The 56421-nt window shown below is 61.1% G+C and carries 54 protein-coding genes, 1 tRNA gene and 1 riboswitch (1 of these 56 only partly in view); of the genes, 31 read left to right on the forward strand and 24 right to left on the reverse strand.

Going from position 1 to position 56421, the window contains the following annotated elements; genetic code table 11:
- Positions 1 to 63: 63 nt before the first annotated feature.
- From IVB27_RS04770 to IVB27_RS04785, 4 genes are all read right to left on the reverse strand, one after another.
- On the reverse strand, positions 64 to 429 hold the full coding sequence (locus tag IVB27_RS04770) for a response regulator (protein ID WP_247441796.1): 366 nt from the start codon (positions 427 to 429) through the stop codon (positions 64 to 66).
- A complete protein-coding gene (locus tag IVB27_RS04775) occupies positions 422 to 2605 on the reverse strand; it encodes a PAS domain-containing sensor histidine kinase (protein ID WP_247441798.1) in 2184 nt (727 codons plus the stop codon). Before IVB27_RS04775 ends, IVB27_RS04770 begins: the two co-directional genes overlap by 8 nt.
- 191 nt (positions 2606 to 2796) lie before the next feature.
- Positions 2797 to 2976, reverse strand: coding sequence for a hypothetical protein (locus tag IVB27_RS04780; protein ID WP_247441800.1), 180 nt, complete (start codon positions 2974 to 2976; stop codon positions 2797 to 2799).
- Between the two features lie 871 nt (positions 2977 to 3847).
- Positions 3848 to 4027 (reverse strand): hypothetical protein, encoded by a 180-nt coding sequence (locus tag IVB27_RS04785; RefSeq protein WP_247441802.1) that lies wholly within the window; start codon positions 4025 to 4027, stop codon positions 3848 to 3850.
- A gap of 620 nt (positions 4028 to 4647) precedes the next feature.
- On the opposite strand from IVB27_RS04785, the gene IVB27_RS04790 reads away from it, so the two are divergent.
- Positions 4648 to 4857 (forward strand): hypothetical protein, encoded by a 210-nt coding sequence (locus IVB27_RS04790; protein WP_247441804.1) that lies wholly within the window; start codon positions 4648 to 4650, stop codon positions 4855 to 4857.
- Positions 4858 to 5629: 772 nt separating this feature from the next.
- On the opposite strand, the gene IVB27_RS04795 is transcribed toward IVB27_RS04790, so the two are convergent.
- Entirely contained in the window at positions 5630 to 7612 is a 1983-nt protein-coding gene (locus IVB27_RS04795; protein WP_247441806.1) for a hybrid sensor histidine kinase/response regulator, read from the reverse strand.
- 871 nt (positions 7613 to 8483) lie between these two features.
- On the opposite strand from IVB27_RS04795, the gene IVB27_RS04800 reads away from it, so the two are divergent.
- From IVB27_RS04800 to IVB27_RS04820, 5 genes are all read left to right on the forward strand, one after another.
- Positions 8484 to 9080, forward strand: coding sequence for a hypothetical protein (locus IVB27_RS04800; RefSeq protein ID WP_247441807.1), 597 nt, complete (start codon positions 8484 to 8486; stop codon positions 9078 to 9080).
- Positions 9081 to 9215: 135 nt separating this feature from the next.
- Positions 9216 to 10493 (forward strand): DNA methyltransferase, encoded by a 1278-nt coding sequence (locus tag IVB27_RS04805; protein WP_247441809.1) that lies wholly within the window; start codon positions 9216 to 9218, stop codon positions 10491 to 10493.
- Complete coding sequence (locus tag IVB27_RS04810) at positions 10486 to 10836, forward strand: DUF5681 domain-containing protein (RefSeq protein ID WP_247441811.1); 351 nt, start codon at positions 10486 to 10488, stop codon at positions 10834 to 10836. Before IVB27_RS04805 ends, IVB27_RS04810 begins: the two co-directional genes overlap by 8 nt.
- Positions 10829 to 11266, forward strand: coding sequence for a DUF5681 domain-containing protein (locus tag IVB27_RS04815; protein ID WP_247441813.1), 438 nt, complete (start codon positions 10829 to 10831; stop codon positions 11264 to 11266). Before IVB27_RS04810 ends, IVB27_RS04815 begins: the two co-directional genes overlap by 8 nt.
- An 8-nt stretch (positions 11267 to 11274) precedes the next feature.
- Entirely contained in the window at positions 11275 to 12642 is a 1368-nt protein-coding gene (locus IVB27_RS04820; RefSeq protein ID WP_247441815.1) for a hypothetical protein, read from the forward strand.
- Between the two features lie 26 nt (positions 12643 to 12668).
- Here IVB27_RS04820 and IVB27_RS04825 read toward each other — a convergent pair whose 3' ends face one another.
- Both IVB27_RS04825 and IVB27_RS04830 read right to left on the reverse strand, forming a co-directional pair.
- On the reverse strand, positions 12669 to 12968 hold the full coding sequence (locus tag IVB27_RS04825) for a hypothetical protein (RefSeq protein ID WP_247441816.1): 300 nt from the start codon (positions 12966 to 12968) through the stop codon (positions 12669 to 12671).
- Between the two features lie 30 nt (positions 12969 to 12998).
- Positions 12999 to 13646, reverse strand: coding sequence for a hypothetical protein (locus IVB27_RS04830; protein WP_247441818.1), 648 nt, complete (start codon positions 13644 to 13646; stop codon positions 12999 to 13001).
- Positions 13647 to 13965: 319 nt separating this feature from the next.
- Here IVB27_RS04830 and relB point away from each other — a divergent pair, with 319 nt between their 5' ends.
- The 5 genes from relB to IVB27_RS04855 all read left to right on the forward strand — a co-directional run bounded on the left by relB (position 13966) and on the right by IVB27_RS04855 (position 16991).
- Entirely contained in the window at positions 13966 to 14238 is a 273-nt protein-coding gene (gene relB, locus IVB27_RS04835) for a type II toxin-antitoxin system RelB family anti-toxin (protein WP_247441820.1), read from the forward strand.
- Between the two features lie 108 nt (positions 14239 to 14346).
- Positions 14347 to 14568, forward strand: coding sequence for a hypothetical protein (locus tag IVB27_RS04840; protein ID WP_247441821.1), 222 nt, complete (start codon positions 14347 to 14349; stop codon positions 14566 to 14568).
- A gap of 92 nt (positions 14569 to 14660) precedes the next feature.
- Positions 14661 to 15011, forward strand: a complete 351-nt coding sequence (locus IVB27_RS04845; protein ID WP_345946826.1) for a DUF3489 domain-containing protein — start codon at positions 14661 to 14663, stop codon at positions 15009 to 15011.
- Positions 15008 to 15496 (forward strand): DUF2924 domain-containing protein, encoded by a 489-nt coding sequence (locus tag IVB27_RS04850; protein WP_247441823.1) that lies wholly within the window; start codon positions 15008 to 15010, stop codon positions 15494 to 15496. The genes IVB27_RS04845 and IVB27_RS04850 overlap by 4 nt, the downstream gene beginning before the upstream one ends.
- 10 nt (positions 15497 to 15506) lie before the next feature.
- Positions 15507 to 16991: a recombinase family protein gene (locus tag IVB27_RS04855; RefSeq protein ID WP_524536462.1), complete on the forward strand. Its 1485-nt coding sequence runs from the start codon at positions 15507 to 15509 to the stop codon at positions 16989 to 16991.
- A gap of 124 nt (positions 16992 to 17115) precedes the next feature.
- On the opposite strand, the gene IVB27_RS04860 is transcribed toward IVB27_RS04855, so the two are convergent.
- The 3 genes from IVB27_RS04860 to IVB27_RS04870 form a co-directional block, all read right to left on the reverse strand.
- Positions 17116 to 19050: a hypothetical protein gene (locus IVB27_RS04860; protein WP_247441826.1), complete on the reverse strand. Its 1935-nt coding sequence runs from the start codon at positions 19048 to 19050 to the stop codon at positions 17116 to 17118.
- The gene (locus IVB27_RS04865; RefSeq protein ID WP_247441827.1) at positions 19037 to 23620 is read right to left on the reverse strand and encodes an HTH domain-containing protein; all 4584 of its coding nucleotides are present in this window, start codon (positions 23618 to 23620) and stop codon (positions 19037 to 19039) included. The genes IVB27_RS04860 and IVB27_RS04865 overlap by 14 nt, the downstream gene beginning before the upstream one ends.
- Positions 23621 to 24126: 506 nt before the next feature.
- Positions 24127 to 24201 (reverse strand) — tRNA-Gln (locus IVB27_RS04870).
- A gap of 276 nt (positions 24202 to 24477) precedes the next feature.
- Here IVB27_RS04870 and IVB27_RS04875 point away from each other — a divergent pair.
- Positions 24478 to 26256: an acyl-CoA dehydrogenase family protein gene (locus tag IVB27_RS04875; protein WP_247441829.1), complete on the forward strand. Its 1779-nt coding sequence runs from the start codon at positions 24478 to 24480 to the stop codon at positions 26254 to 26256.
- Positions 26257 to 26271: 15 nt separating this feature from the next.
- On the opposite strand, the gene IVB27_RS04880 is transcribed toward IVB27_RS04875, so the two are convergent.
- Positions 26272 to 27510, reverse strand: coding sequence for an MFS transporter (locus IVB27_RS04880; protein ID WP_247441831.1), 1239 nt, complete (start codon positions 27508 to 27510; stop codon positions 26272 to 26274).
- Between the two features lie 301 nt (positions 27511 to 27811).
- Between IVB27_RS04880 and IVB27_RS04885 the strand changes: the two genes are divergently transcribed.
- The 8 genes from IVB27_RS04885 to IVB27_RS04920 all read left to right on the forward strand — a co-directional run bounded on the left by IVB27_RS04885 (position 27812) and on the right by IVB27_RS04920 (position 36780).
- The gene (locus tag IVB27_RS04885) at positions 27812 to 28570 is read left to right on the forward strand and encodes an enoyl-CoA hydratase-related protein (protein ID WP_247348081.1); all 759 of its coding nucleotides are present in this window, start codon (positions 27812 to 27814) and stop codon (positions 28568 to 28570) included.
- A gap of 51 nt (positions 28571 to 28621) precedes the next feature.
- Complete coding sequence (locus IVB27_RS04890; RefSeq protein ID WP_247441833.1) at positions 28622 to 30280, forward strand: bifunctional metallophosphatase/5'-nucleotidase; 1659 nt, start codon at positions 28622 to 28624, stop codon at positions 30278 to 30280.
- Positions 30281 to 30416: 136 nt separating this feature from the next.
- On the forward strand, positions 30417 to 31346 hold the full coding sequence (locus IVB27_RS04895) for a histone deacetylase family protein (RefSeq protein WP_247441835.1): 930 nt from the start codon (positions 30417 to 30419) through the stop codon (positions 31344 to 31346).
- A gap of 72 nt (positions 31347 to 31418) precedes the next feature.
- Positions 31419 to 31670 carry an exodeoxyribonuclease VII small subunit gene (locus IVB27_RS04900; protein WP_247441837.1) on the forward strand — a complete coding sequence of 84 codons (252 nt, stop codon included), beginning with the start codon at positions 31419 to 31421 and terminating at the stop codon, positions 31668 to 31670.
- Between the two features lie 593 nt (positions 31671 to 32263).
- A complete protein-coding gene (gene dxs, locus IVB27_RS04905) occupies positions 32264 to 34192 on the forward strand; it encodes a 1-deoxy-D-xylulose-5-phosphate synthase (RefSeq protein ID WP_247348075.1) in 1929 nt (642 codons plus the stop codon).
- A 33-nt stretch (positions 34193 to 34225) separates the two neighbouring features.
- Positions 34226 to 34780, forward strand: a complete 555-nt coding sequence (locus IVB27_RS04910; RefSeq protein WP_247441839.1) for a nucleoside 2-deoxyribosyltransferase — start codon at positions 34226 to 34228, stop codon at positions 34778 to 34780.
- A 25-nt stretch (positions 34781 to 34805) separates the two neighbouring features.
- Positions 34806 to 35540, forward strand: a complete 735-nt coding sequence (locus IVB27_RS04915) for a TlyA family RNA methyltransferase (RefSeq protein ID WP_247441842.1) — start codon at positions 34806 to 34808, stop codon at positions 35538 to 35540.
- Positions 35533 to 36780, forward strand: coding sequence for a class I SAM-dependent RNA methyltransferase (locus tag IVB27_RS04920; RefSeq protein WP_247441843.1), 1248 nt, complete (start codon positions 35533 to 35535; stop codon positions 36778 to 36780). Before IVB27_RS04915 ends, IVB27_RS04920 begins: the two co-directional genes overlap by 8 nt.
- A 59-nt stretch (positions 36781 to 36839) precedes the next feature.
- Here IVB27_RS04920 and IVB27_RS04925 read toward each other — a convergent pair whose 3' ends face one another.
- The 3 genes from IVB27_RS04925 to IVB27_RS04935 form a co-directional block, all read right to left on the reverse strand.
- Positions 36840 to 37442 (reverse strand): hypothetical protein, encoded by a 603-nt coding sequence (locus IVB27_RS04925; RefSeq protein WP_247348067.1) that lies wholly within the window; start codon positions 37440 to 37442, stop codon positions 36840 to 36842.
- A gap of 377 nt (positions 37443 to 37819) precedes the next feature.
- Positions 37820 to 38452: a hypothetical protein gene (locus IVB27_RS04930; RefSeq protein ID WP_247441845.1), complete on the reverse strand. Its 633-nt coding sequence runs from the start codon at positions 38450 to 38452 to the stop codon at positions 37820 to 37822.
- A gap of 177 nt (positions 38453 to 38629) precedes the next feature.
- Positions 38630 to 39499, reverse strand: coding sequence for a DUF1194 domain-containing protein (locus IVB27_RS04935; protein WP_247441847.1), 870 nt, complete (start codon positions 39497 to 39499; stop codon positions 38630 to 38632).
- Between the two features lie 274 nt (positions 39500 to 39773).
- Positions 39774 to 39851: riboswitch (Fluoride riboswitch) on the forward strand.
- 137 nt (positions 39852 to 39988) lie between these two features.
- On the opposite strand from IVB27_RS04935, the gene IVB27_RS04940 reads away from it, so the two are divergent.
- Genes IVB27_RS04940 through clpS form a run of 5 tightly spaced genes read left to right on the forward strand, consistent with a single transcriptional unit; the run spans position 39989 to position 42734 of the window.
- Positions 39989 to 41197 (forward strand): MFS transporter, encoded by a 1209-nt coding sequence (locus IVB27_RS04940; RefSeq protein WP_345946827.1) that lies wholly within the window; start codon positions 39989 to 39991, stop codon positions 41195 to 41197.
- Between the two features lie 19 nt (positions 41198 to 41216).
- Positions 41217 to 41606: a fluoride efflux transporter CrcB gene (gene crcB, locus IVB27_RS04945; RefSeq protein ID WP_456650910.1), complete on the forward strand. Its 390-nt coding sequence runs from the start codon at positions 41217 to 41219 to the stop codon at positions 41604 to 41606.
- 6 nt (positions 41607 to 41612) lie between these two features.
- Entirely contained in the window at positions 41613 to 42041 is a 429-nt protein-coding gene (gene crcB, locus IVB27_RS04950; protein WP_247441849.1) for a fluoride efflux transporter CrcB, read from the forward strand.
- Positions 42042 to 42043: 2 nt separating this feature from the next.
- A complete protein-coding gene (locus tag IVB27_RS04955) occupies positions 42044 to 42385 on the forward strand; it encodes a putative PII-like signaling protein (RefSeq protein ID WP_247348056.1) in 342 nt (113 codons plus the stop codon).
- 43 nt (positions 42386 to 42428) lie between these two features.
- Positions 42429 to 42734, forward strand: coding sequence for an ATP-dependent Clp protease adapter ClpS (clpS, locus tag IVB27_RS04960; RefSeq protein ID WP_247441851.1), 306 nt, complete (start codon positions 42429 to 42431; stop codon positions 42732 to 42734).
- Positions 42735 to 42737: 3 nt separating this feature from the next.
- Here clpS and IVB27_RS04965 read toward each other — a convergent pair whose 3' ends face one another.
- The 4 genes from IVB27_RS04965 to fabI all read right to left on the reverse strand — a co-directional run bounded on the left by IVB27_RS04965 (position 42738) and on the right by fabI (position 46626).
- Positions 42738 to 43928, reverse strand: coding sequence for an adenylate/guanylate cyclase domain-containing protein (locus IVB27_RS04965; RefSeq protein WP_247441853.1), 1191 nt, complete (start codon positions 43926 to 43928; stop codon positions 42738 to 42740).
- A gap of 80 nt (positions 43929 to 44008) precedes the next feature.
- Positions 44009 to 45097: a chorismate synthase gene (aroC, locus tag IVB27_RS04970; RefSeq protein ID WP_247441855.1), complete on the reverse strand. Its 1089-nt coding sequence runs from the start codon at positions 45095 to 45097 to the stop codon at positions 44009 to 44011.
- Between the two features lie 89 nt (positions 45098 to 45186).
- Positions 45187 to 45786, reverse strand: a complete 600-nt coding sequence (locus IVB27_RS04975) for a histidine phosphatase family protein (RefSeq protein ID WP_247441857.1) — start codon at positions 45784 to 45786, stop codon at positions 45187 to 45189.
- Positions 45787 to 45798: 12 nt separating this feature from the next.
- A complete protein-coding gene (gene fabI, locus IVB27_RS04980) occupies positions 45799 to 46626 on the reverse strand; it encodes an enoyl-ACP reductase FabI (protein ID WP_247348045.1) in 828 nt (275 codons plus the stop codon).
- Positions 46627 to 46798: 172 nt separating this feature from the next.
- Here fabI and IVB27_RS04985 point away from each other — a divergent pair, with 172 nt between their 5' ends.
- Positions 46799 to 47287: a sigma-70 family RNA polymerase sigma factor gene (locus tag IVB27_RS04985; RefSeq protein ID WP_247441859.1), complete on the forward strand. Its 489-nt coding sequence runs from the start codon at positions 46799 to 46801 to the stop codon at positions 47285 to 47287.
- Between the two features lie 106 nt (positions 47288 to 47393).
- On the forward strand, positions 47394 to 48164 hold the full coding sequence (locus IVB27_RS04990; protein WP_247441861.1) for an anti-sigma factor family protein: 771 nt from the start codon (positions 47394 to 47396) through the stop codon (positions 48162 to 48164).
- Positions 48165 to 48490: 326 nt separating this feature from the next.
- Here the strand turns inward: IVB27_RS04990 and IVB27_RS04995 are convergent, their stop codons facing one another.
- Both IVB27_RS04995 and IVB27_RS05000 read right to left on the reverse strand, forming a co-directional pair.
- Entirely contained in the window at positions 48491 to 49459 is a 969-nt protein-coding gene (locus tag IVB27_RS04995) for a DnaJ C-terminal domain-containing protein (protein ID WP_247441863.1), read from the reverse strand.
- Between the two features lie 108 nt (positions 49460 to 49567).
- A complete protein-coding gene (locus tag IVB27_RS05000) occupies positions 49568 to 49975 on the reverse strand; it encodes an RT0821/Lpp0805 family surface protein (protein WP_345946830.1) in 408 nt (135 codons plus the stop codon).
- Between the two features lie 113 nt (positions 49976 to 50088).
- On the opposite strand from IVB27_RS05000, the gene pdxH reads away from it, so the two are divergent.
- Both pdxH and IVB27_RS05010 read left to right on the forward strand, forming a co-directional pair.
- Positions 50089 to 50730, forward strand: coding sequence for a pyridoxamine 5'-phosphate oxidase (gene pdxH / locus IVB27_RS05005; protein ID WP_247441867.1), 642 nt, complete (start codon positions 50089 to 50091; stop codon positions 50728 to 50730).
- A gap of 76 nt (positions 50731 to 50806) precedes the next feature.
- Positions 50807 to 51559, forward strand: coding sequence for an SDR family NAD(P)-dependent oxidoreductase (locus IVB27_RS05010; protein WP_247441869.1), 753 nt, complete (start codon positions 50807 to 50809; stop codon positions 51557 to 51559).
- A gap of 50 nt (positions 51560 to 51609) precedes the next feature.
- Here the strand turns inward: IVB27_RS05010 and IVB27_RS05015 are convergent, their stop codons facing one another.
- The 3 genes from IVB27_RS05015 to IVB27_RS05025 form a co-directional block, all read right to left on the reverse strand.
- Positions 51610 to 52236 carry a Uma2 family endonuclease gene (locus IVB27_RS05015; protein WP_256468289.1) on the reverse strand — a complete coding sequence of 209 codons (627 nt, stop codon included), beginning with the start codon at positions 52234 to 52236 and terminating at the stop codon, positions 51610 to 51612.
- A gap of 197 nt (positions 52237 to 52433) precedes the next feature.
- Positions 52434 to 52652, reverse strand: a complete 219-nt coding sequence (locus tag IVB27_RS05020) for a hypothetical protein (protein ID WP_247348039.1) — start codon at positions 52650 to 52652, stop codon at positions 52434 to 52436.
- Between the two features lie 244 nt (positions 52653 to 52896).
- A complete protein-coding gene (locus tag IVB27_RS05025; protein WP_247348038.1) occupies positions 52897 to 53874 on the reverse strand; it encodes a magnesium transporter CorA family protein in 978 nt (325 codons plus the stop codon).
- Between the two features lie 335 nt (positions 53875 to 54209).
- Between IVB27_RS05025 and IVB27_RS05030 the strand changes: the two genes are divergently transcribed.
- A complete protein-coding gene (locus IVB27_RS05030) occupies positions 54210 to 54896 on the forward strand; it encodes a L,D-transpeptidase (protein ID WP_247441872.1) in 687 nt (228 codons plus the stop codon).
- Between the two features lie 38 nt (positions 54897 to 54934).
- Here the strand turns inward: IVB27_RS05030 and IVB27_RS05035 are convergent, their stop codons facing one another.
- On the reverse strand, positions 54935 to 56059 hold the full coding sequence (locus IVB27_RS05035) for an extensin family protein (RefSeq protein ID WP_247441874.1): 1125 nt from the start codon (positions 56057 to 56059) through the stop codon (positions 54935 to 54937).
- Positions 56060 to 56124: 65 nt separating this feature from the next.
- Here IVB27_RS05035 and IVB27_RS05040 point away from each other — a divergent pair, with 65 nt between their 5' ends.
- Positions 56125 to 56421 carry the beginning of a fatty-acid--CoA ligase gene (locus IVB27_RS05040; RefSeq protein ID WP_247441876.1) on the forward strand. It continues 1332 nt past the right edge of the window, so only the first 297 of its 1629 coding nucleotides appear in the window; the start codon lies at positions 56125 to 56127; its stop codon lies off the right edge, out of view.

Here is a 56421-nt window from a genome sequence, read left to right on the forward strand (position 1 = left end):
AATCGAAGGTAGATTTCAGATCGAATGCGTGAGCGACATACGCGGGCGCGCATAGCCGCGCTTCTACGGGAGCGCCAGAATCGTCCGCAATTGCTCCTTCAATTGATCGATGGAGAACGGCTTGCCGATTGCGGGCGCATCGCTGAACTCCTCCTCAAGCGGCGGTCCGCCATAACCGGTGCTGAACAGGAACGGAATTTTCCGGCCTCGCAAGATGCGCGCTACCGGGAAGACACGTTCACCTGCCAGGTTCACGTCAAGGAGCGCCAGATCGAACGATGCCCTTGTGGCAAGTTCGCACGCCCTTGGCACGTGGGCAGCCGAGGCGACCACCTTTAATCCCAATTCTTCAAGCATGTCTTCGATCATGAGGGCCACCAAGCCCTCATCTTCGACCAGGAGAACCCTGGCGCCGGACAGCTCAACCATTGGACGCTGCAAGCGTAATGGGAAACACGATGCGGCAGCGGGTGCCCTCCGGCTCGAACACCAAATCGAACTCCCCAGCGAGGTCATGCTCTAAGCAACGCTCCATCAGTCGCGTGCCGAAGCCACGCCGCTTAGGTGGCGAAACCAGTGGCCCGCCGCGTTCGCGCCACTCGCATTCCACCGCGCTTTGCGACAGTTTGTTGGGGCCAAGCCGCCAAGTGAAGGACACAGTCCCATCGGGCACCGAGAGTGCGCCGTACTTCGCGGCGTTGGTCAGAAGCTCGTTCAGCACCATGGTGATGCTCAGTGCGGTGCGCGCGTCCAGATCGACGTGAGGCCCTTCTGCCAAAACCCGTCCGGCTGACACCGGAGCCACGATATCGTGGACCAGCTGTCCGAAAGGTGCGTCCTGCCAGCTTCGCCTGGTGAGCAGGTCGTGCGCGCGGGCCAGCGCAAGCAACCGTCCAGTGAACGTCGGCAGGAATTCCGGCAGGTCGGCCGCGTGGCGGGCTGTCTGGTTCGCGAGCGACTGCACGGTGGCCAGAGTGTTCTTCACACGATGGTTGAGTTCGTCAATTAAGACCTTTTGGGCGTTCTCCGCGCGCTTGCGCTCGCTGATATCGACCAGCATGTTGATGGCGCCGATCAAATTGCCTGCCGCGTCACGCAGCGGCGTCGGATAAGGAATGAACGGCACGCGTCTGCCGTCCGGGCGTTCGGCCACGGCTTCGGCACCGCGAACCGGCCGGTTTTCGCGCAGCGCGACGGCCATCGGGCATTCGCTGTGTGGCAACGGCGTGCCATCGGGCCAATAGAGCTTCCAGGTCACACACCACTCGTCGCCCGGCTGCGGCGTTCTGCCCGCCATCTCGACCGCCGCCCGATTGAAGAAATTGATGCGGCCCTCGGCATCCGTCGTGTAAATGGCTGCCGGCAGCGCCTCGAGGAGATCGCGCATGCGCTGCTCGCCGTCGCGCAGGCGGTCCTCCAGCTGCTTGGTGGCGGTGACATCCTGGGCGACGCGCACGCCATAAAGGAAGCGCCCTGCCGAATCCCGCACCGACGAGCTGAAAATGTCGAGATGGCGCACGGACCCGTCAGGCCGCAGTGCGCGCTTGCGAATCGTGTAGTTGTCGATGTCGCCACGGACCTGCCGCGCGTAGAACTCAGCGTCCTCGGTCTGGTCGTCGGGATGGGTGTAGTCGAAGAAGGTCATCCGCAACAGCTCGTCGCGCGAGCGCGCAGAGATGCGGCAGAGGGAATCATTCACCCGCAAGAAGCGCCCGTTCTCGTCGGTTTCGGAGATGCCGACGCTGGCGGCCTCATAAGTTGCCGCGAGCCTGGCTTCACTGGCGTTCCGTGCCTCTTCGGCAACACGGAGTTCGGTGACATTTGTGGTGAAGCAGCGTGTGTTGACGAACTTGCCATCCACGATGCGGCTGTTCGACGTAATCAGCACATGCCTGATGGAGCCGTCACTTGCCCGCAGCCGCGCAGGAAAACGATCGAGCGGCTCGCCGCATGAAAGGCGCTGAAGGATATGGCCAATGACCGGAGCGTCGGCATGAAACTCGGCAACGTGGCGGCCGATGTACTCCTCCGGCTCGTAACCAAGCAGATCCAATTCGGCTTTATTGGCGCGAAGGATAATCCCTTCTCCGCTGACAATATGAAGACCAACCGCGCTGTTGTCGAAAAAGTCCTCCAACTCCTGCGTCTTCCGGCGGACTTCCTCCTCTACCTGCTTGCGTCCCGTGATGTCCTGGAAGCAATTGATGGCACCTTGGATGCAGCCAGAATGATCGCGCAACGCCCGGATGTTGACCAGGGCCGAGAAGCGGGAGCCATCCGGCCGGGCCATTATGACTTCGGCATTGCGCGTAGGCGTTCCCAGACGAACCGCGGCGGCCACGGGACAGTCGGCATGGGCAAGCGGAGTTCCATCGGGCAGGTAGAGCTGATGCGAACCGCAGAAGCGCTCCTTCTTGGCAGGGTCAGGTGTTCGCCCCCACGATTCCACGGCCTCGGTGTTGTAGGCGACGAGCAGTCCTTCCGCGTCACAAAGATAGGCAGCGCCGGGAATGGCATCGAGCGCGGCGTGGCCGGCCGCGACCAGCGCTTCGAACTCCGTGGGCCTTTGGCGGGCGGACAGCGGGAATTCTTCGACGTTTGACATGAGGCGCTCGGCTCTCGGGGCGAGAGGAGCGACGGCCCGATACGGGCCTCGCTTATTTGAAATGAACATGGGCGGACGCCCCTGCGGTCCGCCGAACCCACCCTAACGTATGGCGCGCCATTTGGTTCCGCAGTACGGGCGGCAAGTCACCGCCACATCTGAGAAAAAGCGGCCTGCAAACTGAGGCGGCCTCAATCTACGGACGGCAATACGGCTACTCGACGGGCGCGGTCCCATACTTGTATTGCGACGCCGTCCACATATTGCTTGGCTTGGACAATGGCAGCGTCATCATCTTCGCACTCGACGATCACGGGGGGGCCCTGAATGTGGCCTTCTTTATCAAAGCGATAGAGGCGATACTGCGCCATAGCCAGCACTCATGGGCGCTACTCTGATGCACAATAATTTACCCACTGTTCCATCCAGTGCAACCAATTTTTGCAGGGCTGAATTAGGTCCGAGCTCAAATCAAAGCGAGGACTGAGTTCGGCAGGCCAGCACCGGGCGCACAAGAACAACTCGGCGACAGATCCAGAGCGGATCACGAACCGCGGCTGCGCGAACATCACCTCTTCGGGTCCCAGGCTGATTTCCACAGCAACTTGACTTGGGTCGGCTTATCTCCTGAACGCGGACATGGCGGCTCTGTAAGCGAAGGCGGCAACGGGCCAAGAGCGCAGAGCCCGCCAAGCTGAGGCGGCCTTAATTCATCCGGCTGCGGAGCTTCTGCCGTAGCTGCCGTTGACCCCGAGCATTCCCCGACTGCTAGGCGAGCTTCGGCGGTACGTCGGATTTGCTCGGCACTCTCCAGGTCAATGAGGTCGCAACAGGCCAATACCCCAGTAACCAGTGCTCGCCTCTTCCCAAGTCAGTGGAACAAAATTAACATTTGTTAGTTATGGCCGGTAGCAGGCCTCGACGCTTATGTGCAACAGATGCCTTCAACTGGATGAGAAGCTCCGGCATTTCAGGAGGATCGCCGCGCGGGTAAATGACAGACTAACGAATGAGGCCCTCGACGTTCTGGCTCTGGAACATCAAACTCAGAAGCTGGCGCTCCATCCGGAAGCAGATAAGTAGGGCCGCCTCAGTTGGCGGCCTCTTTCTTTGGTCCTTCAACCCGAAGATTAAGCTTCGCGAACGTATTCTCCCGCGAGAACCTGGCCCTCCGCGTCGACATGGGCTGCACGGAATTGCACGACCGCATCTCCGGCAGAGCAGCGCCGGATTGGCAGCGCGCTATTTCTTTTCAGCAGGATCGCGTTGTTTGCCCTCGGGCTCTGGGACTTTGCCGACTTCGTCACTTTCGGGGCCGGATCCGGGTATTTTGTTTGAGCTGGGATCTTGCGCGCGATACTTATCGACTAGCTGTTCTTGATGTTTTTTGTCCAGAGCAATTCCGTGACGTGTTTTTGCCATGCCGCGTCTCCGGGTTGGCAGCGAAACAGATACTGCATACGAACTCCTGAGGTTACGCATGGGTTCATACGGCGGTAGATACACTAGACCTCAATTGCCTGCAGTTACCCCGTTTTCATACAACGGCTTGATGCAATCGGATCAGCCGCACGAACCCCAAGGCCGAAGGGCACCTCGGCCGCTGCTAACTGCCGCCAAATCGTCCTCTCAGCCGTCGGCTACAACTTCCGCCGCATCCTCGCTTGGCTACAGAGAACCCTCGTCCATATTCCGGGTCCCAGCTATGGCTAACGTCCGCTGTCCAGCCACGCTCAAATCGGCTTTCTATGAAGCGGCGGCGGTTCCGGACCGAGCGGCCTCACAATGTCAACGGGAGGCACTTTGCATCGCCATCCGCACGCGGCCCAGAATTCGGGAGTAGCGATACGGCGCTCAACGACCAAGTTGATTAGTTGCAGTAGGGCGTAAGCCGTACCGGTATCTTCTTTGAGCGCCAATTCGCCGGGGGTGGACTGCGTTAGTCTTCTTTCTGAATTGTTACCATTTCGGCAAACTTCCAGAACCGCCCGGTTGTCTAATTTTTACGGCCCTTGACTACTTTCCCGGCGGAGGAGCTAGTCATGAAGCCATCAGAGATCTACCAGGAGAACGCCGATAACTGCGCCATGCTCGCAGAAGGAGAGCCCTCCAGGGATAGCCCGGCTTACAAGCGGTACCGGCGCATGGAACAGGCGTGGCGGTCTTTGGCCGAAGAGCAGGAATGGCTGGATGGGGAAGTACCACCGGTTCGGACGGATCGCGCCGATGTATCCAAAAAGCCGCCTGGTTAAGATGGCTTTTTCTTTCGTTAGAAACTTGCGGCGTTGCCGATGTGGCCGCGGACCTGCTTATCTCCTGTTCTTCAAACGGATTGTCTCCGGTGAAGAGAGCCTCTGGCTTCTCCTTGTACTTTTTGGAGACGTCTGCGGCTGTCGATTGAAACTGGTGGACCTCACGCAATTGATGGCGGAAATTTGGGCTATCCTAAGAAACGTCCTAACCTCGTTTTCTAAAATGACTCTGAATTGCGGGAATGCGTACGGTCGGACCATCCCGTCCCAAAGGGTAGCGTGGCCATTTTGGTCCCCTACTCGAGGGATTACTTGCGGCGGCCCCCTGTCGAGAGCCCGTTCAAAAACACAGAGAACGCAGCAGCGCAAGGCAATGCCGATGCGGCTGAGTCCAGTAATGAGCGCGATCGCCAACACTCGGAGCGAATACGCCAGCGGAAGTCGCTTTTGGTTATGCTGCGGATGCTATGCAGCGTCAGATCAGGTCCAAGAAGGGCCATCCGGACTCATGCACCGGAGAAGCGCTGTAAGTCGTTCGACGCCAAACTGAAAGTCGTTCGACGCCAAAAGAGTATCGGGCTACATTTAACAGCGGCTGCTGATCCAACTTTGATGGGGGCGTCAGCTATGGGTCAGGCGTGCGAGCACAGCTGGTCCATTGCAGTCATTCCGCAGCCGCCGCTGATGTCAGTTCGCCCAATTCTCTGGGTGCAGGTTCGTCTGCGGCGAGCCGCCGAAATGCTCGAGTCCGCTAGGTGGGCAGAGGCCGAATTCAACTGTTCTGGTCTAGAATTTCTCGCACGCGTAACGCGAGTTTTGCCTGAGATATCGGCTTTTCCAGCAAATTGACCCCCTCGTCGAGCCTTCCCTGGTGAACCACGGCGTTGCGCGAATAACCTGTCATGTACAGGATCTTCAACTCAGGTCTCATTTGCTGCGCACGCTTGCCTAACTCGCGCCCATTGATGCCTGGCATGACAACATCCGTCAGCAGAAGGTCGACCTTCGAATCCTCTTGCAGCAAAATGGTCAAAGCCGCTTGAGCGCTGCGGGCAGAGAGGACGCGATAGTTGAGATCTCGCAGAACGTCGGAAATATAGGTGCGAAGGTCTGCATCGTCCTCGACGACGAGAACGGTTTCGAACTTATCACCCTCAGGAGAAAGGTCTTCCGCTGTGTTCTCCAACAATTGCGCATTCCCGGCGAAGCGTGGGAAGTACATCTTGATGCTGGTGCCCTGGCCCACTTCGCTGTAGATCTTTGCGTGCCCTCCTGACTGTTTGACGAATCCATAGACTTGGCTCAGACCAAGGCCGGTGCCTTGCCCCGGCTCCTTCGTGGTAAAGAACGGCTCAAAAACGTGACTTAGAACGTCTGACGCCATCCCGCTGCCGGTGTCCGTGACGCAAATTGCGACGTATTGGCCTGGGATCAGTTCAGGATTGAGCCGGCAATACTCCTCGTCTGCGGAGATGTTGGCGGCCTCCAGGGTAAGCTTTCCGCCATTGGGCATCGCGTCACGTGCATTGATTGCAAGATTGACGATTGCCGACTCAAGATGGTTCGGATCGGCTTCGATATGCCATAACCCGGCACTTCCGACGGTCTGAACTTCGATGCGTTCCCCAAGCGTGCGCTGGAGGAACTCCTGCAGTCCGTTGATATAATTGTTCAGGTCGATAGGTTTCGGGTCGAGGGCCTGTCGTCGAGAGAACGCGAGCAAGCGGCTGGTGAGCGCCGCGGCTCTTTGAGCCCCGCGCTTCGCATTCGCCAATGCACGAGTCAAATTTGGGGCCGCCTTGGGGGCGTGCCGATCAGCTGTCTCCAGATTGCCGATGACGATCATGAGCAGATTGTTGAAGTCATGCGCGATTCCGCCGCTGAGTTGCCCCACGGCTTCTAGCTTCTGAGATGCGGCCAGTTGCTGCTGAACCTGCTTGAGCTCGTCCTGAGCTCTCTTCCGGTCCGTGACGTCACGAGTGACCTTGGCAAATCCCACAAGGTTGCCAGCGTCGTCGTTGATGCGATCGATGACGACCGACGCCCAAAAGCGGCTCCCGTCTTTCCGCATGCGCCATCCTTCGGCTTCGAAGCGTCCATGCTCCTTCGCCTCCGAAAGCGCACTTTTCGGAACGCCAAGCTCCACATCCTCGGGCGTGTAGAATGCGCTGAAATGTCGTCCGATGATCTCTGGCGGAGTATAGCCTTTGATCCGCTGCGCGCCGGGATTCCAGGTCGTTACGAGACCGAGCGGGTCCAGTTGAAAGATGGCGTAATCGACCACCGCCTCGATCAATTGGCGGTAACGCCCTTCACTAGCAAGGAGCTCTTCGTGAGCCTGCTGTCGCTCGGTGATATCTCGCGTAACCTTGGCAAAGCCGACCAAGCGACCGCTTTCGTCCCGGACCGCATCGATGACGACCGATGCCCAAAACCGACTTCCGTCTTTGCGGACGCGCCATCCCTCCGCGCTGAACCGACCGGTCCGCCCAGCGACGTTCAAGGCCTGTTCTGGCAGTCCTTTGGCTGTATCCTCGGGCGTGTAGAACGATGCAAACGATTTGCCGATGATTTCCTCAGGCGAGTAGCCCTTCAAGCGCTTCGCACCGGAGTTCCAGCTGCGTACCGTGCCGTCCACGTCGATCATGTAGATCGCGTAATCGACGATTGCGTCTATAAGCAGCTGGAGGCGGCGAGTATCGTCGAGTTCGTCGAATCTGGACTGGGGAATGAGACGGGCTCCATGGCAAAACATTAACTCCGAACACACGGTTCGGTTCCGGGGCCTGACAGCATTTGGTGGGCTCCATCGCCAGACGCTCACGACCCTGAGTCCCCCAACCGGCGCAGAACAGGCCTAGTGGAATCCGCTAAGGGCGGTCATCATATCCGAAGCCATCCCATCTGCGTGATCGCCAAGGGTCACCGTAAAGCCCCTTATCTGTAGATTATCGAAGCGGAATCAAAAGGTGAAGCGAGTCTCCTCGCTTGTTGAGCTTACGGTCGAGCGTACCGTCATGGGCTTAGCTATCTGCGCGCAATCTGAAGACTCAGGGCAAGACCTTGCCGACTGGCTCGCATCTCGCCTCGAAAGAATGGCTCGAACAGCCTCTCCATGGTGACCTTCGGTATGGGTTCGCCGCCGCTCGCGACTGAGCTTCCGTCACTGCGCGCACGCGAACCGTCTCGTTGGACGTGCCATGGCTGGGCGCGCTTCCGACAACTGTGGACACCAGCTGCCTATTCTTGGCTTCACGCTTTGATTCTGCCGGGCGCTGGCAATAGCTGAAACGGATCTCTGGATGTCGTGCGACTGACTGAAGTGAGCGTTCCATAATTACGCGAAATCGGCTCGGACTCGCTTGTTACCCTTCCCGGCTTGTTACCCTTCAGAACTAATTGTGTGAATTTGCCGGGAAGCCCTTGCTCACAGATGGCCGTGGGCACAGGGTTGCTTTAGATTTTCGAGCTCACCGAACTCGTCCTTCACTTAGGCGCTTCCAAAGATGAACGTCCCTAGCTGGATTCCCGAACTTGTAAGACCCATCCTAGAGCTGATGAGCGCTAATCCGGCTTGTACTGGACGACGACGCCCTGTTTTTGATCGACTGCTAGAAGACCCAAGGATGCAACCGGTCTTTAATGAATTTCTTCGACGAGATCGCGAGACGGGCGACTTCCTGTACCCGGCGAAGTTTCGGAACGGTAACCAGTCATCGGAAGATGCTCAGGTTGCAGCAATTCGGGAAGTACTCCAGCTGACGATCAGCGCCGCCAGCGATCGCATTTCAGTTTCAAAGACCGAACAGATTGACGAAGCCGGCCAGCGATGCAGCGACCACGCCGCACAGCTTCGGATTATTGCCCACGATATGGCGGTGGAAGCCGAATTGGGAATGCTCGAACTTGACGATCCCGCGACTCCGGCCCTGTCTTCACGCGATTTGTTGGCACTTCTACGAGTCGCCAAATGGCTTGAGCATCTCAAGTCGGGACTTCGTCGTCCCGACGATCCACTGATGGTCGACAGACATCGCGGCGACCCGATCGTGCGGGGTGTCCAGATTATGATCGGCGTTAAGCTTGCGGAACAGTTTGGGGAGCGCCTCGACGGGACGGCAGCGACCTTGACGAGCGTGGCGTTGGATGTCGAAACGACCCCACGCACATCACGATCCGCCTTAACGGAGCCAAAGCTGCAGAAAAGGCGCTCTGCTCGCTAGCAATAGAAGTCCTTAGGATTCGTCTGCCCCTTAGCCGGAATTCGGTGGGGAGCTAAAGGCGAGATCCCTATGCGCGACTTGAGTCCCCCTTCTGAGACCCATCTTGATGTTACAAGTCATTTTGGACTTGTGAACGTGACCGATCTGCATCCATCCCCGCATAATGCTCGTAAGCACAGCCGCGCGCAAATAAGGAAGCTGAAGGCAAGCATTGAAACCTTCGGCTTCAATGCTCCGGTGCTCGCAGACAAAGGTGGGAACATCCTGGCCGGCCACGGGCGACTTTTGGCCGCACAAGAGCTGGGAATGACTCAGGTCCCGGTGGTCTGTTTGCAGCACCTGACCGAGGAACAAGCCAAAGCTTATATGCTGGCAGACAATAAGCTCACCGACTTGTCGAGCTGGGATGACAACAAACTTGCCATTCAGCTCAAAGACATGTCTGAGATGGCCCTCAACTTCGAAATCGAAGCCACTGGTTTCGACCTACCCGAGATCGATTTCCGCATTCAATCTCTTGATGACGTTGAATCGATCGACCGGGCCGACGACTTCCAAGTTGCCGGTGGCCAACCCGTGTCAGCTTTGGGCGATATTTGGCATCTCGGAGAGCATAAACTCCTTTGCGGTAACGCTCTCGATCAAGTCGCTGTTTCCAAACTCTTCGGCGGCCAAAAGGCCGCAGCGGCGTTCACCGATCCTCCGTACAACGTCAAGATTGACGGGCACGTGAGCGGCAAAGGAGCCGTGCACCATCGCGAGTTTCCGATGGGCTCGGGTGAGATGTCGGAGGCTGAATTCACGGCGTTCCTGACTTCGGCCCTGTCATGCATTTGCCAGAACACTGTCCTCGGCGCCCTCATTTACACATTCATGGACTGGCGGCATATGTCGGAAACGCTTGCCGCAGGTCGTTCGGCCGGCTGCGAGCATATGAACCTCTGCGTTTGGGTCAAGAGCAACGCCGGGATGGGTTCGCTCTATCGGTCCCGCCATGAACTCGTCTTCGTCTTTAGGAACGGACCGGAACCACATCTCAACAATATCCAGCTTGGAAAGTTTGGGCGCAACCGCCAGAACGTCTGGAATTATGCCGGCAGCAATGCATTTGCGCGGAAAGGCTCGAAGCGCAATCTCGAGCTGCATCCGACCGTCAAGCCGCTCTTGTTGGTGGCAGATGCTATTCAGGATTCGACTAACCGCGGCGATATCGTCCTCGATCCGTTTCTAGGAAGCGGAACGACGCTTCTTGCGGCGGAGCGTGTGCGACGGCGCTGCTATGGCGTCGAACTGGACCCCTTGTACGTCGACACCACCATTGAACGCTGGCAGCAGATGACCGGCCGCAAGGCTCATAACCATTTGGGTGAGAGCTTCGATTTCCTTAAGTCTAGGCGCAGGGCCAATGACTGACCCAAAGGACAGCGGCGCCGTACTCCCACGGAAACTGAAGCCCAATAGACGCCCCAAGGCACGAACTAAACAGATTGACAGCCCGCTTGAGGTGATCGAGCGCCTATTGCACAAGCCGGTCGACACTGTGAAGGACGGACAGCCCACGAAGATGTCTGCACTGGAGGCAATTGTATTTCAACTCCTCCAAAAATCGTTAGCCGGCGACAAAAGGGCCGATCGCGCGCTGCAGAAGTTCACAGATTTTGCTGATCGGAACAGTGTTTCCGAGTTGCAGCTCGTGTTCGTCGACAATGACTACACCCGAGCCTTCGCAGCCTCCCCGGAGCCGAAAGATGCCTGAGTACGAGGTTGGATACGGTAAGCCCCCCAGAGCTTCACAGTTCAAACCCGGAGTCTCCGGAAACCGGAAGGGGCGTCCGAAGCGTCAAAAATCTGATTTAGCGAGCGTAATTCATCGCGTCATGCACTCTTCTGTTCGCCATCGTGAAGACGGTCAAGAACAGATAACCCCCGCGTGGGAACTCAATCTAAAACTGCTTGTTCGTAGCGCTGTCCGTGGTGACGTTGACGCTGCGATGGCGGTACTAAAGTTCTTGGCCCAGGCCCAGCGCACCAAATCTGGGAAGCAGCGCGTGGTCGTCGAAGACTGGCTTCCCGACTATCCAGGCCAGACCGCCGAGCAGAAAACCCGCGACTTCGCACGAAAACGGAGCGCCGCCGCGATCGAATGGTGGTCGCAGGCTGGAACGACTCCTTTTAAGAACGACTAAGGCTCAACATGACACGACGGATTGTGTCCCCTTCTCAAAACCTTTCGCTCGGAACCCTTCATGCCGGGCAAGTCAAAGCATTTCTGGCGCTGCGCGGGCACCGTTTCAAAGCGCTTCGCTGTGGCAGACGCTTTGGAAAGACCGACTTTGCCAAAACCTGGATCAAGGAAGGTCTTGTGCAAGGGTTCGAGTGCGCTTGGTTCGCGCCACAACATAAGACCTGGGCAGAGGTCTACTCAGAAACGGCGTCGGCGCTGGCTGGCCTGATTGAACACACCTCCAAAACTGCCGGTGTGATGAGACTGAAGACCGGTGGCCGGTTAGACTTTTGGTCGCTAGAGAATTCGATCGCAGGCCGTGGACGCCGATATCATCGGATCGTGATCGATGAGGCCGCATTCGGGAAGAGCGGTGACAATAAGACCGATGGCTCCGCCATGGAGATTTGGGAAAAGTCCGTGAAGCCGACCCTTTACGACTATGGCGGAGAGGCGTTGGTCTGTTCAAATTCGGCCGGGAAGAACCCCGATAACTTCTTCTACAATATCTGTACCGACGCCCAGTATGGCTTCAGCGAATTCCATGCCCGGACGATGGATAACCCCCTGCTGCCGAAGCGCCTGCAGGATGAAAGCATCGACGAGTGGCTAACTCGCAAGGAGATGTTCCAAGCTGATCTCATTAAGAGCAACGATCCACTCGTCTATGCCCAGGAGTATCTTGCGGAGTTCGTGGATTGGTCTGGCGTTGCGTTCTTTAGTCGTGAGAAGCTGCTCAATCAGGGCCAGCCAGTGCCCTACCCTGCTTTCTGTGACGGCGTATTCGCAGTAATCGATACCGCGTCAAAGACGGGTACGGAGCACGACGCAACGGCCGTTACATATTTTGCTATCGGCCACCATACAGGCAACGCCCCTCTGACGATCCTCGATTGGGACATCGCTCAGATCGAGGGCGCGACCTTGGAAACATGGCTGCCATCCGTCTTTACCAGACTTGAGGAACTGGCCCGGGTCTCCCGAGCTAGGAATGGCGCGGTCGGTGCTTTTATCGAAGACAAGAATTCAGGGACCGTCCTCATACAACAGGCCCTGCGACGAAATATGCCAGTCCACGCCATCGACACCAAGCTTACAGCGATGGGTAAAGACGAGCGCGCTCTCTCGGTGTCTGGCTACGTTTACAAGGAACAGGTGAAATACTCCGAGCATGCCTTCAATAAAATTTCGATCTACAAGCGAAACTCGCGCAACCATTTGGTCGACCAAGTCGAGAGCTTTCGCATCGGAGACAAGGACAGCGACCGCGAAGACGATCTCCTGGATACTTTTTGCTATGGGATTTCGATCGCACTCGGAAATAGTGAAGGCTTCTAACCGACCGAGGCGGGAACGGCTCATCGCTATTTCGTTTGGCGTGCCAGGCGATGCAGCTCAGTCAATACTTCGACCCAAAGGTCTTCCAGTGGCTTCCCATCGATGTCCTGGTCGGTGAAGCCCAAGTTGTACATGGATGTCCGGTCAGCTCCGCCATATTTAATCTGGCAAATGCTCGGCAAGAATTTCGACGGCGTGACGAGATGTCCGAAGTTCTTCGCGAAGGCCTGAAATGAATGGACCGAAGCTCCGTAAGGTGGGACGGCACAGCGCGCATCATCTGCGTGGGCGGCCACCGCGCCGAGCATCGGAAGTGAAGCGGCCACCAGTAAGCTCAACGATCGACTAGCCATAGTTCACCTGATTTCCCGACCATTGTCGACGACGATGCATGGAATGTCGTTGTTTGCTCCAAGGAGCGTTGTGATGGAGCAGAGGCTTACGTGACCTGTGACTAACGTTCGGCAGCCGATATGGTCCGAACTAGGCATCGATTTGCACCGCAGAAGGGCTTTTCTAAATTCACGGGATGCATCCTCGGTGACTAGTGGAATCCTCGAGATGTTGCGTGCTCCACTTCTCGCTTGGATTGCTTCGGTCTGACCGGGAAAGAGCCATTCAAGATTGCCGTCCGGCAGATAGGCGCCCCTCACAGAAACTCGGGTCTCTGCCGCTGCCCAGCTTTTGGCGTCGAGCGCAAACGCTTCAACTGTGATAGGCCGATAACCTCGCGCCGCATCCGCTTTTTGATCAAGCGCTTCCTGCGCTCGATACGTAACCGCTGCTACGACGTCTCTCCGGCACTGCTGTCTCTTCAACTCGATCTGTTCGAGAATTCTTGGCTGGTTCTCTTCCTCCTGCTTACGTCGGTGCAGGTCGTTTAGAAGCAGTACTGGATTCAATACCGACACCGGCGCGACCGGCGTCAGTTTGGAAGCTTCAGCAGCTTCTGCCTCCGCTCTCCTGTCGCAATTGAGAAATGCCTCGGATTGCGCAGCGTCCATCTGGTGAAGTGCTCGATCGTCGCCACATCTCCCGACCGTGGGCGAGAAGATTGTAACTATGGTCAAGATACATGTGAGTAATGCCGGAGAGACAGGCGGTCTTGCGGGTCCCGAACGTAAAGTCCGCTTAGTGAGCCACGGGTCTCCGAGCTGAGATCTATCAAAGATTTTAGAGTATCGGCTTTGCTTATCCATTTCCCGGATCCCCCGCCTGCTAAGGTGGTGGGAAAATAGCTCACAACTCCAAAAGTATCCAGTTTTGGGATAATCCTTTTCCGGGATCAAATTGCCCGCCGCCTTAATCTCTGGCTGGCGATGCATGCAAAAGTCCCTGAAATCGGCCGAATATGCCCGGCTCATTGCGACTCTTGTCGCAGTGCGGAAGGAAGCAGGCGTCCGCCAGCAAGCCTTGGCAAAAAAGATTGGGAAGCCACAGTCGTTTGTAGCAAAGTACGAGGGTGGCGAGCGCCGCATCGACCTTATCGAGTTCGTGGCTATCGTCGAGGCGCTTGGCGCCGATCCGCTTAAGCAATTTAAGGCGTTCCTGACCGGACGCCCGGCACGAACAGGCCGAAAGAAGTCGGCCAGCTAATCTTCGTTCGTCAAGTTAGTCCGCAAAACGAGCAACAAGATTGCTCCGAATGCGCTCGACTTCAGCAGCCACCAGAGCGTCACTGTCCTCGTTACTTTGGAGGACGTGATGGCCAAGCCGGTTTTCAATGATGCTGTTGTCGCCTGCCTAGACGAAATCCATACGCGGCTGTCCGAAGTCACCCGGATCGCGAAAGCCGCCCAAGCCTGCGCGGAGGCCGGCAGCGTGTCGGAGGCTGTTACGATTTCGATGGACATTGAGCAATTGATCTACGAAGCCGGCCGCCTTCACGATGCCGCTTCGCTGCTGAACAGGCTCTCGCAACACTAAAAGGTCTCCATTCGGTCAGTCTCGCCCGGCCCAAAGCCGGGCTCGTATCAGTGGCAGCACAGGATGCTGTCGTTGCAACGATGGAGAGACTGATGGCCACCCGCAAGTCCAAGTCGAAATCGAAATCCGCAAAGCGCCCTACGAACCGATCGGGCACTGCAAAGAAGACCCAGCCCGCGAAGCCGAATCCGGCGAAGAGGGCTGTCTCGAAGGCTACCCCGGCCCCGGCCCGGTCTTCCAAACAGGAAACGGTGCTGGGCATGCTCCGCCAGCCCAAAGGTACGACGATCGCGGCGATCATGAAGGCGACGGCCTGGCAGCAGCAATCCGTGCGAGGATTCTTTGCCGGCGTCGTCAAGAAGAAGCTGAAGCTACCCTTGGTGTCCGAGAAGACCGACGGCGCCCGCGTCTACCGGATTGCCAGGCCGGGGGCCACGGCGTGACGTCCGGTTCGCAGGCGTTGAAGACCCATCCAGCCGTTGAGGCCGAACTGGATCGGCTCGCAGCACTCCCGGTCGCACAGCTCCGCACGCGTTACAGGGAGCTATTGCGGACTGACCCACCCAAAGCCTTCGGCCCGGACTTACTTCGCCGCAGCATTGCCCAGCGCATCCAGGAAAAAGCCTATGGCGGCCTTCCGGCTGCCACCCAGCGGCTTTTGGACCAGCTTGTGAAGGCTGCGGCCGCCAAACCCAACGGGCGCCTGGAACTGCCTCGGCGCATAAAGCCGGGCTCCGAATTGGTCCGAACCTGGAATCGAAAGACCTACCGGGTGACGGTCCTCCAGACCGGTTTCGGCTACGACGGCAAGACCTTTGATACTCTCTCGGAGATCGCAACCAAAATCACCGGAACGCGATGGAATGGGCCCCGGTTCTTCGGTCTGAGAGCATCGACCTCCGAAGATGGAGGCAACGTTGGCAACTGAATCCTCCAAAATGCTTCGGTGTGCCATCTATACCCGCAAGTCCACCGAACATGGTCTCGACCAGGAATTCAACTCGCTGGATGCCCAGCGGGAGGCCTGTGAGGCCTACATCAAGAGCCAGGCTTTTCAGGGTTGGAAGGCCCTCCCTCAGCAATATAACGACCCGGCTTTTTCCGGGGGTAACCTCGACCGTCCTGCCTTGAAGAGGCTTCTGGCGGACATTGAATCCGGCAAGGTCGATGTGATCGTGGTCTACAAGATCGACCGCCTCACCCGCTCGCTTACCGACTTCGCAAAGCTGGTTGAAGCCTTTGACGCCCGATCCGTCTCATTCGTCGCTGTCACCCAGCAGTTTAATACCACGACATCCATGGGCCGGCTGACATTGAACGTGCTGCTGTCCTTTGCTCAGTTTGAGAGGGAGCTGTCAGCCGAGCGGGTCCGGGACAAAGTCGCCGCCAGCCGACGCAAGGGTAAATGGACCGGTGGCAGCGTTCCGTTGGGCTACGAGGCCAGGGACAAGAAGCTGGTCATCAGCAAATCGGAGGCTGAGACCGTTCGGACGATTTTTCGTCTCTACCTAGAGCTAGGATCGTTCAGCAAGCTCGTCGACGAACTTGACCGTCGAAAAATTGTAACCAAGCGTCGCAATACCAAAGTCCCGAAGTTTCGAGGCGGGATTCCGTTCACCTATGGTCCACTCGCATACTTCCTCAAGAACCGTATCTACCTTGGGGAAACTCATTACGCCGGCAAATGGTTCAAGGGAGAGCATCCAGCAATCCTGGACCGTCCAACATTCGACCGCGTGCAGGAACTGCTCAAATCCAACACCGTGAAACGCAAAGTCAAATTCTCGGAAAGCGGTGCCCTGCTGCAAGGCAAACTATTCGACGACAAGGGCAACCGTATGGGGCCAAGCTTTTCCAGCAAGAATGGCGTTCGCTATCGCTTCTACGTGAGCGCAGCGCTGCGTGGGCGAAAGCGCTCAGCTGGATCTGTCACGCGAATCTCAGCCCCGGAGATCGAAAGTCTGGTTGAGGCCGCGCTTGTCGAAAAGTTTCAGCTGCCTAACGTCAAAGCTCTTGCTCACGTCCAAACAATCACCGTGTCGGACGGACGGCTTCGATTGACGCTAGCACCCGCGAAGGGAAAACGTAGCAGTTCGATTGAGATCCCCTGGTTAGTAAAGCCTAAGGGCAGCGTGCGCGTAATCGCCGCGGCAGACGCGATGGTGGATCATAAGCTCGTTAAGTCCATTGTCCGAGCCCATGCCTGGCTCGACGACTTGTCGAGCGGACGCCATCCTTCTATCGAAGCTCTTGCCGCAGCAGCGGATCTACATCCGAAAGTCATCCGGCAAGGATTGCGGCTGGCGTTTCTGTCACCGGATCTGACCAGAGCAGTCCTGGACGGAGAAACCACTGTCGAGCTGAAACATATCCCAAAATCCCTGCCTCTCGCTTGGCGAGAGCAGCACGGCTCGATCCGCTGAATTCGGCTATCGAATGTTATGGAACTTTAGGCCTTAGGAGCGAGGAGCGATCAACCCGCTAGGTGCGGGGAGCTCTTGTTGGTGCTACTGCCAACATTAACCAAAAAGGCATCTGACAAAGCCCTTAAGATGCCGAGATTGCCGGAATGCCAACTCGCGCGGTTGCGATAGCGCGGCCCAAAAGTGGGCTGAGGTCTTCATCAATGGATTGCAAGACCCGGAAAATATCCAGCGCTTCCGGCAACGACCTCGCAGGTGCAACGAACGCAAGATTTTCTAAACGACGTGCAAGCGTCGCGATTGCTTCTTGGCGATCGGCCATGGCGGCGGCACACTCGACGATCACCGAAGCCGTTGGCAACAAGTGATCAATATCTTGGGTGGCAACGAGCCGTTCAATGGAAACAATTGCCACCATATCGGCCAGTTCAGCGTCGCGACTGCGTGCGGCAATGAAAGCTGCGAGATCTAATGCAGCTTGAGCATAGTCCGCAGGAGTAGCTGTGACCTCCGAGCGCAGCGATTGCACAACCTTCAATGCAGATTCGCGCGCATCGGGGAGAAATCCAAAGGCATAGACAATCTGCATGAAGGTCAGAAAATTTTCGACTGTTGGTTCACGTCTTAAGTTTTCATACATTTCACCGACGGGGGTATCTGCGGCCGGCCTCTCAATTGGCGTCGCCAACCCTCCTTGAAGCATCGCTGGAAAGGCATGGGCAATCGGCGGCGCACTGGCGGCAACCCAAGGCTGGGCGTCGTCGAGTTTCTTGCGCCAGCTCGGCGGGGCGGCGTCGCCAAGCCGCTGGAAAGACCCGAAAAGACGCCCGTAAATATCCGCCACAAGAAAATTTGGGCTTATCCAATCCGGTCGCCAGCGAGGTTCGACATACGCATCGTTGAGAACCGAGAGGTAGAAGGTTTTTCCCGCTATGCGCATCGCCCAGGTCAAGAGCGAGGACCCGTCGTCACTGCCAGGCCCCAGGATTCGCGTAACAAGCGACGCGTGGGATGCGGCTGCGAGCCTACGCCAAAAGACTGGCTGTTTTCGGAGCGTCTCATGCTCGGCTAGATGGGCGCCCGCGATAACAAACGCGGTTGCGAAGACCGTGAGTTCGCTGCGAAGGCGTTGGGGATCACTCAAGAGTCTAGCGAGGATCGCGTCGCCCAAATCAACGAAACGCTCATCGGCCACAATGCGATCTGCACAAAGATCGAATGCGCCCGAGAGAGCAAAAGGATCTGCGTAGTCCAGGAGACGTCGTAGGGACGCCATCATGATCTCAGGATCAATTTGGCCCATGAGCTCTAGCGGAACAAGTTCCGGCCCACCAAAGGTTAGCGAAAGCACATCGATGGCAACGCCCGCGTCAAGGGCGATCCGCGCCGCGCGTTCAGCAGCGAGTTCTTGCTCAATAAATTCTGGCAACGTTTTGGAGGTGCGGCACTTTGCCGTAATGTTTTCCCAATGCGCAATTTCCGAGGGAATGAAATCAGCTTTGGAAAGCGTTCCTTTATTGGCGACTTCGCGCAAGGTATCTGCAAAGCTCTCTGGTGAACCTAACAGGATGGTGGTGGCTGCAAAGAAATCGCTGTGAGAAAATCCTCGCTTGCTTATGATCGCCTTGAACTCATTGCGAGCCTGTACCGTAAGCGTGTTGTTCTTCAGGATAATTTCTGCAGCCATCCGTCGCTTTTCGACGGAGGCTGAATGAAGGGCACCTTGAGGAAACCGGATGCGATGCTTCCCATACGTCAAAAACGCACTTTCCTCTTCGATCTCCACCTGCATTTCACGCTTTGCGCCATTTATATCAACGATCTCTGATATCGACTGACCGTCGGCCGCTTTTTGGAACGCAGAAAACAGAATGCCGCGCTCAATCGTAATATCGTTCGGCAGCTTAATCGGATGGGAAAGGGCAATTCCGGCCCGCGCTGCCACGATGCCGTCCGAGAGGACGTCACTCTGGAGTTCGGGCGCCATGCGGCGAAGAGCGAAGACGATCTTGAGCCGCGCAAGTTCCTCAGGTGCGATTTCTGGTTCAGTCTTCGCCATCTTCATCCCACGGCATTAACGCGAAGTTTCGCAAGTATTCCACCACCTGCTGGTAGGTTTCTGGCGACAAGGAACGGACTTCAGACATGATGACGTCATCAATCCATTTCTGATAGGCGCGAAGCTTGGCACGGTCTGATATTTCGACTGGCAATGCAAACCCGCCAATTAGAGCGCGGCGAACTGCAGCGGTCCAATTCGGCGGCGGATTTCCGTTCCAGCGACCATACCAATCATCTGGCATGGGTCGAATTTCGAAGATTGTCGAAGCCATCGCCCGCGCTCGTTCTTCGTCAGGCTCGTCGTTCCAAATCTGCATGATGGCGCCCTTAACCGCCTGCACGTAGCTCATGAACCAGCGCATTTCGCTGGGGAACTGGGGCATCTCGGACAACCGCGCGAGATCGAGGCCGTCGCGGATCGCACGAAATTCGGGCGCCTCATTTTGTCGATTGCGCTTGGCCGCTGCGGAGAGTTCGCTTGCGTCGGCCGGAACAAGCATGGCTCCGCCCATCCTGAGGCGATAACGTAGTGCGCGATATTGATCCTGCACTAGCGCGCCGCGCGCGAGAAGCTCTTCAAGAATATCGAGGGTGGTCAGCATGCGGGCACGGTGGCCGGATTCATCGGCCGCAAACGGTTCCTTGTTCAGAGCACGGTCGTCAAAGACCACAGCCTCGGCACCTGTGAGATTGGTGAGAAGATTCAAGGTTGACTGCATCCCGTCCGGGTCATTCTCGCCGGTATCCGCGCGCCTGGGGCCGAATATGACATGGCCCGCGGCGTTGGCTCGCCGCACCACAACGCGAATGTCGTCGATGACTCGCAAAACTTCGCTTACGTTTTGGTCATGCTCGATGAGAACGTTCGCCTCTTCTTCGGTGGAAATGTGAATGTAAACCGTCGGAAACGTCCGGAGGAGAGGTTGCAAGAGGCCGGTGTGCTGCAAATAAGTAAGCGAAAGGCCGTCCACCAAGACCGGGCGGCCGGGCTCTGGCGCGGCGGATGCGGGCCATCCCCTATCTTGCACGTCGAAGTACCGTTTGGCTGATTTTTCAGTTTCCTCGTCAACCGCGTTCAGATCGACAAGCGCTTTGAGGAGCCCGTGCATGTCGCAGAGGCGATCACTATAGCCGGTCATGTCGGCCTCGCCGCGTTCGTCCAGCCCGATCCGATTTACCGGGGCGGAGCGGACAACAACCCCATTGGCTGTTTTGGCTTCGCGTAGCAAGGCGCTCAGTTCAACGCCAACCTCGGTCGACAGCGGATCACGGGCAAGGCTTGGCGTCCGCAACACGTTCAACTGGCCCTTCGCGATGGCGTCGCGAATTTCAATCGCCTTGCGAAGTCGCGTCCGCTGCGCTTGGCGGATGCGCCTGCGGCCCTCAAAAAGCTCAGTCAGCACACCGGCTGGCACAATAATCATTGGAAAGGCTTCGAAGACCTTGGGTAGAAGGCCGAGCCAGCCCAAGACAAGGAAGGCCGTGATATCCAGCGCCAGGGACGCGGGCGTCCCAACCGGTGCAGGCAATCGCCTGCCAGTGAACAGCGGGATTGCCGCGCGTCGTCGGCCATCGACAAGCTTTGAATTACGAATGAGATTCCGAAGGATAATGTCCACAATTGTGGTGCGAAGGCCGGGGCCCACCAAGGCCAGCGGAAGATCGCCACGTGTCATGTTTTCGGTAACGTTTCGTGTATGCTCGTTCCATTCGGTTTGCTGCGATAGAAGCTCCTTGATCTCGAAAGTCTGGACGGGGCCGTCGGGCCCTGAGAGGGCGAGCGCTTTCCGGAACCATTCATGTGCTTCAGGCCGCTCTTCTTCGAGACCTTCTTCGACGAAAAGAGAATAAGCACCCAACAGAACGTTGGGATCGCTCTCGCCCTTTGCGAGCGCGGCAGCAATTAGGTCCATAAGCGGGCCTTGTCCGGACGCCTGCGAAAGGTGGGCTGCACGAATCAGGCTAAGGCCGTCGAGGTTCCGCGCCGGTTCGAGTGCGGCCGCGAGCGGTGCTGCCAGCGTTTCCCACTCGCCTGTTTCAAGTGCAACGGCCGACTCGAACTGAAGGTCGCGGTGGGCCGGATATTTTCTTTCAACCTGTTCGGCGATTTCCTTGGCGTCGCGCAGGCGGCCGAGCCTGAATAGCTGCCAGCCGTAGTTGCGCAGAAAGCTGACATCGTAATCTTGCAACGCGGGATGAGCATCAATGAGCCGAACGAGATTATCGCCATCCCCTGCGCGGATTGATGCTTGGGCGGCAAGTGCCATGTCCTGCGGGTCCTTGGTTTCTACGAAGAGCAGTTCAGCGTATTTGGCAATACCGATGTGATCCTGCTTTCGCACCAGCGCGTTTACAAGCGCACGCAAGGCTTCAGCTGTCTTCTCGCTTTCATATAAGCGCAAATGCTCGGCGACGGGATCCGCTCCTTCCGCTTTCGCAATCTCCGTACGAAGACCAGCGAGTTGGCCCGCATCGAACAGGCTGAGGTTATTCTCGAAGATGATCTTGGCCGAGGTGGCGTCGCCGCTTTTTGCTAACGCCTGAATTTCAAGCGAGAGAATGCCGCTCTTTCCAAACGATGCCTCAGCTTGTTGGCGCTTGGTAGCGATAAAAGATGCAAGACCTGCCGCATCGTCTTTATGCAAGCGAATGGTGAGCTCTGCGCGCAGCTCCTCATCAGAAAGTCCGCCGAACGATTCTCGTCGCTGCAAATAGGCTTCGAGACTGGTGGGGTTGTAGTCTCGGAGGTAGGCGAGTGCATATTGTACCAGCGATACCGCCAGCGCATTATTCTCCATGTCGCGGCGAAGCTGCGCAAGGGCGGCTTGCCTGCGTGTGGGGTGCAACAATTCACACCAGATGATGTAGGACTCAATGATGCGCGGCGCGTGACGTAAGCCGAGTGTCCACGCCAACGGCAGGGCCTGCCGTAGATCATTGATCGCGTCATTGAGGGCGGCCGAAAGTTCTGAATCACCAACGATGGGTCTGGCATTACGCACATCCATCGGCAAGCCGCTTAACGCGGTTGCTTGCTCTGGCACTGGCAGCAAGCGCGCAAATCTCATCGCGCCACGTAGAAAATAAAGATACGGCGCTTGCGCCAATTGATCGGATGTCGCCTGCAAGAGTACGTGGCTCACAGCCTCGAGATCGCTGCGTCGCAGATAGAGCTGGCACAGACTGAGGACGCCGAATGCCGTAAGCTGTGCAGGCAAAAGTCCGTTCTCGGTGAACCATCCTAAGGCTTCGTCGTCGCTGCGCTTGACCGCAAGAATATTAAGAAGGACCGAGCGAGCATCATCGCTCGGCGCGTCGCGCAATATCTGAATGGCATCATCCGTTCGACCTTCCGCGACCGCTATCCGTGCGCGTGCCGGTGCATCCGAAATGGAGCCGGAGAGCCCTTGACCAGCAGCGAGGAAGCGCTGGGCCTCCTGGAGGTGGCCACGGATCGCGGCGGACCGCGTGGCTCGGAACAAGATTGCCTGGCGCAAATCGGCCGACAAGGACGCGCCAGCGGGAACCATGACTTCGATCGCGAGCGGCGCGAATTCATCCATCTTGTGTAGCTCGGGAAAAATCGAGCGTTGGAGGGCACGCTGATAGCGGCTCGTAAAGTCTCGCTCCAGCGCGTCGGCGACGGCTGCTTGAGGCAATGCAGCGTTCTCGGGCGCCCCTTGATGACGCGTGAACGCCTCATCAAGACCAAGTTTGGCCTCAGTGCGATCTATAGCGGGATCAAAAGTTTCTCGTTTGGACTGATGAACCTGAAGCTGGATGTTAGGAGAGTGAAAATTGAAACTTACACTGATCGACGGTTGTTGGATCGAACTGATTATCTGCCATGCGCTCAGTGGCGATAACGCATCAAGAACCTCCTGGATCAAGCTGAGGGTACGTTTAACTCGCACATCTGGTTCTGTTGGTTTTGACAGATCGATGTGATTAGCGTCGATCCCAATAGCGGTAACGCCCACGATTGCTGGGTCGGAAGAACTCTCGTCGACGACCCGAATTCCACTCGTTTTCAGTGTTTCGAAGAATACGCGCAACCTCCAGCCGAATTTTCCTGCCGATTGGCGAAACCACTGGCCCAACTGTCTTGCAGTAGGTTGATTTTGGCGAAGTTCAGATAGCGCTCGACTGCCCCTGTAGACGATATTTAAGGCCGCGACGTATTGAGCAATGGCAGATCCATTCTGAGGCGTGCCAAGAAACACGAAACCAGCGATGCGATCGGCGAACAACCGATACTCGGGTGCCGTGTCGAGGGCGGCCCTGACCATTTCCTTGGCAACGAGCCCGCCATAGCTGTGGCAGACAACTATGATTTTCGTGTTTGAGATAAGTTCGGAGCTGACGGTAGCGAGAACATTCACTGCGCGATCGTAGAGCGGCATAGCGCCACCAAACCACCAACTGGATCGGATGCGATATTCCAGAGACCAGATGCGAGTGTTCGGGAACTTCTCTCCGATCCAAGTGGACCAGGATGGCTCGCTATTAAACCCCCAGGTCCCGTAAGCATCTCCGTCAAGCCCATGCATAAAGACGACATCAATCACAGGTTGCTCGCCCTCCCTGATCAAGTGGAGGCGAGTTAACGGGGCTTTCTTATCTAGTCGGAATAGTTTGAGCATCAAGAATCGGCTGTCGTATCCCGAGTATAGCAACGGCAAGTTGCTTTCTTTGCTAGGAAAAATGCGCCGTTGGGGACTGTTTTCCACCTTTATGGAAATGATGTCGCAAGAGCCCAAAATGCGCGGGAATTTCTCGAGTTATACATCGGATCTTAGGCGCTTTCGCAATTTCGCCTCGTTCGAAAAGGAATCGGCTCCGGAGGGGTACTTCGAACTTCTAGTACGGTCGGGCAGCAGTCCAGATCGAACCCGTCTCCGCCGATAGTCTCCGCAAAACGGGAATATTCGCGGACAGGACTGGAGACTTTCCTCGGTTTCCCCCTTGAGTTCGGCACACGCAGGCTCTGGAGACAAATTCAAATGCGCGAAAAGCCCGGAATTCCGGCCCATTCGTGCGTCTCTTGGGAGGTCTCACCGGAGGCCGGACTGCGTGGCTGGGGCGGGAGGGATCGAACCTCCGAATGGCGGAATCAAAATCCGCTGCCTTACCACTTGGCTACGCCCCAACAGGATGACCAAGAACGGGGCGGAAGAACTGGCTACCGCAGATTCCCGTTGGTCGCAGCCGGTCTATAGGGAGCGAAGCGGCATTTCAACCGCCTGGAGGGGCAAAATACCACAGCCGCCGGCTGCGGACGTGCCACACCTTATTATAGGCCTTGTTATTATTATAGGCTTGGCAACCGCCCGTTCCGGCCCAGCGCGTTCCCTGGATCCCGACAGTTGAGACCTCCCCCGTTTCATGGGAATACGGCGGCAAGACCTGTCCACGGGAGTGAGCCATGACCTACCGCGCGCCGATCTCTGACATGCTGCTGTCGCTCAACCACGGCGCCGGCCTGAAGGCTGCCGTGGAGGCCGGCCATTACGGCGATTTCGACAGCGACATCGTGAGCGCCGTTCTGGAGGAAGCCGGCAAATTCGCAACCGACGTGCTGGCGCCGCTCAACAAGGTCGGCGACGAGCACGGCATCAAGCTCGATGCCGGCAAGGTCACGACCGCGCCGGGCTGGCCGGATGCCTACAAGCGCTGGACCGAGGGCGGCTGGAACGCAGTCTCCGGCCCCGAGGATTTTGGCGGCCAGGGCCTGCCGATCGCGATCAACGCGGCCTGCACCGAGATCTGGAGCGCCTCGAACGTCGCCTTCGGCCTCTGTCCGCTGCTGACGGCGTCGGCGATGGAGGCGCTGGACGCGCATGGCAGCGACGAGCTGAAAAAAATCTATCTCGAAAAGCTCGTTTCCGGCGAATGGACCGGCACGATGCAGCTGACCGAGCCGCAGGCCGGCTCCGACGTCGGTGCGCTGCGCACCCGCGCCGAGAAGACGGCCGACGGCACCTATCGCATCAAGGGGACGAAGATCTTCATCACCTATGGCGAACACGACATGACCGACAACATCGTGCATTTCGTGCTGGCGCGTCTCCCGGACGCGCCTGCCGGCACCAAGGGGATCTCGCTGTTTCTCGTGCCGAAGTTCATGGTCAACGAAGACGGCTCGCTGGGGCAGCGCAACGACATTTTTGCTTCAGGCGTCGAGCACAAGCTCGGCATGCATGCCTCCCCGACCTGCACCATGACCATGGGTGATCATGGCGGCGCGATCGGCTTCCTGGTCGGCGAGGAAAACCAGGGCATGCGGTGCATGTTCACGATGATGAACCAGGCCCGCCTCGGCGTCGGCCTCGAAGGCGTCGGCGTTGCCGACCGCGCCTACCAGCAGGCCCTGGCCTACGCACAGGAACGCAGGCAGGGCCGCGCCATCGGCAAAAAGGGTGACGGCTCCGATGCGATCTTCGTGCATCCGGACGTCAAGCGCATGTTGATGCGGATGCGGGCGCAGACCGCGGCGGCACGCACCATCTGCTATGCGACCGCGGTCGCGATTGACGTCTCGACGCGCGCCAGGGATCCGAACGTCCGCGCGGACGCTGCCGCGCGCGCGGCGCTGCTGACGCCGATGGCCAAGGGCTATTCGACCGATGTCGGCAACGAGGTCGCCTATCTCGGCGTGCAGGTGCATGGCGGCATGGGCTTCATCGAGGAGACCGGCGCGGCCCAGCACTATCGCGATGCCCGCATCACCGCGATTTACGAGGGCACCAACGGCATCCAGGCCATTGACCTCGTCACGCGAAAGCTCGCAGCCAACGGCGGCGCGTCGGTGTGGGCGCTGCTCGACGAGCTCTCCGCAACCGTGAAGCAGGTCGAAGCCTCCAACGATCCTGCCTTCGGCACCACGGGCGTGAAACTGCGCGAGGCACTGGAGGCGCTGACGCGCACCAGCAAATGGCTCCTGGAGCGCGTCGGGTCCGCGCCGAACGAGGCGCTGGCGGGCGCGACGCCATATCTGCAGCAATTCGGCGCCACGCTCGGGGGATGCATGCTCGCCTCCGAAGCGCTCGCCGCGAAAGCCGACGGCAACACGGACGCCGCGCGCTACGTCTCGCTGGCGCGCTTCTTCGCCGAGAACATCACCGTGCAGGCCGGCGCGCTCGAGCGCACGGTGACGGAGAGCGCGGAGTCGGTCGCGGCGGCGGATGCGGTGCTGCTGGGGTAGCTGGGACGCGTAGGGCTACGAGGCTGCGAGCTTTGCGCGCCTCCCCGGCCGCCACAGCACAATCCCCGCCGCCACAAGGTCCAGCAGGACGCACATCGCAAACGCCGTCGTGTAATCGCCGGTTACGCTGCGCACGAGACCGACGATGCCGGGGCCGAAGGCGCTGACGATGCCGCTGATCGACGTGCCCAGTCCCATCGCGGCGGCGAAGGCGCTGGCGCCGATCTCGCGCTGGATGATCAGGGGCGGGAACGTGATCATGTTGCCGATCGAGAAGCCGTAGACGGCGCAGCACACGAGCAGCACGGTCGGGCTCGTGCTCTGCACCAGAACGAACAGTGCCGCCGCCTGGCTCGTCATCGAGGCCGCGCAGGCGAGCCGCGGATCGAGCCGGTCCACGAACAGACCGAGCGACAGGCGCCCGACCACCGCCATCGCCGCCATGAGGGTGACGGCAAGTCCCGCACTGGCCCGGCCGATCAGCGGTTCGAGAAACGTCACCTGGTGGATAATGAATCCCATCTGCGCCAGCAGCGCGATCGCGATCGGCAGCACCATGGTCCAGAACGCCGCGTTGGCGAGCAGCGCCTTGCGGGACTGCGTCGGCGCGGCCGTGCCACCACCAGACGCAGTTCCACCCGATGCCCGCGATGTCCGGTCAGGCCAGCCGATGAAGATCACGACCACCGGCAGCACCAGCACCACCATCGCGATCGTGGCCGCCAGCATGGCGGAACGGAAGCCGATACTGCCGCTTAGCGTCAGCAGCAGCGGAACGAGGACGATGCCGCCGCAGGTCGCGCCGTTGTAGGCGAGACTGAGCGCCAGCCCGCGGCGCCGTTCGAACCAGGAGTTCAGCACGGTCGCGATCACCACGGTGCCCATGCCGGTCCAGCCGACCGACATCAACGCATAGGCGAGATAGAGCTGCCAGGGCGTCTGCAGCAGCGCCAGCAGCACCGTCGACGCGCCGAGCGCCGACAGGCCGCACAGGATCAGCGACCGCAGCCCGATACGGGCGAGCAGATCGTCGGTGAAGATGACGAGGACGGAGGTCAGGAGAAAGGAGAAGGTGCTGGCCGCGGAGACCAGTGTACCCGGCCAGCCATGGGCGCGTTGGAGCTCAGCGAGATAGACGCCCTGGCCGTACAGGCCGAAGCCGAACATGAAGAAGGCCATCAGGAAGCAGGCCAGCACGACGCGCCAGCCGCGGTAGTGGAACGAGGATTCGTCAACACCAGTGGCGGCAGTCATCAATCGAGCAATTGGCCAAATGGAACGCGACGGACCATCGTGCCGCACAACCACCGGTTTTTCAAATGAAACATTGTAGCTAATTGTTGCAACGCGCAATGGTGGATAAAGCGTAAAACGGCGCATGTGATCCGATGTGATGCGGTGCCACGCAGGGAACGCGAGCCAAGGCTGGACGCCAGGCATCCCGGCACAGGGGGATCGTCGAAAAGCTGGCACGAGCGGATTGGCACGCCTGCGAGATGATGTAGGCTGAAGACTACAAGACTCGTCAGCGTCGCGGCGACCGCAGGGGCCCCTTATGCCGAATGGCAATATCGTCGTCACCGAAGAGCGTGGAACGCGCGTGATCACCCTGCGCCGGCCGAGCAAGAAGAACGCCATCACGCAGGACATGTATCGCGAGATGAGCCGCGCCATCGACACGGCGCAGAACAATCCCGACATTCGCTGCATGATCATCACCGGCGGCTCCGGCGTGTTCACCGCGGGCGACGATATCGACGATTTCATGCACGCCGACACGTCTCGCCCCGAGACGCTGACGGACGGAGCGAGATTCCTCTATTCACTCGCCCTGAACGTCAAGCCAATCATCGCTGCCGTGGATGGCGCGTCGATCGGCATTGGCACGGTGATGTTGTTTCACTGCGACTACGTGCTCGCATCCACGGCAGCTACTTTTTCCGCACCTTACATCCGTCTCGGGCTGGTCCCGGTCGGGGCTTCCAGCCTGCTGATGCCGAACACGATGGGGTACCAGCGCGCTTTTGCGATGTTGGTGATGGGGCGGACTTTCACCGCCGCGGAGGCCCATACCGCAGGCTTCGTCAACGCTGTGGTGTCATCGGGACACACCGAGGTCGAAGCCCGCAAAGTGGCGCGCGAGATTTGCAAGCTTCCGGCCGAGGCGGTCGCAATCTCCCGCAAATTGCTGCGCGCCGCGCCGGAAGAGCTCACCCGCCGTATCGACCAGGAAGCCCATCTGTTCGGCGAGCGGCTGAAGTCGGAAGAAGCCACCGCCGCGTTCAACACGTTTGCGGACAGGAAGAAAAAATAGGGTACCGAGAACTTTGGTGAAATCTTCGTGCGCAACGACTAGTCTGGTTCCATGCGACACGTTCTCCGCCTGACCGCCTTCTCGCTCACGCTCGCCACCCTGCCCGCGTCCGCGCAAACTGCCCCACCCGTTGAGCTGCGCATTCTCGCCCTCAACGATTTCCACGGCAATCTGCGCCCGCCGCCGGGCGGCATTCGGATCAGTGATCCCGAGGATGGGTCCAGGAAGGTGATGGTGGCGGCCGGCGGTGCGGAATACATGGCGACGCTGGTGAAGCAGCTGCGCGAGGGACACAAGAACACGATCTTCGTCGCCGCCGGCGATCTGATTGGCGCGAGCCCGTTCCTGTCGGCGATGTTCCACGACGAGCCTTCGATCGAGGCGCTCTCGATGATGGGGCTCGCGATCACTTCGGTCGGCAATCACGAATTCGACGAGGGCAAGACCGAGCTGTTGCGGATGCAGAACGGCGGTTGTCATCCAGTCGACGGCTGTCAGGGGCCGCATCCCTTCCTCGGCGCCAAATTCCACTATCTCGCGGCGTCCACCATCGAGACGGCGACCGGCAAGAGCGTGCTGCCGCCTTACGAGATCAGGGAGTTCGAGGGCATCCCCGTCGCCTTCATCGGGCTGACCTTGAAAGAGACCGCGGGCATCGTCTCGCCATCAGGCATCACCGGCCTTGAATTCCGCGACGAGGCCGAGACGGTGAATGCGCAGGTCGCGCAGCTGAAGGCGCGTGGGGTCGAGGCGATCGTGGTGCTGATCCACCAGGGCGGCGAGCCGGCCGGCGACTACAATGAATGCCCTGCTATTACGGGACCGATCGTCGACATCGTCAAAAAATTCGATCGCGCCGTCGATGTCGTCGTCAGCGGCCACACTCATCGAGCTTATGTTTGCCAGGTCGACGGGCGGCTCGTCACCAGCGGCGACAAATACGGCACGCTGGTCACTGCGATCGACCTCAAGCTCGATCCGGCGACGCGCGACATCGTCGGCGCCAGGGCCGAGAACGTCATCGTCGCCAATGCCTCGTTGCCAAAGGATCCCGAGCAGACCGCGTTGATCGACGCATACGACAGGCTTTCGGCGCCGATCGCCAACCGGCCGGCCGGATCGGTGACGCAGACGCTGTCACGGATTCCGAACGAGGCGGGCGAAAGCGCGCTCGGCGACGCCATCGCGGACGCGCAGCTCGCCGCGACCAGGGACGCCAAGGACGGCAGCGCTGTCATCGCGCTCACCAATCCCGGCGGCATCCGCACCGACATCGTGCCAAAGGAGAACGGCGCGATATCCTTCGGCGACGTTTTCGCGAGCCAGCCGTTCCGCAACCGGCTCGTCACCATGACGCTCACGGGCGGCCAGCTCAAGGACATGCTGGAGCAGCAATGGCTCGATCCGAAGCGGCCGCGGATTCTCCAGGTCTCGAACGGGTTCAACTATGCCTGGGATGCGGCGAAGCCGTTCGGCGAGCGCGTCCTCGCCGACAAGATGACGCTCAATGGCAGGCTGATCGAAGCTGCAAGCGGCTACCGCGTCACTCTCAACGATTACCTCGCACTCGGTGGCGACGGCTTTACAACCGCCAAACAGGGCACGGAGCCGCAATATGGCGGCTACGACGCTGACGCGCTGTTCGCGTTCTTCAGGGCGCACGGACCGATCGGGCCGTTGCCGCTGAGCCGCATCCTGCGCGTGAATTGATCCGGATTAAACGGATCGGTCCAGGACCACCCTTTGCCATTCCCGGGGGAACGCATAGATTGGGTTTTGCATTTGCGTTTTGGCGCCGGATGCGCCAAGCGACGTCGAGAGCCCGCATTTCCATGAGGCCGACCTGATGAGTACGCTTCTCCTCTCCCACAAGGCCTGCCTCGACCACGTCACGCCGCCGGGACACCCTGAAAGGCCGGACCGCCTGCGCGCCGTGGAGGAAGCGCTGTCGCATGAGCGCTTCCAGTTCCTGGTGCGCGACCAGGCGCCGGAGGGCGATCTCGATCTCGTTACGCTCTGCCACAACGAGGACTACGTCACGGAGCTGCGCCACATCGCGCCGACCAGCGGCCAGGTCTATATCGACGGCGACACCTCGATGTCGCCGGGCACGTGGGAAGCGGTAATGCGCGGCGTCGGCGGCGCGGTCGCGGCGACCGATGCGGTGATGGCGGGCGAGCATCGCAACGCCTTCGTCGCGGTACGCCCGCCCGGCCACCACGCAGAGATCGGCAAGCCGATGGGCTTTTGCTTCTTCGACAACGTCGCAATCGCCGCGCGCCACGCGCAGCGCAAATACGGCATCAAACGCGCGGCCATCGTCGATTTCGACGTGCATCACGGCAACGGCACGCAGGACATTTTCTGGTCGGACCCGACCGTGATGTACTGCTCGACGCACCAGATGCCGCTGTTTCCGGGCACCGGCGCGAAAGGCGAGCGCGGTGACCACGACACCATCGTCAACGCGCCGCTCGCCTCCGAGGATGGCGGGCCGGAATTCCGCATTGCGTTCGAGAATTTGATCCTGCCGCAGCTCGAAAAATTCAGCCCGGAGTTGCTCGTCATCTCCGCCGGCTTCGACGCGCATTATCGCGATCCATTGGCGTCGCTGAATTTGCGCGCCGAGGATTATGCATGGGTGACGCGCAAGCTGATGGACCTCGCCGACAAGAGCGCCGGGGGCCGCGTTGTTTCTGTGCTCGAAGGCGGCTACGATCTGCAAGGATTGAAAGAATCTGTTACGGCGCATGTCGGCGCCCTGATGGGCGCCTGACGACTCGCCACATTGCGCCCGCAAAACTCTGCTTTTTCTGATCTGAAGCGAATCGGGCAATCGGAAACTTATATGGCCGAAAATACCCAAATGGACATCTCCAGGCTGACCTTCGAACGCGCCATCGAGGAGCTCGAAACGATCGTGAAGCGGCTCGAGGACGGCAAGGTGCCGCTCGAGGAATCCGTGACGATCTACGAGCGCGGCGAGGCCCTGAAGCGCCGCTGCGAGGAGTTGCTGCGCCAGGCCGAGGCGCGCGTCGACAAGATCACCACCGATGCCAGCGGCCAGGCCACCGGCACCGCGCCGCTCGACGTCCAGTAAGGGCGCCGCACTTCAAAGCCGCCCGTCTCAAGCATCCGCCGCCCCGCAATTTTTCACGATCGCACGCCGATCTCCCGATCATGAGGCCTGGCAGCCAGGCGGGAACCCCAAGAATTTGCCTGCGCGGAAGCGCTCCGGTTCCCTAAATCCGGTCGAAACGACCTCCCTCTCGGCTGAAATCCTGCCGAGGAACTGGGCAAAACTGGAACTCTTCCGCTCCCGCCACGATTAACCACTCTGGCCCGCCAGTTGCACCGGCATGCCCCGTAAGCAGGCCAGCGGGTTGGCTTTGGCCCAAGCTTTGGTGTAAAGCTGCGCGCAGTGTGGCTTTTTGTAAGCCTTGTGTGGGCACCGATTACCGACAACAAGGGCTTCAAACTGCTGATGAAATTGGTTGGGACCGGACGAAGCCGACCTACGTGACATGGATCACAGAGACTGAACCGGAGCGCACTTAGGCTCACCTAAGCTTGAAGACGGGGCGTTGCCCCATGCAGGTGGCTCCGACGGTTAAGGACTCGCGCTGCGCCGATATTGTGCAAACCCATCGCGCGCCGGAACGATCTTCCGGCGCTGACAAATTGGAAATCGCCGTGAACGCATACAGTAAGACGCCGCTTCTCGACACCATCCGGACGCCGGATGATTTGCGCAAGCTCAAGATCGAGCAGGTTCGTCAGGTCGCCGACGAGCTGCGGCAGGAGACCATCGATGCTGTTTCGGTCACCGGCGGTCACTTCGGCGCGGGCCTCGGCGTGGTCGAACTCACCACCGCGATCCATTACGTCTTCGACACGCCGCGCGACCGGCTGATCTGGGACGTCGGCCACCAGGCCTATCCGCACAAGATTCTCACCGGCCGGCGTGACCGCATCCGCACGCTGCGCACCGGTGGCGGCCTGTCCGGCTTCACCAAGCGCAGCGAGAGCGATTACGATCCGTTCGGCGCGGCCCATTCCTCGACCTCGATCTCTGCCGGGCTCGGCATGGCGGTCGCGCGCGACCTCTCCGGTGGCACGAACAACGTGATCGCCGTGATCGGTGACGGCGCGATGTCAGCCGGCATGGCTTACGAAGCCATGAACAATGCGGGCGCGATGAATTCGCGCCTGATCGTCATCCTCAACGACAACGACATGTCGATCGCGCCGCCGGTCGGCGCGATGAGCGCCTATCTGTCGCGACTTTACTCGGGCAAGACCTATCGCACGCTGCGCGATGCGGCCAAGCAGATCAACAAGCGCCTGCCGAAGATCCTCGCCAACCGCGCCAACCGCGTCGAGGAATACTCCCGCGGCTTCATGATGGACGGCGGCACTCTGTTCGAGGAGCTCGGCTTCTATTACGTCGGCCCGATCGACGGCCATAACCTCGATCATCTCCTGCCCGTGCTGAAGAACGTCCGCGACATGGAGACCGGCCCGATCCTGGTCCACGTCGTGACCCAGAAGGGCAAGGGCTACGGCCCGGCCGAAGCTTCCGCCGACAAGTACCACGCCGTCGTCAAGTTCGACGTCGCGACCGGCACCCAGGCCAAGTCCAAGCCGAATGCGCCGGCCTATCAGAACGTATTCGGCGCGAGCCTCGTCAAGGAAGCCGAAAAGGACGACAAGATCGTCGCCATCACCGCGGCGATGCCGTCCGGCACCGGCGTCGACATCTTCAACAAGGCGTTTCCGGACCGCACCTTCGACGTCGGTATCGCCGAGCAGCACGCGGTGACCTTCGCCGCAGGTCTTGCCACCGAAGGCTACAAGCCGTTCTGCGCGATCTACTCGACCTTCCTGCAGCGCGGCTACGACCAGATCGTGCATGACGTCGCGATCCAGAACCTGCCCGTCCGCTTCGCCATCGACCGCGCCGGCCTCGTCGGCGCCGACGGCGCGACGCATGCCGGCTCGTTTGACAACGCCTATCTCGGCTGTCTGCCGAACATGGTTATCATGGCGCCGTCCGACGAAGCCGAAATGGTCCACATGGTTGCAACCCAGGTCGCGATCAACGACCACCCGAGCGCGCTGCGCTATCCGCGCGGCGAAGGCCGCGGCGTCGAAATGCCCGACGTCGGCGTTCCCCTCGAAATCGGCAAGGGCCGTGTGGTCCGCGAGGGCAGCAAGATCGCCCTGCTCTCCTTCGGCACGCGCCTCGCCGAATGCGAGAAGGCGGCCGACGAGCTCGTAGCTCACGGCCTCTCCACCACGATCGCCGACGCGCGCTTCATGAAGCCGCTCGACACCGAGCTGGTGCTCAAGCTCGCCCGCGACCACGAGATCCTGATCACGATCGAGGAAGGCTCGGTCGGCGGTTTCGGTTCGCATGTCGCCCAATTCCTGACCGATCAGGGCGCGCTCGATAGTGGCATGGTGCGTTTCCGCTCCCTGGTGCTGCCCGACGTGTTCCTGGACCACGATACGCCGGCCGCGATGTATGGCCGTGCCGGTCTCGATGCCAAGGGCATCGTCGCCAAGGTATTCGAGGCGCTCGGCAAGGACGTCAAGGCCGAGACGGTCAAGCTCGCCTAACAGCGAGCTTCGACCTTCTGCGAAGCAGCTCTCATGAAAATCTATCTGGCAGGCCCCGACGTGTTCCTGCCAGATGCGGTCGAGATCGGTCGGCAGAAAGCCGCGATCTGCGCCGCTCACGGCCTCACCGGCCTCTATCCCCTCGACAACGAGATCGACCTCGCCGCGCCTGATGCGTCGCGGCAGATCTTTTGCGGGAACGAGGCGATGATGGACGCGGCCGATGCCATCATCGCAAACCTCACGCCGTTCCGCGGCGCCGGCGCCGATCCCGGCACCGTCTACGAGCTCGGCTACATGGCCGGCCGCCGCAAGTTCTGCCTCGCCTATTCCAACGACGGCGCTGCCTATGCCGACCGTGTCGGGCGCTTCGTGGATGTGACGTCCGAAGAGGGGCGGCTGGTCGACGCGCAGGGGCTGACGGTCGAAGACTTTGGACTCGTCGATAATCTTATGATGATCCACGCGTTGGAGCTGCATGGCTGCCCGCTGGTGACGCCTGCGCAGATGCCGATCGACGTCTGGCACGATCTGGCCGCCTTCGAGGCTTGCGTCCGGATGGCAGCCGCGAGATTGATCGCTATATAAGCGCAAATTCTCTTTCGGAGAACCGATGTCCCCTGCCCGCAAGCGCGCGGATGTATTGCTGGTCGAGCGTGGCCTGTTCGAGAGCCGGGCGCGGGCGCGCGCGGCGATCGAGGCTGGGCTCGTCACTGCCGATGACAAGCAGGTCGCAAAACCGTCGGAGACCATCGCCGAGGATGCGGTGATCCGGGCCGAGCCCGCACACCCCTATGTCTCCCGCGGCGGCGTCAAGCTCGCCGGCGCGCTTGAGCGCTACAGGATCGAGATCGAGGACCATGTCTGCCTCGACGTCGGCGCTTCCACTGGCGGATTCACCGAGGTGCTGCTGGCGAACGGCGCGAGCCTCGTCTTTGCCGTCGATGTCGGCACCAACCAGTTGCATCCCTCGCTGCGCGGTCACTCCAAAATCGTGTCGATGGAAGAGACCGACATCCGCGCCTATGATGGCAAGCGCTTGCCGGCGCGGCCCGATGTCGTCGTTATCGACGTCAGCTTCATCTCGCTCAAGACGGTGCTGCCCGTGGCGCTATCCCTGGCGGCCGCACCGATGAGCCTGCTGGCGCTGATCAAGCCGCAATTCGAGGCGGACCGGAAGCACAACAAGAAGGGCATCATCCGCGACGCCGCCGTGCGTCAGGATATCTGCAACGACATCGCCGCCTTTGCCGCCTCGCTCGGCTGTACCGATATCGAAGTGTTCCCGTCGGCAATCACCGGCGGCGACGGCAATATCGAATTCTTCCTGGGCGCGCGACGTGGTTGAGCGCGTGAAGATTGATCACGTCGGCCATCGTGGCGACGGCGTCTCGCTGGCTGCGGGCGATGCGGTCTATGTACCCTACACGCTCGGCGGCGAGACCGTCGAGGTCGGCCACGTCGCCGGCAACCATCCTGACCGCCGCATGCTGCTGGCGGTGGATGTCGCAAGCCCGGAGCGCATCACACCGTTCTGTCCGCATTTCGGCGTCTGTGGCGGCTGCGCGATCCAGCACTGGGCGACTGAACCGTATCAGGTCTGGAAGCGCGGCATCGTGGTCGAGACGCTGGCGCAAGCCGGCATCGACTGCGAGGTGGCGCCACTGGTCGACGCCCACGGCGCGGGCCGCAGGCGCGTCACGCTGCACGGCCGGTTCGGCACGCATGACATCCTCAAGGTGGGTTTTTCTGCTGCTAGCTCACACGATGTCATCCCGATCCATCGCTGCCCGATCCTCGATCCCGGGCTCGAGGGTGCGCTCGATGCGGGTTGGGCACTCTCCGAGCTGCTGACGTCGAAGATGTCGGTGACAAAGCCGCTGGACATCCAGGTCACTGCCACTGCCAACGGTCTCGATGTCGATTTGCGCGGCTCCGGCCCACTGCCAACGCCACTTGTGACGGCGCTGTCGCGCGTCGCCGAGCAGCACCGCCTAGCGCGGCTGACGCGGCATGGCGAGCTGGTGCTGCAACGCCTGGCGCCGACCCTGCAGATGGGCCGCGCCGAGGTGACGCTGCCGCCGGGCTCGTTCCTGCAAGCAACCGTTGCGGGCGAAGAGACGCTGGCGTCTCTCGTCGCGGAACGCATCGGCAAGGCCAAGAACGTGCTCGACCTCTTCTGCGGCGTCGGCCCGTTTGCGTTGCGGCTCGCCGAAAAGGCCCGCGTCACCGCCCATGACAACGACGCCGGCGCCATTGCAGCGCTCGAAAAAGCCGCGCGTACGCCGGGGCTCAAGCCGATCAAGGCCGAGCCGCGCGACCTGTTCCGCCGCCCCCTGGTGCCGCCGGAGCTGCGCGACTTCGATGCCGTCGTGTTCGACCCGCCGCGCCAGGGCGCGCAGGCCCAGGCGTTGAAGCTCGCCGCGAGCAAGGTGCCTGTGGTGGTCGCGGTCTCCTGCAACGTCGCGACCTTTGCCCGCGACGCGCGGCTGCTCATTGACGGTGGTTACAGGATCGAGAGCGTTGTGCCGGTGGACCAGTTCCGGCATACGCCGCATGTGGAATTGGTGGCCCGCTTTACGCGCTAGTTTTTATGTTTGAGGGTGACCTTTTCGGGAAACCGCGGCACACCTTCCCGGGTCATGCTCTACCGCCGAAGGACGCCCAATGCCGGCGACTCGCCGGGCAGCATCGACGAGTTGATGTCGCTGTCCATGTTTCCCGATTGCTGCTGAATGAAACCGGCGCCGAACGACAGACTCAGGTTGGAGGTCGGCTTGAACTCGACACCTGCAAATGCGCCGTAGCCGGGCGAGGCGCTGGAGGTGAGCGGCGCAAGCGAGCTGCCAATGCCGCCACTGTATTTCAGCGTGTCGAAACCGGCAAAGAACGTGACGGGCATGCCGCCCGCGGTCTTGGTGTTGTAACCGAACTGCGTGCCGTCATAAGAGAGCGCGCTGAAATTGCCGACGGAGGCGCTCTGGCTGAGACCGTTCAAACCGAGACTGCCGCGTTCGCTCCCGACAAAGAACCCGGGACGAAAATCGTAGCTTCCGTCTGCATCGCCGGCCTTGAAGCTTGGAAAGTTACCGTAGGCAGCGGCGCTTTGGCTGCTAGTTCCGCCAAAGCCGAAAGCACCGCCCGGTATCCAATACCTCAGAGGCGCCACTTGTGCATGAGCCGTTGCTCCGCCGAGGCAAAGCACGGCGAAGACAGTTGCGAGGGCGCGTGGAGCTGCGAGACTGAGCATTCAGGTGACCGTCAAGGAAGTGCGGAAATTATACGCGACGGTTGCCGCGAATGCCAGTGGAGCTGACACGCCCGGGCGTCGTTCCATTCAACTCTCGCATGCGTTCCCGAGCTCTTGCACGGTTCGCACCGCGCCAAGAAGGGCTCCGACGAATCTACCGCGCTGCGCAACAGAAATTCGACGAGCGCGGCATCATGGATATCATCGGCCTGATTGGCTATTACGACCCGGTCTCGATGACGCTGATCACCATGCAGGCGGAAGCGCCGAACAACAGCGTGCTGCCACTGCGACCGCTCGCCGCCAAGTAGCCGGAGCGTTCGATTGCAGTACCGTGGCGGCGCTGACATCATGCCGCAGCAAACGACGGTGAGGCGTTAAGCGGTCTTGTCCACTGAGGACGATGTATCCGCCGGTGGATATTTCGTCACCGGCACCATGAACGACTTGTTGCCGACCTGGTAGATGATCTTGCCGTTCTGCCCGTCATCGGTCGCAATCTGCGCTTGCCCGAACATGATGACGTTCTTGTAGACGGTGCCGGTGCCCTGCCGGGTGACGCCGTCAGTGGTGACGCTGACCTGGGCCTCGTTGCCGTTGACCCCGAGCACACGGAAGCTCGCGCTCTTGCCATTGTCACTGGAATAGCCGCCCCAGCTTCCCATCAGACGGCTGTCCGAGGCCGGCGGCGCCTGCTTATCCAGCGTCGCGGTCTGCTTGCCAGCGCCCGCGGAGGACAACAGCACCAAACTCTTGCCGTCCTTGGTGCCGACCGTGATGTTACCGAAGGTGAGAAGCGCGCCACTGACCTCGCCAAAACCGCGCTCGGTGTGTCCGTTATGGGTGTACTCGACCTGCGCCCGGGCACCGCGGATGTTCACGACCTTGAAGCCGACGGGCTGGTTGTTGCCCGCCCAACTGCCCTTCCAGTCACCGAGCAGCGCGCTCTGGTGATAAACCCGCTCGTTGGCGGGCGAAATCTGGCTGGTGCTCGACGTGACGATGGCCATTTGATTGCTCGGCGGATTTGTCTGACAGGTCCGCTTCGTTCGCGCCCCGACAACAAGGTCAGGACTTTACCCGGAAACAATTGGAGACAGCCAATTAGGGCCACGCGACGGTTAACGCATGGTTAAAATTCTATCAGAAGCAAATAGGGCAAAACGTCTCATTCGGCGGTAGCGCGTTTAGCGCCCCCAGCGGTCCGACCAGATCTTTTCGCCGATCATGCAGTTCACACGCGGCTCCTTGTCCTTGCCCGCAACGCGCATCACCGGACGCTCCGGCATACGGCCCGCAACCTCCATCAAGAGCTTTGTACGGATGGCTTCCTTGAACTTGTCGCGGTCCTTGATCGTAATCACGAAGGAACCGGGGCCGCCGATTACGCAGTCCTCATAGTAGAAGTCGAGATTGTCGATATCCATGGTCGAATAGGACGGCTCCTTGACCATGATCGGCAGGCCGTTGATGACGATGCCCTTCTCGATCGCTGCATCGCGCGCCACCGTGACCGGAGTGCCATTGTTGTTGGGACCGTCGCCGGAAATGTCGATCACGCGCCGCAAGCCCCGATAGGGATCCTCATCGAACAGCGGCATCGCGAAAGTGATCGCGCCGGAGATCGAGGTGCGCGAGGCACGACGGATCGGCGTCTTCAGGATTTCGGCGGCGACGGCATCGGCGGTCTCCGGTCCGTCGATCAGCCGCCAGGGAATGATGATCTTCTGGTCGGTCGAGGCGGCCCACTCGAAATAGGTCACGGCGATCCGGCCGTTCGGACCCAGCTTCAGCGCCTGCAAGAATTCCTTCGACTGGATCGCCTGGGCATAGCCTTCGCGCTGGATCGCGAGTTCGTCCATGTCCATGGAGTAGGATACGTCGACCGCGAGGATCAGCTCGACATCGACCGTCTGCGCGTCCTTGTCGGCTGCTTGCCGCTGCGGCTGATTTTTAGGCGACTCGAATTTGGGTCCTGGTGCCGCGATCCCCGCGACGTCCCCTCCGGCAAACATGCCGGTCACCAGCACAACCCCGATCGAGAACAGCAAGCGCATCGCAGCCTCCCGTCGTATGACGCGATGGTGACATGCAAACGCCTTGCCGCAAAGTCCGAAGATCGCTTGCGCTTCACATTCCAGTTAGGGATTTGCGAGTTGGGATTTGCGTCGCTTTACGCAAAGCTGCCGCCATGTTGCCGCGCTCGCGCCGCTGGAACTGCGCGATCGCTGGCACCGTCATGCCGTCGCTCGCGGTGCGCTCCCGGAATGACGGGCCACTGGACAGAGCGCCCCGCCCATTTGTCCGGCGCGATTTCCATGCTAGGCTGGCCGCACAGATGGGGATGGAGTCCCCCGACAACCGCCCGGCGGCCTGTGACCGTAGTGGGCTGATGACTCCTGCTTGAGGAGGGGCAACATGAAGCCTCTGCCTTTTGCGGGAGCATGGACAAACCCGCCGCTGGCGGGTTTTTTGTTGGCTGGACGCGAAGGCCAAGGAGCAGGCCCAAGGGGAGGCCAAGGAGAAGGCAAGGAGAAGTCCTGGACGTGACGACGACGACACCGATTGCTGCGCGTGCGGGGCTGCCCAGGGGAATCTGGATGCTCGGCTTCGTGTCGATGCTGATGGACGTCTCCTCCGAGATGATCCACGCGCTGCTGCCGGTCTATCTCGTCACCGTGCTCGGCGCCTCCACGCTCACCGTCGGCTTCATCGAGGGCATTGCGGAGGCGACCGCCTCGATCACCAAAATCTTCTCCGGCGCATTGTCCGACTGGCTCGGCCGGCGCAAGCTCCTTGCAGCGCTCGGCTACGGGCTAGCAGCGCTGACAAAACCGCTATTCCCGCTTGCCCCCAGCGTCGGATGGCTGGTTGCCGCGCGCTTCATCGACCGCGTCGGCAAGGGCATTCGCGGCGCGCCGCGCGATGCGCTGATCGCCGATATCGCACCCGTCGGCCTGCGCGGCGCGAGCTTCGGCCTGCGGCAGTCGCTCGACACCGTCGGCGCGTTCGTCGGGCCGCTCGTGGCGATCGCCTTGATGTGGTGGACGGCGGACAATTTTACGGCGGTGTTCTGGGTGGCGGTGCTGCCGGCTTTCCTGTCGTTCGGACTGATCGCGTTCGCGGTGAGTGAACCGGAGCCAGATCCGAGCCGGGAGCTTGCAAAAAACCCGCTCAATCGCGCCGCGATGCGGCAGCTCGGATCCGTGTACTGGCGCGTTGTGGCGGTCGGCGTGGTCTTCACGCTCGCGCGTTTCAGCGAGGCTTTTTTGATCCTGCGCGCGCAGCACATCGGGCTCAATGTGATGTGGGTGCCGGCCGTGCTGGTGCTGATGAACATCGCCTATGCGTTGTCGGCCTATCCGGCCGGCGTGCTCTCGGACCGGATCAACCGCACCGGCTTGCTCGCGCTCGGCCTCGTCTTGCTCGCCGGCGCCGATCTCGCGCTCGCCCTGCTGCCAAGCCTTGGGGGCCTCGCACTCGGCATCGTGCTATGGGGGCTGCATATGGGATTGACGCAAGGCCTGCTCTCGGCCCTCGTCGCCGACGCCGCGCCACCGAGCTTGCGCGGCACCGCGTTCGGCTATTTCAACCTGTTCACCGGCCTTGCCTTGCTGGCCGCAAGCGTGATCGCCGGCGCGCTGTGGGATACTTATGGTCCGGCCGGCACGTTCCTGGCCGGGCTCGGCTTCGCGCTGGTCGCGCTTATGGGGCTGTTCGCCGTCGGCAACGGGCTGGCAACGGAGCAAAAATGATGACGGGGGGCTGTTTGTCGTGCTGAGCGGAGTGCTTGCGATCATCATCGGCAGCGTGCTGGGCGGCTGTGCGCGCTATTTCGTCTCCGGCGCGATCGCGCGACGGATGGGCGAGACGTTTCCATGGGGCACCATGACCATCAACGTCACCGGCGCCTTCCTGATCGGGATTTTTGGCGCACTGGCGACCCATCCCGGCTCGGCCTTCGCCACGCCCAATCCATGGCTGTTCGCGGTGACCGGCTTTCTCGGCTGCTACACCACGGTGTCCTCGTTCAGCCTGCAAACGCTGACGCTGGCGCGGAACGGCGAGCCGATGCACGCGTTTGGCAATGTCGTGTGCTCGGTCGGGCTGTGCCTTGCGGCCGTCAGTTGCGGCTTCCTCCTCGCGGACACTCTGGGAGTCTAGAGGCAGATGAAGTCCCCCTCCTCCGCCGATCGCCGGCGCACCGCGATGCTCTATGCCTGGGTTGCCGCCGGCAGCATCGTCGGCGGGCTCACGCGCTACCTCGTCGGGCTCGCGCTCGACACCGGCCCCGGCTTCCCCGTCGCGACGCTGTTCATCAACGCCACCGGCTCGCTGATCATCGGCTTCTACGCGACGCTGACCGGGCCCGACGGCCGCGTGCTGGCGCGGCCCGAGCACCGGCAGTTCGTCATGACCGGGTTCTGCGGCGGCTACACGACCTTTTCGACCTTCAGCCTGGAGACCTTCCGCCTGTTCCACGACGGCATGAAATATACGGCGCTCGCCTATATCGCGGCGTCCGTCATCTGCTGGCTGGTATCGGCATGGGCAGGCCATATGATGGCCAGCCGCACCAACCGCTTGACAAGGAGCTGACCATGCAAATTCCCAATCAGGCAGTTTCGCTCCGGATCTTCATTGGCGAGAACGACCATTTCGACGGCAAGCCGCTCTATGAAGCGATCGTGATGACGGCGCGCGAGCGGCATCTGGCCGGCGCCACCGTGCTGCGCGGTCCGATGGGCTTCGGAAAGTCGAGCCGGCTGCACACTTCGAAAATCCTGCGGCTGTCGGAAGACCTGCCGCTGCTGATCGAGATCGTCGACAGCGAGGACAACATCAACGCATTCCTGCCCTTCCTGGATGGCATGATGTCGAGCGGCCTGATCACCTTGGAGAAGGTGCACGTCCTGCAATATGGTGAGAAGGCCGCGCGCTGAGCGCGCCGGCAGGAACCCGAGCCCGCCGTATCCGGGAGGCGGAATGAACGACACCGTCATCAAGCCGAAAACCAGGACGAAGACCAAGGTCGAGCGGCCGAAGCTGCATAAGGTCATCCTGATCAACGACGACTTTACGCCGCGCGAATTCGTCACCATGATCCTCAAGGCCGAATTCCGGATGACCGAGGATCAGGCCTACAAGGTGATGATCACCGCCCACAAGCTCGGCGCTTGCGTGGTCGCGGTGTTCACCAGGGACGTCGCCGAGACCAAGGCCACCCGCGCAACGGATGCCGCCCGCACCAAGGGCTATCCGCTGCTGTTCACGACGGAGCCGGAGGAATAGCACTCAGTCGACCAGCGCCGGCGCTTCATCCGCGAGCCCGTACACGCGCTGCGCCTTGGAAAATCCCGCGATCGGGAATTCTCCGAGCTCGTGCCAGTCGTGTTGGCAGACATTGGCAAAGCCTGCCGAGGCCACGATGGTCCGCCCTAGCCGACCCGTGATCTTCTCGAGCCTGGCGGCAAGGTTGACGGCGGGGCCGATGCAGGTGAAGTCGAGGCGGTTGCCGCCGCCAATATTGCCGTAGAGGATGTTGCCGACATGGAGCGCGACGCCGAAGCGGAAGCGCTCGACGACGTCGCCGACCGGAAAGGCGAGCGCCTCGACGCTGGCGCGGGATTCGCGCGCCGCCTCCAGCACGCGCGAGCAGACATGGGCGGCATCGCCGACATATTCGTCGATCGGAAACACCGCGAGCAAGCCGTCGCCCATGAATTTCAGGACCTCGCCGCCATGGCCGCGGATCGCTGTGACCTGGCAGTCGAAATAATGGTTGAGGATCTCGACCACGGTCTCGGCCGGCAGCCGGTCCGACAGCGCGGTGAAGCCGCGCAGGTCGGAGAGCCAGATCGCAGCCTGCATGGTGTCGTTGTGGCCGCGGCGGATCTGGCCGCCGAGGATACGCGCGCCGGCGCGGTTGCCGACATAAGTATCGAGCAGCATCTCGGCGGTGCGGCGCAGGCTGATGATCTCGCTGACGCGCGCAAGCGGTGCCATGAGGGTGCGGATCGCCGCGATGTCGTCATCGCTGAAGCCGCCGGGATCCCGCGTGACCCAGCTCGTTGCGTGGATAGAGCCATCGAGATACGGCATCGGCACCGCGATATAGTCGGTCACCCCTTCGGCGCGCATGTCATCGAGGAACGGAAAGCGCTTGCTGTCGGGGTCGTCCATGCGGCCCCTGACCTCGATCCCCTCTTCGAACACGATACGAAGCGGGCTCCTGGCGAATTCGGGCGTGTCCAGGATATCGAAATCGACGGTCCCGATCTCGACCTTCTGACCTTCCCGCCAGATGAAATTGCGGCCGAAGATTTCCGGATGCAGCGTACGAATGAAGATGCCGAACCGCCACAGCGGCAAGCCGGCTACGACCAGATGTTCGCAGACGTCGGCGATCATCTCCGACGGGGTCCCCGATGACCTGGCGCCGTCGATCAACCAGTTGGTGATGCGCTGGAGTTGGGCGTTTTGCATGTCCGCATTTGCGGACGAAGTTGTGGGATCGTCAAGCTGCGCGGTGGGCTGGTGGCGCGACACTAGCGACCCACCTAGCGCTAGCGTCCCACCTGCCCGCGGTCGCGCAGGAAATGATCGGCCAGGACGCAGGCCATCATGGCTTCGCCGACGGGGACGGCGCGGATGCCAACGCAGGGGTCGTGGCGGCCCTTGGTGAATATCTCGGTGTCGGTGCCGTTGCGATCGACGGTCAAACGCGGCTGCAGGATCGACGAGGTCGGCTTCACCGCAAAGCGCACCACCACCGGCTGTCCCGTGGAGATGCCGCCCAGCACGCCGCCGGCGTGGTTGGACAGAAAGCGCGTGCCGTCATTGCCGGTACGCATCTCGTCGGCGTTCTCTTCGCCGGTCAATTCCGCCGCGCCAAAGCCGGCGCCGATCTCGACGCCCTTCACCGCGTTGATGGTCATCATCGCGGCTGCCAACTCGGAATCGAGCTTCGCATAGATCGGCGCACCAAGGCCGGCCGGCACGCCTTCGGCGACGACCTCGACCACCGCGCCGATCGAGGAGCCGCTCTTGCGGATGCCGTCGAGATAGGTCTCGAAGAATGCGGCCTTGTCCTTGTCGGGACAGAAGAACGGGTTTTTCGCAATCTCGTCCCAGTCCCACTTGTCGCGGTCGATCTTGTGCGGACCGATCTGCACCAGCGCGCCGCGCACCCTGACGTCGGGCAGCACTTTTCGTGCGATCGCACCGGCAGCAACGCGCGTCGCCGTCTCGCGCGCCGAAGAACGGCCGCCACCGCGATAATCGCGCAGGCCGTATTTGGCCTCGTAGGTGAAGTCGGCATGACCCGGGCGAAACTTGTCCTTGATCTCGGAATAATCCTTCGAGCGCTGGTCGGTGTTCTCGATCAGCAGCCCGATCGGCGTGCCCGTCGTCACCTGTACGCCGGTCTCCGGATGCGCCATCACGCCGGAGAGGATCTTCACCTGATCCGGCTCCTGGCGCTGGGTCGTGAAGCGCGACTGGCCGGGCCGGCGGCGATCGAGATCGCCCTGGATGTCTGCCTCGACGAGCGGGATCATGGGCGGGCAGCCGTCGACCACACAGCCGATCGCTACCCCGTGGCTCTCGCCGAAGGTGGTGACGCGGAACATGTGGCCGAAGGTGTTGAAGGACATCGCGGCTCGCTGGCTTGGTTCCCGCGTGTGGTAACGCGCGGGGGGCCGGGGGTCAAACCCGCAGCCGCCACGGGAGACGGCCAACCGGCTTAACTAAACTTCTCCAGCCGCCCGTCGCGGAACACATAGACTGCGCCCTGCTCGATATAGAGTTCGGCGGCGCTCGACGGCGTCTCCAGGCCGAGTGAAACCATCAGGGCCCGGCAGGTGCCGCCATGGGCAACCGCGACGGTGTCGGTCCGAAGCTGGTCGTACCAGGCGCGCACGCGGACCTGTACTTCGGCGTAGGTCTCCCCGTCCGCGGGGCCCACCGTCCATTTGTCGGCGAGACGCCGGGCGTAGACATCGGGATCGGAGGCCTCGCTCTCGGCCAGCGTCAGTCCCTCCCAGGTGCCGTAGCCGATCTCGCGCAGGCGATCGTCGAGCGTGTAGTCCGCAGGCGGCAGTTCGAGCTTGCCCCGCGCCAGTTCCATGGTCTGCCGCGCGCGGCCAAGCGGGCTCGACACGTAGGGAAATGCAGCCTTGTCGCGGCCGTCGCGCTTGAACAGATCGGCGAGAATGCCCCCGGCCTGCACAGCCTGACCGCGGCCGCGCGCGTTCAGCGGAATGTCCTTGGTGCCCTGAAGCCTGCCGAGCGCATTCCACTCGGTCTCGCCGTGGCGAAGGTAATAGATCGTGGGCACGGGCATTCCAGGTAAAGGTTAGTCCTTGCTACCGAACGAAATGTCAGGTGCGTCGGGGCGCTTCATGCCGAGCACGTGATAGCCGGAATCGACGTGGTGCACCTCGCCAGTGACGCCTCGCGACAGGTCGGAGAGGAAATACAGCGCGCTGCCGCCGACATCTTCAGTGGTCACGTTGCGCCGCATCGGTGCGTTGGCCTCGTTCCACTTCAGGATATAGCGGAAATCGCCAATGCCGGACGCCGCGAGCGTCTTGATCGGACCCGCCGAGATCGCGTTGACGCGGATGTTCTTCTCGCCGAGATCGGCCGCGAGATAGCGCACGCTCGCTTCGAGCGCCGCCTTCGCCACGCCCATCACGTTGTAATGCGGCATCCACTTCTCGGCGCCGTAATAGCTGAGCGTGATCAGCGAGCCGCCGTCGGTCATCAGCTTCTCGGCGCGCTGCGCCACGGCCGTGAACGAATAGCAGGAGATCAGCATGGACTTCGAAAAATTCTCCTGCGTGGTGTCGACGTAGCGACCATCCAGCTGCTCGCCATAGGCGATCGCGTGCACCAGGAAATCGATCTTGCCCCACTTCTCCTTCAGCACCGCGAAGGCCGCGTCGATGGTCGCGGCATCGGTGACGTCGCAATGGCCGAGCACGAGCCCGCCGATCTCGGCGGCGAGCGGCTCCACGCGCTTCTTCAGCGCATCGCCCTGATAGGTGAAGGCGAGCTCGGCGCCGGCCGCGTGGCATGCCTTGGCGATGCCCCAGGCGATCGAACGGTTATTGGCAACACCGAGGATGACCCCGCGCTTGCCTTGCATCAGTCCCTGCATCAGACCTGAATTCTGCGCCATTTGCTAACGTCCCGTCGAGCTCTCGGTGAGGTCTGGAGGTACACCAGCCCTCCTTTGCGGTACAGTCCTAATACGCGGCGTTAACGCTGTTTCGAGCGCCGGAATAGCTGTTCCGCTCGGGTGTTATGATCGTTGTGGCACTCGCGCCGGACACCAGGACGTCAAGACCGCAATGAGTGCGTTTCGACAAAGTGTGGAAGCAATGATCCCGGCGTTGCGCCGCTATGCCCGCGCGCTCACGCGCGAGGCGGATACGGCCGACGATCTGGTACAGGATACATTGGTGCGGGCGCTGCGTTCAGAGCGCCTGTTCCTCGGGGGCGATGTCAGGAGCTGGCTCTACACGATCCTGACCAACCTCAACAAGAACCGGCGGCGCTCGCTGGCAAGGCGCCCGCAATTCATGCAGCTGACGGAGAACAACCCGGATGCCAGCGGGACCGAAGCCGAAGGGCGCGATATCGAGAAGGCACTGGCGACGCTCGTCGAGGAGCAACGTTCGGTGCTGCTCCTGGTGATGCTGGAGGGCATGAGCTATCGCGAGGTCGCCGACATCCAGGGCGTGCCGATCGGCACCGTGATGTCGCGCCTGGCCCGCGCCCGTGCCCACGTTAAAGCCTCGCTGGAGGGTGAGCGCCCGGCGCTCAAGCGGGTGAAGTAATGGCAGGGTGGATGCATTGCGCATGTCGCTTCCCCTGCGTGGAGTGGGAAGCAGCGCAGTTGAACCGCGTAAGATATTTTGGGCCGCAGAGCCAGAGACGACCGATATGAACGACCGCAATATTCCCCTCACAGAAGACGAACTGCACGCTTATGTCGACGGCGAGCTGCCGGCCGAGCGCAGCACCGACGTCGAGGCCTGGCTAGTCGCCCACCCTGACGATGCCAAGCGCGTGCAGTCCTGGCGCGCCATGGCCGAGATGCTGCACGCCCGCTACGATTCCGTCGCCCAGGAGCAGGTGCCGGCGCGGCTGGAGCTCGAGCGGCTGGAGCGCCGGCCCCGCCAGTGGCTCTATGGCGCCGCCGCGGCGGTGCTTGTTGCCTTCGTCGCCGGCGGCACCGCCGGCTGGGTCGCGCATGGCGCCGCCAATGCCCCCTCGACCTTCCAGAACTTTACGACCGACGCGCTCGACGCACACCGCCTCTACGTCGTCGAGGTTCGCCACCCCGTCGAGGTCGGTGGCAACGAGCGCGACCACCTCCAGGCCTGGCTGACCCGGCGCTGCGGCTGGACCGTGTTTGCACCGAACCTGGAGGCGAGCGGGCTGAAGCTCGTCGGCGGCCGGCTCCTGCCTGGGCCGAACGGTCCGGCGTCGTTCCTGATGTATGAGGGCGCCTCGGGCGAGCGGTACACGATCTACACCGCCAAGACCGAGAACGGCGCGACGCAGATGCGCTACGCCAGAATGGAAAAGGACGGGGCGCTGTTCTGGGCCGAGCGCGGCGTCGGCTACGTCGTCAGCGGTGGCGGCGACCGGGACCGGCTGACCAAAGTGGCGCAGGCGGTCTACGACCAGGCAGAGAAAAAAGGCACCTAGACAACCACGCAAACGCGGTGCCTCGATTCCGACATTGAAAATTTGGAATCAAGACATCGGCGCGTCTCATTATCGCACCGGATGATCACGCGAAAATGAGCAGCGTTCGATCCGCCGATCGACGCGGGCGGCCTCGATTGGGGTTTTTGGTACCGCGCTGGTCCCCCTCTCGAGGCCGCACCTTTTTATCGGCTGCCCCGCCGGGCAGCCGACACGTCGAGCACGTGAGCCAACAGGGGCTACCACGCCTCGGCATATGATGAGCATCATCTCCATGGACGACGCTCTCAGTCTTTAGGAGAACCCCTTCAGCTGCCGATCTCGCCCTAACCGAGCCCGCTACGTGGATTGTAGGGGTGTTGGTCCCGCCACTTTTCCATCAATGCTTCAAGCTCGGCGTCGTTCCCGTCCGGTAGCATAATCCTGATGGTGACGAAGAGATCCCCGGTTCCGCCTGCTTTTGGCAATCCTTTGCCCTTGAGGCGGAAGGTCCGGCCGCTGGACGTGTTTTTCGGGACCGACAGCTCCACTGCATTGCCGAGTGTGGGCACGCGGACCTTACCGCCAAGCACCGCCTCATAGAGCGTGACCGGTAGGTCGATCCTGAGGTCGGCACCCTCGACCTTGAAAAACGAATGCGGTGCAATGGTAATCGTGATCAGGAGATCGCCGGGCGGGTGGCCCTGCGCGGTCTCGCCCTGCCCCTTCAGCCTTATCTGCTGGCCGCTGACCACACCGACCGGAATTTTGACGTTGAGTTCCTTGCCCGTCGGCAGCCGGACGCGCTTCTCCCCGCCCTGCACCGACTCCTCCAGCGAAACGGTCATGGCGACGTTCAGGTCGAGATCGACCCCGATCCCGCCGGTGTCGAATTCGAACTGCCCGGGCCCGCCGGCCCCGGGCCGCGCCCCGCGCACCCCGCCCCCGAACATGCTGTTGAGGATGTCCTCGAACGCGCCGCCGCCCTGACCAGGGCCCGCGCCGCCACTGCGGAACGTGTAGCTTTCGAACCCGCCGGGACCGGCGCGACCGCGCGGCCCGCCGCTGCCGCCGGGAAAGCCCTGGAACCGCGGCTTGCCGTCGGCGCCGATCTCGCCACGATCAAACTGCTTGCGCTTATCCTCGTCGCCGAGGATCTCGTTGGCCGTGTTGATCTCGGCGAAGTGCTCGGCGGCCCGCGGATCGTTCTGGTTGTTGTCGGGATGGTGCTTCTTGGCAAGCTTGCGATAGGCGCTCTTGATCGCGGCAGCGTTGGCGCTCCGCGGCACCCCCAAGACCTCGTAGGGGTCGCGCATCCGTCACGTCTCCTTCAGGAAATCGATATGTTCAAAGGGCTCCCCGCCCCACCTGGGCTTGATGTGGGGGCGAGTGGCATTTTTGCAACTAGCTCGCGGAGCCGATTTCTAACTCCGCCACGGCTTTAGCGTATGAATCTCCCAACGGCCACGGCTGCTTTGGCAGCCGGCGCCCTGGAGCCAGCTTTCGGTGGTGCCGTTGACATAGCTCGCGAGGAAGTCGCGGCACTTGCGGCCGTCCTCGGCGGCATAGGATTGCGCGATCGGCGTCACCGAACCGCGGGCGCCGGTCTCGGGATTCTCCCAGTGTTGGCTGGAATCCTTGTCGCCCTTGCTCAGGATGTCCGAGGCGGCATTGCGGGCGAAGGCGAGATCGGTCTCGGTCGGAGCCGCCTCCTTCGCCGACATCGTGATCGAGCCGGTGAGATCGCTGTCGTCGGCCTTGGCGTAGGCACTCTTGTCATTGCGGGAAAAGCTGCAACCGCCGGTGCCAAGCCCGATCAGAACGATCGTCATGACGACGCCGGACGGCCGGATCGCCGATAGGCCAACGCGTCCCCATGCCCTATATAGGGCGGTAGCGGACAACAACGCGTTTTGGGCCGCAGGACGCAACTCGGACTCCAGACATGACCGACACGACCCCGATGAAACACCAGACACCCTTAACATCCGGTGATTTCACCGCCGCCGACGAACCTTTTGCGCTGTTCGAGGCTTGGCTGAACGAGGCGATCAAGAGCGAGCCGAACGATCCGAACGCCATGGCGCTCTCGACCGTCGACGCCGACGGCCTGCCGGACGTGCGCATGGTGCTGATGAAAGGCTTCGATACCGAGGGTTTCGTCTTCTACAGCCACATCGCCAGCCAGAAGGGCCGCGAACTCGCCGCAAATCCTAAGGCCGCGTTACTTTTTCACTGGAAGTCGCTGCGCCGGCAGGTCCGCATCCGCGGCAACGTGACGCCGGTAAGCGAGGCCGAAGCCGACGCCTATTTCGCCACCCGTCCGAAGCAGGCGCAGATCGGCGCGTGGGCGAGCAAGCAGTCGCAAGAGCTAGAGAGCCGCTTCGCCTTCGAGCAGGCGATCGCCAAGGTCGCCGCCAAGCACATGATCGGCGAGGTGCCGCGACCGCCGGGCTGGAGCGGCTGGCGCATCACGCCGTCGCGTATCGAGTTCTGGCACGATCGCCCATTCCGCCTGCACGACCGCATCGAATTTCGTCGTGACGCGGCCGGCCAACCATGGTCCAAGACGCGGATGTATCCTTAGTATTTTGTTTGAGCATGATCTTTTCGGAAAACCGCTGCACAATTTTCCGGATCATGCTCCAACCTGAAAGAGCTTCATGTCGCAGTCTTCCAACGCGCCACGCCGTACGCTGCTCCTGACCGGAGCCAGCCGCGGCATCGGCCACGCGACCGTAATCCGATTTTCCTCGGCCGGCTGGCGCGTCATCACCTGTTCGCGGCATCCGTTCCCGGAGGATTGTCCCTGGGATGCGGGCCCTGAGGACCATATCCAGGTCGACCTCGCCACCCCCGCCGATACCACGCGCGCGATCTCCGACATCCGCGACCGCCTCGAAGGCGGCATGCTGCATGCGCTGGTCAACAACGCCGCGATCTCGCCGAAGGGTGCCGGCGGCTCCAGGCTCGGCTCGGTCGACACTGACCTCGAGACCTGGACGCACGTGTTCAACGTCAACTTCTTCGCTCCGATCATGATGGCGCGGGGGCTGATCGAGGAGTTGAAGGCGGCCAAGGGATCGGTGGTCAACGTCACTTCGATCGCCGGCTCGCGCGTACATCCCTTCGCGGGCGCCGCCTACGCAACCTCGAAGGCCGCGCTCGCATCCCTGACGCGCGAGATGGCCTCCGACTTCGGCCGCGTCGGCGTTCGCGTCAACGCGATCGCGCCGGGCGAGATCGACACCTCGATCCTGTCGCCGGGCACCGAGAAGATCGTCGACCAGCAGATCCCGATGCACCGCCTCGGCACGCCCGACGAGGTCGCCAAGATCATCTACGTGCTGTGCACGGACACCTCGTCCTACGTCAACGGCGCCGAGATCCACATCAACGGCGGTCAGCACGTGTAATCTCTCGTCGTCATTGAATGAAGGTCAGTTGCGGCGAGTCTGACAGCCCTTCAAGCAGGGCGCTTCCGGCGACGTGGCTGCAACGGCGTCCCCTCATAGAGATCAGCGACGGCGCATTGCAGTCCGAATGCAGGCAGCTTTAATTCCTCGGACCCGCCGAGTGTTTGCGAGTTCCAACCACTCGGCGTTCTGGCGTCGAGACGGACCTCCATTCGGTCCTGCTCGATGATTAGCACCGCTTCGCAGGCCGCATGCGCGAGGTAGATGGTTCGTTTGACGTCGATCCACTTCTTCTCGGTGGCGGGCACCCGCGTGTCGTCAGTGGCGGAGACGATCTCTGCCAACAGATAGGCTCGCTCGACGAACCTCTGGTCCGGCTCGTACTCGGCGTCGATGACGGCAACATCCGGCTCAGGGCGGAATTCGCCCGACCCGAGTTCGATGCCGGGACGCTGCATTGCGATGCGACTCTGATCGTGACTCGCCAGCGCGTCATTGAGCAGACGCTCAAGATTTCCCGCGATGCGGTTGTGCGCAATCGTTGGCGGCGTCATCATCATCGCGACACCTCCGACAAGCTCCCAGCGCTCATGGTCCGGCCGACCTTCCTGGAACAGGCGGAAGCGCTCGCCGGACATGCGCCCGGCCGTGGTGGGTTCTTCGATTCCAACACCCATCGGCGTCTCCGACGTCACCGGGCGCGAGCCTAATTGGCTCCGCCGCGAACGCCAATAGAGATAAGGAGGACTGGCAGGGGCCGCCACCGTCCCCGTCAGACGCTACGGCCCAAATGCAGGGAAGAGCTACGGGGAACGGAAGCAAGGCGATCCAGACAACGCCGCCGCAAGACCTGGATCGCCCTTACCTTCCGTTGTCAATCGGCGCGAAACCGACGCGGCTGTTCGCGCAGCCGGGGAGCTGCGGAAGTGATTGCAGTCGAGCAGTCGTCGTCGTTCTCGCCGTCGAGCAGCGGAGCACCACAGTGCCGGCACATGCGTGCCGACATCGACGACGCCTTGCCGCTCGCCAGGACCTGACGATAATTCGCCAGATCGATGACGTTGCGGGGCGACGTTATGTGTTTTTCAACCATGGCTGTTCCTCGCGGCTAACATGCTGCTTATCGCAGACAAGTTTCGCGCAAACGTTCAGCCCACCGCTCAAATTTTACCGGAGGAATTGGGGCGCTGCGCACACATCACCGCACGGCCTCAATCCCGATCTATTCTGCAACACCCAACGCCATCTCTCTGTGACCGGCGTAAGGTCTCGGTAGGTATCTTTGCTTGAGCATGATCTTTTCGGAAAACCGCTGCACACTTTTCCGGATCATGCTCCTACAGCCACTTCTTCCACTTGAAGATCCAGTAAGGAACGATCGCCGCGATCAGCATTAGAACCAGCGCGTACGGATAGCCGTGCGCCCAATCGAGTTCCGGCATCGACTTGAAGTTCATGCCGTAGATCGAGGCGATCAGCGTTGGTGGCATCAGGACAACGGCCATGACCGAAAACAGCTTGATGATGTTGTTCTGCTCGAGATTGACGACGCCGAGCATGGCGTCGAGCACGAAGGTGATCTTGCTGGAGAGATAGGAGGCGTGGTCGGTCAGCGAGGAGACGTCGCGCTGCATGGTCTTGAGCTGCTCGCGCATGTCCTTCGACCATTTCACGCCTTCGACGATCGCCGAGAGGAAGGTGACGACGCGGCCGATCGACACCAGGCTCTCGCGGACCTTGGAGGTCAGGTCGCCCTTGCGGCCGATCGAGATCAGGATTTGCGAGTATTGCTTGGCGTGGCCGTGACGCTCGCTCTCCGGCTCGAAGATGTCATGGGAGACCTGGTCAATGTCGGCGCCGCAGCGTTCCAGAATGTCGGCGCACCGGTCGATCACCGCGTCCAGCAGTTCCATCAGCACCATCTCGCCGGTGATCGCAGGCGTGCAGGACCGGGCAAGCTTGGCTTCCACCAGCGCAAAGGGCTTCGGCTGGTCGTAGCGCACTGTCACCAGGCGATGGTCGCCGAGAATGAAGGTGACGGCCGTGGTCCGGGGCATGTCGGTATCGGATTGGCACATCAGCGTCGCCGTCATGTAGCGCGCGCCGTTCTCGATATAGAGGCGGCTGGAGATCTCGATCTCCTGCATGTCCTCCCGGGTGGGGATCGCGATCCCCGACAGCTTCTCCACGGCCTTGTCCTCGGCCGCGGTCGGGTTGACCAGGTCGATCCAGACCGCGTGCTCCGGTACTGCCGCCAGATCCTCGACGATGGCCTTCTTGAGGGAGGATTCGGAGGGAACAAATACCGAAAACATGAACAACTCCAGAGAACCTGCGACAGAATGACAGCGTTTAGCGCGATTCTGACAAGTTCATGATGACAAGCACATTAACGGAGTGTTTGCATTTGCGGCGGCGCCGTGGCTCAACTGTGGCACGAAAACACACATGCGCGCGCGTTGCCCAGAAACCGTCGCTGGACCGCAAAACTTGCGGCAGAAAAGCCACAGGTAAGGTCTTGCAGCGCGGGAAAAGCTTCGAAACGCTGGAATTGTGGCAGATTTCAACGATAATGGGGCCAACGGAGTCGTGGTCTTTGGGCTTGGTCCAAGCTCCACGCAAGTTTGTTGTTGTCGATTGGAACCAAATCATGTCGTCGCTGAAAGTTATGCTGGGTATTTTGGCCGCTGGCCTGATGCTGTCGGGCTGCATGCAGGCCACACATTTTGAGGCGACCGACACCAAGGCCTTCAAGCCGAAGGACAAGGAACTGCTTGCCAAGGTTCGGTACGAGAACACCCCGGTCGCAGAGCCATTCCGCCGCGCCATCGTCGAGTATCACCGCAAGGAATCACCGGGTTCGATCGTGGTCGATTCCGACAACCACTACCTTTACTGGGTGATGGATGGCGGAAAGGCGATCCGCTACGGCATCACGGTCGGCGAGGAGGCCATGGCCTGGTCGGGCATCGCCAAGGTCGGCAGCATGACCGAGTGGCCGGCATGGCATCCGACCCCGGGCGAGATTTCACGTCTGGGCGTACCGACCTTCGTTGCGCCCGGTCCGGACAATCCGATGGGCTCGCGCGCGATGTATCTCTATTCGGGCGGCAAGGACACGCTGTTCCGCATCCATGGTACCAACCAGCCGGAATATATCGGCGCCTCGATTTCGTCGGGCTGTATCCGCATGACCAACGAGGACGCGATCGACCTCTATACCCGCGTCAAGGTCGGTACGATTGTGGTCGTGCTCGAACCCAAGCATGGCGACTCGCCCTATAATTCGCGGCTGGCGCTCGGCGCCGGCGGAACTGGCCAGGCGGGCAGCTACTGATCCCGTCCTGATCTTTCCGAGCTTCAAAAGCGCCGGTTTCACCGGCGCTTTTTTGTTGCCGGCTTGTGCGGCTGGGCTTTGCTGCCGTCGACCGCCTGCTTGTCCGAAGGGGATTTCTGCGCCGCCTCGTCATCAGCTCCCTGCTTTGCCTCGGGCTTGGCCGCGACCTCGCGCGGCGGCGCCTCCTCGGGCCGTTCCGCCGGCAGGAGCGGGGCAACCTGCGGCAGGGGATCCCAGACGTTCCACTGGCAGATCCGGTAGTCATTGCGCCGCTGCGCCAGATCGAGATGGATGTGGTCCTCGTGGTACCAGTCCGAGCCCGGCCCAAGTACGGTGGAAAAGCGCGAACAGACCGAATGCAGCACGCGCTCGCGGACCTCGCGCGGCATGGTGCGGTCGGTCAGGCCGATCGACTGCCCGTTGACCAGCTTGATGGCGCGGACATCGAGCGCGTTGGCCTTGCCGTGCTCGGACAGCGTGGCGCCGACAACGCGATTGCGGCCGCGGCACTCGAAACTGTCGAAATTGTCGAGATCGCTGATGGTCGAGCCGAGGCTCGCGGCCAGCGGCACCATGTCCTTGCGCACCCAATCGGCGATCGCTGACGCCATGGTGCAGCGGAGGATCGCCGCCGGCTTGACCGCTACCTTGCGCTTGTCCGGTAGCACGATGGCTTCGAGCCGAACCAGATCCTCACCGCCGCAAGCGCCCGGACCGCGGATATCCGGAATGGACGGCGCGATAGCGATCTCCTCGGTCAGCGCGAGGCGGCAGGAAGAGGCCTGCTTCTCGGGCGGCGGCGCGGCCTCGGCGGGCTTGCTGGCGCCAGGTTCGTCCGCGGAAGGCTTGTCGGGCGAAGGCTTTTCCGGGGAAGGCTTTTCCGCAGAAGGCTTGCCGGCGCTCTCCGGAGCGGCATCGTCCGATGCTTTGGGGGCCTCCTCGGGGCGGGGTCTCTGGAGCGGGATCTTGCCAGGGACCTTGGCAGAATGAACCGTCGCGCGCGGCCGTGGTGCAGCAATGCCGAAGATATCCAGCGGGGAGGCATATTTTCGCGCCTCTGCCCGATCCGCGAGCACGAGCGCGACGGTAACCATTGCCGCGCCGGCGGACATATAGCCGCGACAAGACCATTTGCGGCGAAGGGCCGGCAGGCTAAAACTCATGACAATTCTTTGGCCCAACGCTGAGAGCGACAATCCGCCCAGCGGCTTCTCGGAGGAACGACGGAATGCTTGGTTTGATGCAAGACTGGCCCCTGCTCTGCCACCGGATCATCGAACACGCCGCCAGGATTCATGGCAAGCAGGAGGTCGTCACGCGCTCGGTCGAAGGATCGATCCATCGCACCAATTATGCCGAGATCCACAAGCGCGCGCTCAAGGTCTCGCAGATGCTGGAGCGCGGCGGCATCAAGCTCGGCGACCGTGTCGCAACGATCGCCTGGAACACCTGGCGACATCTCGAGGTCTGGTACGGCATCATGGGGATCGGCGCCATCTGCCATACCGTCAATCCCCGGCTTTTC

The organism is Bradyrhizobium sp. 197 (genome assembly GCF_023073375.1).
Classification (GTDB): Bacteria; Pseudomonadota; Alphaproteobacteria; order Rhizobiales; family Xanthobacteraceae; genus Bradyrhizobium.

Coding starts and splice junctions, on each gene's coding strand:
- IVB27_RS04770 (WP_247441796.1), bottom strand. CDS start 429: ATGGTTGAGCTGTCCGGCGCCAGGGTTCTCCTGGTCGAAGATGAGGGC.
- IVB27_RS04775 (WP_247441798.1), bottom strand. CDS start 2,605: ATGTCAAACGTCGAAGAATTCCCGCTGTCCGCCCGCCAAAGGCCCACG.
- IVB27_RS04780 (WP_247441800.1), bottom strand. CDS start 2,976: ATGGCGCAGTATCGCCTCTATCGCTTTGATAAAGAAGGCCACATTCAG.
- IVB27_RS04785 (WP_247441802.1), bottom strand. CDS start 4,027: ATGGCAAAAACACGTCACGGAATTGCTCTGGACAAAAAACATCAAGAA.
- IVB27_RS04790 (WP_247441804.1), top strand. CDS start 4,648: ATGAAGCCATCAGAGATCTACCAGGAGAACGCCGATAACTGCGCCATG.
- IVB27_RS04795 (WP_247441806.1), bottom strand. CDS start 7,612: ATGTTTTGCCATGGAGCCCGTCTCATTCCCCAGTCCAGATTCGACGAA.
- IVB27_RS04800 (WP_247441807.1), top strand. CDS start 8,484: ATGCAACCGGTCTTTAATGAATTTCTTCGACGAGATCGCGAGACGGGC.
- IVB27_RS04810 (WP_247441811.1), top strand. CDS start 10,486: ATGACTGACCCAAAGGACAGCGGCGCCGTACTCCCACGGAAACTGAAG.
- IVB27_RS04815 (WP_247441813.1), top strand. CDS start 10,829: ATGCCTGAGTACGAGGTTGGATACGGTAAGCCCCCCAGAGCTTCACAG.
- IVB27_RS04820 (WP_247441815.1), top strand. CDS start 11,275: ATGACACGACGGATTGTGTCCCCTTCTCAAAACCTTTCGCTCGGAACC.
- IVB27_RS04830 (WP_247441818.1), bottom strand. CDS start 13,646: ATGGACGCTGCGCAATCCGAGGCATTTCTCAATTGCGACAGGAGAGCG.
- relB (WP_247441820.1), top strand. CDS start 13,966: ATGCAAAAGTCCCTGAAATCGGCCGAATATGCCCGGCTCATTGCGACT.
- IVB27_RS04840 (WP_247441821.1), top strand. CDS start 14,347: ATGGCCAAGCCGGTTTTCAATGATGCTGTTGTCGCCTGCCTAGACGAA.
- IVB27_RS04845 (WP_345946826.1), top strand. CDS start 14,661: ATGGCCACCCGCAAGTCCAAGTCGAAATCGAAATCCGCAAAGCGCCCT.
- IVB27_RS04855 (WP_524536462.1), top strand. CDS start 15,507: ATGCTTCGGTGTGCCATCTATACCCGCAAGTCCACCGAACATGGTCTC.
- IVB27_RS04860 (WP_247441826.1), bottom strand. CDS start 19,050: ATGGCGAAGACTGAACCAGAAATCGCACCTGAGGAACTTGCGCGGCTC.
- IVB27_RS04875 (WP_247441829.1), top strand. CDS start 24,478: ATGACCTACCGCGCGCCGATCTCTGACATGCTGCTGTCGCTCAACCAC.
- IVB27_RS04880 (WP_247441831.1), bottom strand. CDS start 27,510: ATGACTGCCGCCACTGGTGTTGACGAATCCTCGTTCCACTACCGCGGC.
- IVB27_RS04885 (WP_247348081.1), top strand. CDS start 27,812: ATGCCGAATGGCAATATCGTCGTCACCGAAGAGCGTGGAACGCGCGTG.
- IVB27_RS04890 (WP_247441833.1), top strand. CDS start 28,622: ATGCGACACGTTCTCCGCCTGACCGCCTTCTCGCTCACGCTCGCCACC.
- IVB27_RS04895 (WP_247441835.1), top strand. CDS start 30,417: ATGAGTACGCTTCTCCTCTCCCACAAGGCCTGCCTCGACCACGTCACG.
- IVB27_RS04900 (WP_247441837.1), top strand. CDS start 31,419: ATGGCCGAAAATACCCAAATGGACATCTCCAGGCTGACCTTCGAACGC.
- IVB27_RS04910 (WP_247441839.1), top strand. CDS start 34,226: ATGAAAATCTATCTGGCAGGCCCCGACGTGTTCCTGCCAGATGCGGTC.
- IVB27_RS04915 (WP_247441842.1), top strand. CDS start 34,806: ATGTCCCCTGCCCGCAAGCGCGCGGATGTATTGCTGGTCGAGCGTGGC.
- IVB27_RS04925 (WP_247348067.1), bottom strand. CDS start 37,442: ATGCTCAGTCTCGCAGCTCCACGCGCCCTCGCAACTGTCTTCGCCGTG.
- IVB27_RS04930 (WP_247441845.1), bottom strand. CDS start 38,452: ATGGCCATCGTCACGTCGAGCACCAGCCAGATTTCGCCCGCCAACGAG.
- IVB27_RS04935 (WP_247441847.1), bottom strand. CDS start 39,499: ATGCGCTTGCTGTTCTCGATCGGGGTTGTGCTGGTGACCGGCATGTTT.
- crcB (WP_247441849.1), top strand. CDS start 41,613: ATGAAGTCCCCCTCCTCCGCCGATCGCCGGCGCACCGCGATGCTCTAT.
- IVB27_RS04955 (WP_247348056.1), top strand. CDS start 42,044: ATGCAAATTCCCAATCAGGCAGTTTCGCTCCGGATCTTCATTGGCGAG.
- clpS (WP_247441851.1), top strand. CDS start 42,429: ATGAACGACACCGTCATCAAGCCGAAAACCAGGACGAAGACCAAGGTC.
- IVB27_RS04965 (WP_247441853.1), bottom strand. CDS start 43,928: ATGCAAAACGCCCAACTCCAGCGCATCACCAACTGGTTGATCGACGGC.
- aroC (WP_247441855.1), bottom strand. CDS start 45,097: ATGTCCTTCAACACCTTCGGCCACATGTTCCGCGTCACCACCTTCGGC.
- IVB27_RS04975 (WP_247441857.1), bottom strand. CDS start 45,786: ATGCCCGTGCCCACGATCTATTACCTTCGCCACGGCGAGACCGAGTGG.
- fabI (WP_247348045.1), bottom strand. CDS start 46,626: ATGGCGCAGAATTCAGGTCTGATGCAGGGACTGATGCAAGGCAAGCGC.
- IVB27_RS04985 (WP_247441859.1), top strand. CDS start 46,799: ATGAGTGCGTTTCGACAAAGTGTGGAAGCAATGATCCCGGCGTTGCGC.
- IVB27_RS04990 (WP_247441861.1), top strand. CDS start 47,394: ATGAACGACCGCAATATTCCCCTCACAGAAGACGAACTGCACGCTTAT.
- IVB27_RS04995 (WP_247441863.1), bottom strand. CDS start 49,459: ATGCGCGACCCCTACGAGGTCTTGGGGGTGCCGCGGAGCGCCAACGCT.
- IVB27_RS05000 (WP_345946830.1), bottom strand. CDS start 49,975: ATGACGATCGTTCTGATCGGGCTTGGCACCGGCGGTTGCAGCTTTTCC.
- pdxH (WP_247441867.1), top strand. CDS start 50,089: ATGACCGACACGACCCCGATGAAACACCAGACACCCTTAACATCCGGT.
- IVB27_RS05010 (WP_247441869.1), top strand. CDS start 50,807: ATGTCGCAGTCTTCCAACGCGCCACGCCGTACGCTGCTCCTGACCGGA.
- IVB27_RS05015 (WP_256468289.1), bottom strand. CDS start 52,236: ATGGGTGTTGGAATCGAAGAACCCACCACGGCCGGGCGCATGTCCGGC.
- IVB27_RS05020 (WP_247348039.1), bottom strand. CDS start 52,652: ATGGTTGAAAAACACATAACGTCGCCCCGCAACGTCATCGATCTGGCG.
- IVB27_RS05025 (WP_247348038.1), bottom strand. CDS start 53,874: ATGTTTTCGGTATTTGTTCCCTCCGAATCCTCCCTCAAGAAGGCCATC.
- IVB27_RS05030 (WP_247441872.1), top strand. CDS start 54,210: ATGTCGTCGCTGAAAGTTATGCTGGGTATTTTGGCCGCTGGCCTGATG.
- IVB27_RS05035 (WP_247441874.1), bottom strand. CDS start 56,059: ATGAGTTTTAGCCTGCCGGCCCTTCGCCGCAAATGGTCTTGTCGCGGC.